The sequence below is a fragment of the Leptolyngbya sp. FACHB-60 genome (genome assembly GCF_014695775.1).
Taxonomy (GTDB): domain Bacteria; phylum Cyanobacteriota; class Cyanobacteriia; order Phormidesmidales; family Phormidesmidaceae; genus Nodosilinea.
Genome location: NZ_JACJOX010000058.1, coordinates 1 through 56,206, shown reverse-complemented (window position 1 = coordinate 56,206; position 56,206 = coordinate 1). Strand labels below are relative to the sequence as shown.

Genomic DNA, 56,206 nt, shown 5'->3' with positions numbered 1-56,206 from the left:
TGGAGCCCTACGAGCAAGCCAACCGGTTAATTGAGCCCAGTCTAGAGGAGTTAAAGACCCTGGTTTCAGACAATCCGAGCCAGGTTCAGCGCATTGTTGAGCTGACGGCTTCCTTTCAGCGGTGGGAACAACAGACTTTGCCTGCCATTGCCCTCCGGCAGCAGGGCGAACTGGAGCCCTTAAACAATCTCAGAAACCGAAAACAGCTCATGGATCAAATGCGGCAACAGATCGCTGCATTTATTTCAACGGAGGAAGGGCTGCGAGACCAGCGCAGTCAGACGGCCCAGACCACGACTCAATCGGTGATTTTAACTAGTTTGCTTTTGGCCCTTGGTATCGGTGCCATGCTGGCCTATTTCATCTACCGCCAGATTTTGTGGGTCTCGCTGGTTTACAAAGATGCCCTGCAAACAGCTCAACTGCGAACTAAGGAAGCTGAACAATCGGCCCTTTCACTCCAGCGCAGCGCTCAGCGACTAGCGACGCTCCATGACATTGACCGAGCAATTTTAGCCGCAGAGCTGGACAAGCCTCTAATCGGCAACGCCCTCACCAAAATGCGCCAGATTGTGCCGTTCCATCAGGCGTTTGTGGCCTTATTTGATTTAGAAGCTGAAGTTGCCCAAGTCTTGGCCGGAAGTAGCCCGACCGGGAAATTGCCCCTGCCGGTGGGCACGCGTCTAACCGTTACTGACTTTGCCCCAGAGCAGAGCATGCTCAACGGCGTTCGCTACGTTCAAAACCTGGCCACAGCAGAAGCCTGCCCGCCGGTACTGGTGCAGTTAAGAGCCCAGGGCTTTCTCAGTTGTTTATGTGTGCCCCTGCAGGTAGATCAAACCCTCATTGGTGAACTCAACCTGGCATCAACTGAGCCTACCGCCTTTGATGCAGAAGCCCAGGAGATTGCCTACGAGGTGGCCAACCAGCTGGCGATCGCCCTGCAGCAGACTCGGCTTCGCACTCAGCTTCAAGACTATGCGACGCAGCTAGAGCAGCGCGTTAGCGATCGCACCGCCCAGCTAGAAGAAACCAACCAGGAGCTAGAAGCGTTTACCTACTCTGTTTCCCACGACTTGCGCGCCCCGCTGCGCACCATCCATGGGTTTGCCAACGCCCTGTTAGAAGATTGTGGCGAGCAGCTAGGCGACCTAGGCCGCAACTACATCGCTTCCATCATGGAAGATGCGGTGCAAATGAATGACCTGATCAGCGACTTACTGAGCTACAGCCGTCTAACCCGCACTCAAATCAATCTACAGCCCACCGCATTGACCGAAGTCGTAGAAGAAGCTTTGAAGCAGTTAACGGCTCAAATTCAGGAAAATCAGGCTCAGATTGAGGTGGCGGCGGCCTTGCCCCAGGTCATGGCCCACCGTTCAACCCTCATTCAAGCCGTGACCAACCTGATCGGCAACGCAATCAAGTTTGTTGAACCCAGTACCCGACCACAGATAGATATTTTTGCCGAAGAAACGTATCAAAATGAGCGCCGCTGGATACGAATGTGGATCGTAGACAACGCCATTGGCATTGCACCCGAACACCAGGAGCGAGTATTCCGTGTTTTTGAACGTCTGCACGGAGCCGAGAGCTACCCCGGCACAGGCATCGGCTTAGCCATTGTGCGCAAAGGGCTAGAGCGGATGGGCGGGCAAGTCGGTGTGGAATCGCAACTGGGCCGCGGGAGTCGGTTCTGGATTGCGTTGCCAATGGCTGTTCCCCCGTCCATGACTTAACCTATGACCCAACCCCTCCGAATTCTTCTCATTGACGACAACCGCAGCGATCGCCTCCTAGTGCTACGGGAATTGGAGCGTGAATTTGACCAACTGGATGTTCAACAAATTAACAGCTCCGGTGAATTTAGTCGGGCGATTAGGGCAGGCGACTTCGACGCCGTAGTCACCGACTTTCAGCTGCGCTGGACGACCGGTATAGACATTTTAGAAACGGTAAGACAGCAGTATCCCCGCTGCCCGGTGGTGATGTTTACCAATACCGGAACCGAGGAAGTCGCGGTTGAAGCAATGAAGCTCGGCCTCGACGACTACATTCTCAAAGAACCAAATCGCTATATCCGCGTACCGAGCGCCGTTCGGATTGCCCTAGATCGGCGGAAAATGCAGCAACGAGCTGCTCTGCTAGAGATTCGCCTACAGGGATTGCTGAATCAAGTTAAAGTCGGCATTTTTCGCTCTGATTCAGAGGGCACCGTGCTAGAAGCAAACCGCGCTTTTTTAGAGTTGTTGGGCGCAGAGTCACTGGCTCAGGCAAACAAACTCAGTTTGATCGATACTCACCATCACTATAGGCTCTTGCTCGATCTACCACCCCCCCAGCAGCAGGAGCAGGAAGTGCAGTTGCACAGAAGCAATGGCACCCAATTCTGGGCCCTTTTAACCACAACCTTAAATACCGTTGAAGGAATTACCGTTGTTGATGGCCTGCTCGAAGACATTACAGAGCGCAAACAAGCCGAAGTAGCCCTACAGGAACTCAACGCCACCTTAGAAGCACGGGTGCAAGAACGAACTGCTGAACTGGAGGCGGTCAATCAGGATCTTGAAGAATTCACTTATTCTATCTCCCACGATTTGCGCGCTCCCCTGCGAGCCATTCAGGGCTTCGCTCAAATCCTGATCGAAGACGTTGGCCATTCCTTAGATTCGGACAGCTTAGAATGCTTGCAGCGCATTGATGCCAACACCAAACAGTTAAATACTCTAATTACTGACCTACTGGCCTACAGCCGCATGGGACAGGTTGAAGTCCTCCTGGAGCCGGTCGATCTATCCCTCGCCCTCGCCGACATACTCAACACCTTAAAGCCGGAGCTGCAAGAGCGCCAGGCCAAAATTGATCTTGAGGAACCGCTGCCGATGGTGCGAGCCAATCGCCCCATGCTCAAGCAAGTATTGATCAACTTACTTTTGAATGCGGTTAAGTTTGTAGCCGATGGTGTGCAACCCCAAGTGCGAATCTGGGCAGTTGAGCATGGTCAGGGCAAAGGGGCTGGAGAGCCCCCTACAGTTCGTCTATACCTAGAGGACAATGGCATTGGCATTGCGCTAGACAGTCAACAGAAAATCTTTAGCCCCTTTACCCAGCTGCACAGCGAAGCAGACTATCCAGGAACTGGGATTGGGCTAGCGATCGCCCGCAAAGGTATAGAGCGCATGGGTGGACAAATAGGCGTTGAATCTCAGCTTGGCCAGGGCAGCCGATTTTGGATAGACTTACCGGTTGTGGAGCTGTGAGGCGCACGCGCTCCAGGTTACGAGTTCTAATCTTCTCGCTAATGAATATAATGGATGGCCTTGAGTTGCAACACTGAATACTGTGAATATTTTCTCCCGTTCTTCCTGAACCAAAGTATTCGTCACTCCCCGGCCGCCTCTCTGCCATGAGCACAGAACACACCATTCTCCTGGTCGAAGACAATCCTAAGGATGTTTTTTTAGTTCAGCGGGCCTTTCGCAAGGCTAACATCACCACCCTGGTGCAGGTGGTCAGCGACGGTGATGCAGCGATTCAGTATCTCTCTGGAGAAGCACCCTACAGCGATCGCGCCACCTATCCGCTGCCTGTATTTGTATTGCTCGATCTCAAGCTGCCACGGCGATCGGGGGCGGAAGTATTAGCTTGGATTCGCCAACAGCCCCAACTCCGGCGCTTGCCTGTGGTGGCGCTGACCTCATCGAGAGAATATACCGATGTCAACCGCCTCTATGACTTGGGCGCCAATGCCTACATTGCCAAACCGCCAGATTTTGACCAGCTAGTCGACATCCTTAAAACGCTAAATCTTCACTGGATTACCTATAACGAAAAGCCCCAGCTGGGTCTGATGTAAGAGGGCCGTTTGAACAGCGACTTGCCGTAGCTTTAGCTACCTGGTGATCCTCCCCTTAAAAGGGAGATTGAGGAGAATTTTCACTCTTGCTACAAGAAAACTGGTGTGACAGCAGCTATACCGTGCTTTCAGCGGCAGCGTCTTTAGGCCCATCGTCGAGGACACCTACTAGCACCTCTAGATCCAGAGTAAGCTGCTCAGTAGGTTCAGCATCAGTGCTACCTTCCGAGGTAGCCTCAGCATCACTTTCAGCCGAGATTGCATCATCGCGCTCTAGCCAAGGAGAGTCGAAGTGGTGCCAGGGCAGCACAGGCTCGTTGGGCAAGTTCTCGGTGAGCACAGTAATGTTGCTCACATCTGGCTCGGGCAACGCTACGCGCCGATCTAGAGTCGTTTCTTGCTGTCCATCACTCATACTGGTTTCCCGCTAAATGCGGTCAAAAACGTTAGAGCCAGAGCTTCTAGCTAGAGTCTCTAGACTGGCGCTAGATTAACTCAGAAGATGACCCGGTAGCCACGTAAATTACCAGGATATGTACCAGCATGATAACAGTTGTGCTCCAGATGGTGTAGGCCGCATATTTAAGGCTTTGCGAAGTGTCTTCAAGCCGCTGCTTGTTGGCGTTGTAGGTTTCAGACAGGTTGACCAGCATTTGCAGCTGGTAGTCTTGCTCAGGCAAGGCCAGATAGGTTTCTAAAAATTTACGATCTTCTAAGTTGGGGGTAACGGCCACCTGGCGGGGCAAAAACGCCCCCATCAGCAGCGAGAAGCTAGCCAAAAACCCAATGATTTCGGCGATGCTAAAGACGCTACCACTCACCAGCAGCCGCGAAATGCTGAGGCTAGTGAGCAACGCCCCGTTGGCCACAAACAAGATATTGAGTTTGGTGGTCAAAATTTGGCTTTGCTCATTTTGCTCACGCAGCACCATACGCACGTCTTGGGCCGCCAGAACCAGCGTTGCCGGGGGAATGGTCAACAGCTCAGGAGCAGGCTCATCGACGGGCAAACTGAGCTGCACCTCATCGGGCGGAGCATCTACTAGAGGCAGCGTATCGGCAGGGGCAGGGGTGGAAACAGCATTGACCATGGCAGCAGCCACTCAGACGACCTTCTTGAGGTGAACAGATAAATTGGAACCCAGTCAGGTTCCAGAAACTCGTTTTTGCCAAACTTGACCGGCAACCGTTCTTTAATCAACGGCGGCTGCCCTGCATCTATGGTAGTCAGAATTCCCTCTGCTGAGCGGGGTTTGAGCGCCAAATCCACCGCTATATCAAGGTTTGGTAGTGGGTTAGGTGCAGGCTAGCCGATTTGCCCCAGGTGTAGTTAGGTAGCACCGCCTGACTATGCTGGACGAGCTGATCAGCCACCCTAGGGTCTAGCACCGCAAGCATGGCAGCGGCAATGGCCGAGGCCGAGTCAGGATTAACTAAGAGAGCCTGGTTTGAGCTGAGAAATTCGATGAAGGGGGGCTGATCGGCGGTGATGACGGGTAAGCCTGAGGCGATCGCCTCTAGCACCACCAATCCCCAACCCTCTTTGGTAGACGGAAAGCAAAACACGTCAGCGGCGCGATACAGAGCAGGCAGGTCATCGTCGGCAATTACCCCGGCCAAAATTACCGATTTACCGACCAATGGCCCGTGCTGCTGCGCTAGGTGTTCAGCTAGGGCGAAAAATTCTTGCCGGTAGGGTTCGTAGTCAAATAGGGTAGCGCCACCGGCAATGACTAGCTGAGCCTCGGGGTAGGTAGTCAGCACTTGGGCAAAAGCCTCTAACAAGCGCAGGGAATTCTTACGTGGCTCAATACCACCGATCGTGAGATAGATAGGGGAACCTGTGAGGCCGTAGCGAGCTTTAAGGGCATCTTCCTGACCTGAAAGGTTTGAGAAAAAGCGTCTCAAGTCTACGCCGTTGAGCACTCTGGGGGATTCGATGCCGTACTGATCGCGGAGGGCTTGGTGCCAGCGATCGCTCACGCACAGGCAGAGATCTGGATCGCGAATCGACTTATCTTGGCAGTGCTGAAGATAGATGCTGGGGTAGTCTTCGATGTGGTGAACGGTGCGCACTACATTGGGCAATCTGCCCTGCTGCCGCAGCTGCACCAGGGCGTTAGCTCCAATGCAGTCTTGGGCGTGGTAGATGTCGTGATGGTCTTCGGGATAGGCCAAGAAGTAATCAACAAATTCTTGAATGCGTTGGCGGATTAGCGCGTCGGTGGCCTGGTTAGGCGGCAGGCCATCTGGGGGCGGCTCGGCAGGTACTAGCTGAACTTTGGCTGGAACCGCTCGCTCAAAGCCTCGACCGTCTTTATCAAGGGCGTAAACGCAAACTTGATGCCCTAAATCGGTGAGCGCTGTTGCCAGCTCTAGAGTGTGCACAACGCTACCCCTGAGCTTAGTGGAGTAGGTGAGCAGCGCAATTTTGAGGGGTTGAGCCATGTTAGACCTTATGGACCCTGCCGCTAAACCCGGTGAGGGCTGTGGTGGCAAAGTCCCAAAAGCAGAGCGAGGCCTCACCTAGTTTTAGGGTGAGCGTTTGGCCTTCAGTAATTTTACCCACGGGGTTGCACACTAATCCTCGGCTGTGGAACTGGGGCTGTATTTTCGCTACAGCTTGGGGGCGCACACTGAGCAGGTAGCCGTAGCTGGGGAAGCTGAGTAGCCAGGGCAGCAAGTCTACTTGGGGGGGCGGGGCGATCGCTCCTAAATCCAGCACAGCGCCACAATTCGAGGTTTCCAGCAGCATGAGGGTAGTGCCGACGATGCCGCCCATGCTGATGTCTTTGCCGGTGTCGCAGAGGCCCGATTCAGCCAGGGCAGGCAGCAGATTTAGGTTAGCTTGCAGGCGATCGCGCTCACACTCTGTCGCTGCATTCCAAAACGGGTATTGAGGGTGCATATGCCCCTGCATATCGGTGACGTGGAGCAGCACATCCCCAGGCTGAGCATTAAAGCTGGTAATGAGACGTTTGGCGCGGCCCAAAATAGCAACAGCCAGCGCTGCATAGGGGCTGTGACAGCTAGTGTGACCTCCCACAATAGGCACGTTAAAAGCTTGGGATGCCGCGACCATGCCCTGCCAAAGAGGATCCACAGCCTCTGGGGACTGGCTCCAAATGGTATCGACTACGGCGATCGGGCGGCCCCCCATCGCATAGATGTCGCTGACGTTGACCATTACGGCGCACCAGCCGGCAAACCAGGGGTCGGTTTCCACCAGGGTGGGCCACATGCCCTCTGCCGCTAGCAGCAGGTAGCCCTCGCCGTCTGGGATAGCGGCGCAGTCGTCTCCTAGCAGAATGGGTTTCTGGGTGGTGGAACGCACGTGAGCACCCAGGCGATCCGCCGCTGTTTGAATGTCTTGTTTGTGCAAAATGCCGAGCGATCGCCGCAGTTCAGCGGCTAATTCCCATAGCTTTAGCTCATCTGACACAAATGCTTGAGGGATGCTTGAAATAGAGGCTACTTGGTGAGGCATGGAATGTATTGCTGACAGAGGTAGTTGTTCACAAACCAGATCTACTGCGGGGGCCATTTCGCTGGCCCCAGACCCCCGGCTCCGCACGTCCTTCGGCCTACGAGAAGGGCGTTCCGCCGCCCTTCTCCTCACGGAAAGGATTGATCGATCATCGGTTTAGACCTCTGTTTTGCCAATGGAACCGTGAGTGGCAATGAACTAGGTTTAGTTCTCAACCCTAGCTTTAATGTCTTCTCTATCCTTGCGTTGCTTTCCCGCCTCTTAACCCCCTAACTCCCTACCCATCCACTCATCCACCCATCCAATCCTCAAGACACTTGCAGCAGCCCTGCCAACCCAGGCCGCACCTCGTCACCGGGGGGATAGTGGGCCAGATCGGCTTCCATCAGGTGGTGGTCGCGATCGCACAACACCATCTCCTCTAACGAGTTCCAGTGGAGTCGCTGAAAGAAGCGGACGTTTTGCTCTTGCACGGTGGCGAGAAAGCGATCGCAACCCCAGGTATTCGCTGTCGTCACCGCTTTGTGAATCAGTCCTTTGCCGATACGCCCCACCCGGCGATAGTTGGGATGCACTCCTAACCGTCCGCCGTACCAAAGCCGAGGCGATTTCTCGTAAATGCGCACAACGCCAACCACTCGATTCTCTAGCGCTGACTCGTGGTCGATGGCAACGATGGGATAGGCGACGCCATCAAGGGTGTCAGCATCGTCGTGATCAAAAAGCCCCTGTTCTTCGCAGAAAATAGCCTGACGTAGGGCAAAGTAGCCCTCTAGATCATGAGGCAATTGAGCCAGTTCAAAGCTATAGCGATGGAGAGCCATAGTCATTAACCCTCAAAGGTAGACAACGCTGAACAGGCTCCACACTTAGCGCAGCCTGCCTTCATATCTGCCGAGGCCATGCCCGACTGCTTCAGTAGTGCCCCCACCCGCTGGTAGAGGGTGAACATAAACTCGCTGCTGGGGGAAGGATGGTGCGCCAGCGGCGTTTCACCAATGGGGACAAAGGGCACCACGAAGGGGTACACGCCCATTTGAATGAGGCGATCGCTCGCTTCCACCAGGGTTTCTAAACTGTCGCCCAGGCCCGCCAGCAAGTAGGTACTCACCTGACCCCAGCCAAACACCTTCACCGCCGCCTCAAAGGCCGCAAAGTAGACGGTGAGGGGAACCTCTGCCTTGCCGGGCATAATTTTGGCTCGCACGTCAGGATCCACCGCCTCCAGGTGCATGCCCAGACTGTCGACGCCCGCCGCCTTCATGCGGCCGAACCAGGCGAAGTCGTCGGGGGGTTCGCACTGGGCCTGAATCGGCAAGTCTGGTACCCGCTGGCGAATGGCGGCAGCGCATTCGGTTAGGTAGGCAGCGCCACGATCGCTCGTATTCGGCGTCCCCGTCGTCATAATCATGTTGGTTACCCCATCTAGGCGCACGGCAGCTTCGGCTACCTCGGCGAGTTGTTGGGGCGTTTTGCGGGCAATGGTGCGCCCCGCATCTAGGGATTTTTCGATGGCGCAGAATTGGCAGGCTGTAGCCGGGTCGCGATAGCGCATGCAGGTCTGCTGCACCGTAGTAGCCAGCACATCGCACCCGTGGAGCAGGGCAATTTTCGAGTAGGGAATACCATCGGCGGTGGTCAGACCGTAGAATCTGGGTGCGTTGGGCACGTCGATGGGGGTGATAGCTTCCCCCGAAGCCTCTATATGCAGGGGGCTGGCAGCGGTAGCTCTGAGGGTGTAGGGAGAGCGGGCGGCGCTGTCAGTGTAGACCGGCACCATGACGGTGGTGCCGTCGATGGTGATGGCGCGGTGGTCAGAGGGGCCTGCTCCACCTCGCCGCCCTGCTGCTCCAGGGGTAGATTCCACCAGCCGCAGCCCGTGGGTTTGTAACTCTGTAATCAACCGCTGCTTGTTCATGGCCTGATGTTCAATACCCGATAAAAACCTGCGTCAATCACGGCCGCTAACAACTGGCTAGCGGGCACATATCTATTGAGCTGCAAAAATTTTGACCTATGAGGTTGGCAGACCAAGGCTGTTGGGGGGTAGGCCAACGGCTGCTTCGTCTGTCAACGCTGGGGCAGTCTGCGAGGCTCCGTTCACGCTGGAAAAAACCTGTGCCGCTTGCGCAGTCGTTTCTACCACCGACCAGGGTTCAGCATTCAACCGCAGGCGCAGCAGGTCGGGGCGGGCATAGTGACCCACCGAGTCCATCATGCGCTTGCGCTTGGTGATCAAGGAGAAGTCGAGATCGGCGATCGCCAGCCCCTCCCCTTCAGTAATGGGTTCGCACAGGGGTACCCCTTCAGGACTGATAATGGCGGTGTAGCACCCTCCCGACAGCACTCGGTGCATCCCCCCATCAGTGGTAATCTGCTGCTTTTGCTCTGGCGTGAGCCAGCCGGTGGCGTTAACCACAAAACAGCCCGATTCTAGAGCGTGGTGGCGCATGGTGACCTCCATTTGGTCACCAAAAATCTGCCCCACCATTGACCCTGGAAACTGACCGCAGTGAATCTGCTCGTTCTGGGTCATCAGCGCGTAGCGGGCGAGGGGATTATAGTGCTCCCAGCAAGCCAGCGCCCCGACGCGCCCCACCGCCGTTTCTACCACCCGCAGCCCGGCCCCATCCCCCTGTCCCCAGACCATGCGTTCATGATAGGTGGGGGTGATTTTGCGCCGCTTCAGCACCAGGGTGCCGTCAGCGTCAAAGATCAGCTGGGTGTTGTAGATCGAGCCGGCTTCCCGCTCGTTCACCCCCAGCACCACCACCATGCCGTAGGACCGCGCCGCCCGGCCCACCGCATCGGTCACCGGCCCCGGCACTACCACGGCCTCTTCGTACAGCCGCATGTGCTCTTTACCCATGAGCACCGGCGGCTGCACAAATGAGAAATAGGGGTAGTAGGGGATAAAGGTTTCTGGAAAGACGATGAGCTTCACCCCGGATTGGGCCGCCTGGGCGATCGTCTCCAGGACCTTCTCGGTGGTGCCGTCGCAGCTAAATAGCACAGGGCTGATCTGCGCGGCGGCGGCTCGAATGGTTTTGGTGTAATCCATAGGATTGGGTGGTGGGAGGAGGGGTGGTAGGCAGTGCCTACCCTACGCAGGCTGACCAGTCTCTACATGGTCCAGGTGTCGAGGATGAAGGCTCCTTCCTTGCGGTGCATGAGCACGAGGTCAAGCACGTCGAGGGGGTTGATGGGGCGAATGCCGGGGATGAGGGAAGGTTCGCCGTGGCCGTAGAGGGCCTGGAGGGCAAAGCGGCAGGCGTAGACCTTACCGCCCAGCTCCATCACCTTGACGATTTGGTTGTTCATCGCCATGTGACCAGGGAAGGCTTCATCGCCCAGCTTGGGGAAGCCGCGCTGCACGCCTAGGGTGACCCCAGGGCCGTAGAGCAGTATCGAGGTGTCAAAGCCCTTGCGAATCAGGCGAGTAGATTGGAGCAGGTTCACCAGGCCAATGGATCCTTCAAAGGCCACCGTGTGGAAGGTGATCAGGGCTTTTTCGCCGGGTTCGGCCTGCACATCGGGAAATACTTTCTCTTCGTAATCAACCAAAAAATCCCCAGCCTGGTGGGCTGGCAAAGTTACTTCAGGCATAGATTCAGTTCCTTGCAAAGTTGCTGGCAGCGCGGCATGTCTGGCTGCATGTCTCAGCACCTTACGGGCGATCGCAGGCGGCTCCCGTATCAGCAACTACAAACCTTGGCGGTCTGACCTAATCAACAGGGGCGCGGCTGCAAATCGCTAATTTGAGGTCTTGGTCACAGGGATACCCCTATCACTTTCGATAGGTAGGCAGGTCAAATTTACGCTAGACGAGGGCGGGGCAGGGCGATCGCACCTACCCTCCCTGCCACTAGCGCTAGATCAAGGCTTTCGGTAGCCGGGGTTACAAGCATCCCCTGAGCAACGGCCTAGGGTACGGGAAAGAACGACTCACCCCACACCATTTTTAGGACCGACAGTATGACTATGCACTACGGCGTAATTGTGATCGGCGGCGGCCAAGCAGGGCTGTCGATTAGCTACTGCCTCAGTCGCCTAGGCATTGACCACATTATTTTTGAACAGCACCAGGTCGCCCACTCCTGGCGCACCAAGCGGTGGGATTCGTTCTGCCTGGTCACGCCCAACTGGCAGTGCCAGCTACCCGGCTTTCCCTACCCCGGCGATGACCCTGAGGGGTTTATGGGCCGCGATGCGATCGTGGAGTATATCGAGCGCTACGCCAACCACTTTGACCTGCCGCTCAAAACCGGAGTCAGAGTAGAACGGGTGCGCCAGCCCAAGGGCGGCGGCTTTGAGGTGGTGACCAACCAGGGCATCTTTACCGCCAATCAAGTGGTGGTGGCCACGGGTGGCTACCACACCCCCAAAATTCCTCGGTTGGCAGAGCGTCTGGCTCCCGATATTGTGCAACTGCACTCGGCAGAATATCGCAACCCTGAGTCGTTGCCGAAGGGAGCCGTATTGGTAGTGGGCACTGGGCAGTCGGGCTGCCAGATTGCCGAAGACTTGCATCTGGCAGGCCGAAAGGTGCATCTATGCGTGGGGGGTGCGCCGCGATCGCCCCGCCGCTACCGATGCAAAGATGTGGTGGAATGGCTCGACCAAATGGGCTACTACGACCTAGCCATTGACGACCACCCGCAGAAAGAGACCGTGCGCCACAAGACCAACCACTACGTCACCGGACGCGGCGGCGGGCGCGAAATTGATCTGCGCCACTTTGCCTTACAGGGCATGGGGCTGCACGGGCGGCTGACGGATATTCAGGGCACCCAGCTGACATTTAGCGACGACCTGAAGAAAAATCTCGACCAAGCCGACGCCGTCGCCGAAAGCATTAAGCGCACCATCGACACCTACCTTGAGAAGAACAGCATTGACGCCCCTGTAGACCCGCCCTATCAGCCCGTTTGGGAGCCGGAGATTGTTGATACCGGAATCGACTATCGCGCCGCCAATATCACCTCGGTGATTTGGTGCATCGGCTACGGCCTAGACTTTAGCTGGGTTGAGCTGCCCGTGTTTGACGGGCAGGGTTATCCTGGCCACCGCCGAGGAGTTACTACCGTGCCAGGGCTATATTTTCTCGGCCTGCCGTGGCTCTACACCTGGGGTTCTGCCCGGTTCTCTGGCATTGCCCGCGACGCTGAATATCTGGCAGAGCAGGTTGCTGCTCGATCTGGAGCCAGCCCGCTCCGTGCACTACAGACCGTCAACGAAGTAGCGATGGGTTCGTAGAAAATCTTTGAGATAGTGCATTGCTGAGCGTTTAGCGTTCGTGGCAAGAATACTCTTCCCTCAGCCACACTTCAGCACTAGGCGTGCTGCGAGCTTCGTGCTTGAGGATTTCGGTTTTCGAGCCACCGTTGCAGCGAGGTTTGACTTTCTCCCGAAGGTTGCCCCAGCAAAATATTCTTCAAGCTAATGTCTTCATCAAGTTCTGGCCAGTGGATGCCTGCTTGACTGCCGGTTAATTGCCAGTTGTCACGTTCTGCCAAGGTGCTGTGGAGCAGTCGAGGATACCAGGCCAGCGGTACAGCGATAACGCGCCCATCAGATAGATCAACCGTGAGCAGGTCGGCAGAAATAGAAACCTGCTGAATTTCAGGAATATTGAGGATCTCAACCATTGAAGAAGTCATGCCAAGCCTCCAATAACTGCTGCTGATTGTCCTCGGTCAACGTTTGAAGGCGGTTTATCTCGTTAGACGAAAACCCCTTGTTTAACTGAAGCCTTACTGGAGTCAGCCAAAACTTGGCCTCACTATTGTCGCGCTCAATATGAACGTGGGCTGGCTCATCACGATCGCCTGCGTAACAGAAGAAGCGGTAGGGGCCAACGCGAAGTAACGTGGGCATCGTGGCTACATACACTCCCAAACACTTCAATTGTATGCTTCATCGCCTGAAGCTTGATCAAGACTGCCCCAGCTCCTTAGACCGCAGGTAGGCCGATCGCACCGCTTCGATCAGGGCCGATCGCAGCCCACCTACCTCTAGAGTCGCAATTCCTGCAATGGTTGTGCCGCCGGGGCTGGTGACGCGATCTTTGAGCACAGCGGGGTGGAGATCGCCCTGGTGCAGCAGCTCACCAGTGCCGCGTACAGTGGCGATCGCCAGCTCCAGGGCGATCGTTCGGGGCAGTCCCACCGCCACGCCACCATCAGCCAAGGCCTCTACTACTAGGGCAATGTAGCCTGGCCCAGAACCTGAAAGCGCCGTCACCGCATCCATCTGCGATTCGGGCACCTCCACTACGGTGCCCACGCTGGCAAAAATAGAGCGAGCTTGTTCTCGCTGGGTAACGCTTACGGCCTCCCCAGCAGCCAAAGCCGTCACTCCGGCCCCTACCGTAGCGGGCGTATTTGGCATCGCTCGCACCACCGCCCAACCCAAAAATTCTTTTTCGAGCCGGGCCAAGGGTACCCCAGCCAAAATCGACAGCAGCAGCGGCTTCTCTCGCCCTGGGAACCGGAGTTTTTCTGCTACAGCCCCCAGCATCTGGGGCTTAATCGCCAGCAAGACTGTCTCAGCGGCATCGACTACGGCTTGATTTTCTGCGGTGGTCTGCACGCCGTAGGTGTGGTGCAAAACCTCTCGCCTCGATGCCTGGGGGTCGCTCACGATCACCGCCTCAGGAACAAAAATTCCTTGATCAAGAAGGCGGGTGATGAGAGCTTCTCCCATCATCCCGCCGCCGATAACCCCAAATGTTGCCTCAGGCATAATCATCCTCACCGACGACTCGATCATTTGCGATCGCTAGTGAAGACAATAACCTAAGGTAGCCCCCGGTACTAGACCGGGAGCGGTGATAGTCACGTGTTGATCAAGCGTGGATAACGCTAGGCCATACGAGCAATGGACTCGGAACCCCAAGCGGGAGCGGGGGGCATTTGGCCGGGCATGGGCATACCCTGGGGCTGACCCATGAATACTTCTTCTTCGTACTCGGTGGGGGTGCTCACCTGTACGCAGTTGGGCGTAAACAGGAAGATGCTTTCGCCGATGCGCTCTTGGTGCCCGTCGATAGCATAGGTGCCGCCTGCAACGAAATCAACGGCACGCTGAGCCTGGTCGGGATCCATGATAGTGAGGTTGAGGACAACCGACTTACGCTCCCGCAGAGCCTGAATGGCCTGGGGCATTTCCTCAAAGGAGCGGGGTTCCATTACCACCACTTCGGAGGTGCCGTTCATGGCACCGGGCATACCAATTACGTTGCTGGCCATCGGGGTCATTCCTGCATCAGTGGGCATCATTCGTTCGCGACGGGGGCGGCTCCGGCGAATTTCTTCGGGCTGGGGCGGCTGCACAATGGGCTGGGTGTTCTCTTCTTGGTAGAGGTTTTGGTACTCCTCTCCATCCATTTCTTCGTATTCGTAGTCGTAATCTGCTGGGTCGTTAAGGCCAACGAAGTCCCGCAGTTTAGAAAACATGTTGCTCACAACTTACACTCCACGATGACTATCACTCTGGTAGACCAACCCCGCGGCCTTCGACCAATGGGGCACATCATGCTCCGGTTATCCGAGGGCCATGATAGCGCCATTTTTCCATTTGCAACGGCTGTTGTGAAAATTAATGGGGTTAGCCTGGGGTTATGGGGTAGTCAGCCTCTCTAAGAGGGCTGCTGACCGCCTAAACCTAGTCTAAAAACTCAGTGGATAGAACAACACCGTGGGGTGACGCTTCTCTCTGAGCTAGGGCAGGCTTAGGGTTTGGGTTAATATCCTGTACACAGAATATTGAGTCAACAGTATACACGAAATCAAAAAAAGGAAGAGTCCATTCACAATTAGTTAAAGTTTTTTCTAATCGTGTTTTGGTTTTGCATCAGAACGTAAATTTCTACTGGAAGAATAACAGGCATCAAGGCGGTTAGCGATCGCCCCAACCCATTGCCCTACGGCTATCTCTGCCGCCGATTCGAGTTGACAACCGAGGGCAAAAAACCGCATCCCTCTTTATCGGAGTTAGGTAGATGACGGTCGAGCGCCAAACAGAATGGTGCCGAGGCGTACCATAGTGGATCCACAGGCGATCGCAGCGCCATAGTCTCCCGACATGCCCATAGAAAGCTGGTCAATGTGCAATCGGTTAAAGCCTGTTTGGTTGAGATTGTCAGCCAAAGATTTTGCTCCAGCAAACACCTCGCGCACCGTGTCTTCGTTGGCTCCCTGGGGCGGAATGGTCATGAGGCCACGAATTTTGAGGTGGGATAGCCGATCGAACTGGGGCAGCAGAGCCTCTAGCTCAGCCACGTCAATACCAAATTTAGGCGGATCGGGCACCAGCTTGAGCTGCAGACAGCACTGGGGAGTTTTCTCCAGCTCTTGGGCTGCTTGATCGAGGCGTTCGGCCAGCTTTAGGCTATCTACCGAGTGAATCCAGTCGAAGTGCTCGACGGCTTTGCGGGCTTTGTTGGTTTGCAGGTGGCCAATCAGGTGCCAGGTGATGTCGGACAAGTCGCTGAGGTCGGCTTGTTTGGCGATCGCCTCCTGCACCCGACTTTCGCCAAAATGGCGCAGCCCTCTGTCGTAGGCAGAGCGAATGGTTTCTACCGGCAAAAACTTGGTAACCGCAACCAGCGTTACCGAAGGGGGAATGCTTTGCCGGATGCGGTCAAATTGCTCAGGCAGGGCACCGGGGACAGCGGTCATTGAAAGGTTTGCTTGTAGGTGTGCTGGAGGCGATCGAAGTCAGCCTGCTGGCCTGCCCGCCGCAAAATACGCAGGCGACTTTCTAGCATCATGCGAGCGTTGCTGCGGCCTATGGGCTGAAACACTAGCCCCTCTGTGGGAGAATTAGTAACCAAAAAAAACAGCCGCTGGGCATATAGCGTGGCATACAGCTCTTGACCGTCGTCTACTATACACACTCTAAAGAGCAGGCCAAAGTTGGGGTGATTTAGATAGGTTTCTGTGCTCATTCAGGTATGGGAGAGGCTCTTCCTTACGGCAGGACGATGGTCATGTCTGTTCAATTCGCCACATGCATTCTAGAACCTGGTGTGCTGTATGCATGCATTCTCAAGTAGAGCAACCGTTATTGACAAAGAATGGCGGAGCTACCTCAGTCCCAGCGCCAGCAGTTGTGCCCTAGCTTTTTGCAGAGATTCCTGCCACTCTTTTGATGGGTCGCTGTCGGCTACAATGCCAGCGCCGACCTGCCCCCACACGATAGATGCCGTCGATAAGGTATCAGTATGCCCATATAACAGCGTGCGAATCAGAATGTTTAGGTCGAGGTGGCCACGGCGATCAAGATAGCCACAGGAGCCGTAGAACAAGCTGCGGCGGACGGGCTCTAGGTCTTCGATAATTTCCATGCAGCGCACCTTGGGGCAGCCGGTGATGGTACCGCCAGGGAAAGTAGCCTGGATGAGGTCAATGGCGTTGTGTTGGCGAAACTCCTCGGAGCGGGGATCGCGCCCCAGCTCCCCCACCACATTGCTGACGAGGTGCATCACATGGCTGTAGTACTCCACGGTCAGCAGCTCATTGACCTGCACGGTGCCCCATCGACACACCCGGCCCAGATCGTTGCGTTCCAGATCCACCAGCATGATGTGCTCGGCCCGCTCTTTGGGGTTGCTGAGCAAGGTTTTGGCTAGCTCAGCATCCTGTTCTGGCGTTGATCCCCGAGGACGGGTTCCGGCAATGGGGCGAGTCTGGGCAATGCCATCCTGTAATTTCACCAGCCGTTCTGGCGAACAGCTAATGACATCGCCCCAAGGGGTGCGCCAGTAGCAGGCAAAGGGCGACGGGTTGATGCGGTGCAGCTGGCGGTATAGCGCCCAGCTGTGGGCCGTGGTGACCGTTGAAAACCGCAGAGAAAGATTGACCTGAAACACATCCCCCGCCTGAATATGCTGCTTCGCCTGCAGCACAGCTTGCTGGTACTCTGCCGCCGCCATCCCCAAGGTCACAGAGCGGGGATCGCCCTCTGGCGGGGCAAAGCAGGCCGCGTCGAGGGTAGGCAGCTCCAACTGCTTCTCCATCATATCTAGCCCTGCGGAGGAGGGGGCAAACAGCCACAGCCGCTGGGCTTGATGGTCGAGCACGGCAAAGGTCTCTGGCTCGTACCAAAGTGCCACCGGAAAGGGGAAGAGATCGCTTTTTAGAATGGGTAAGCGCTCGATTTCCCAGGCTAAGTCGTAGCCAAGCCAGCCCAACCAACCGCCTATAAATGGCAAGGTTTGCTCAGCGACCGCGGCCTCTTCTCCAAGGAGTGCTAGCTGAGCGCCCTCGGCCAACCGCTCCCTTAGCATGGGCAAAATGCCCCCCACCAACGCGGTCCACACCTGTGGCAGCCCCTTGACCTGACGAGGTGGCCCAGCACAGATGGAGTAGCGGCTATGAATAGCGTGGGGCCGGGCAGCAACCGGTAAAGGATAGGGACTCTCTAGCAGAGCCACTAGGGTTGAGGGGCTAGGGGGCTGCCGCAACAGATCGCCGTAGAGGGCCTCGAAGATGTCGCTGCCGGTGCGGTGCCCTAGGGGCTGCGATCGCACCCACCAAGTCAAATCTCGCCTCCCCAGACCCAGCGCGCCCACCAAAACACCGCCAGCAGCCCCAGGGCAAACCAGTCCCATGATCTAAGCAATAGCTGGTACCAGCGCACCCGGTGCTCATTGGGGCTAGTGAAGCCGCGCACCTCCATCGCTGCCGCAATCTGCTCGGCCCGCAGTAGCAGATTTTGCAGCAGTCGCTCCATTACCGCCAGCCACACCTCGGCTGAGCCGCGAAAGCCCAGTTTCTTCCAGTTGATGGCGCGGGTCTGCACCGATCGCACCAAATTCTGCACCTCCTCTAGCACCAGGGGGATGAACCGCAGGGAGAGCGTCACCGTCAGGGCAATCTCGGTCACCGGCAGGCGAAACCACCGTAGCGGGGCCATCAGCGCCTCTAGAGCCACGGTAATTTCTTCGGGCGCGGTGGTGAGCAGGTAGAGGTTGGTGCCGTAGATCAGCGTAAACAGCAGGGTGCCAATGCGAACGCCCAGATCGAGCGATCGCCGCGTTACGTTAATCGGCCCCCAATCAAACACCACGTAGCGATAGGACGTAGGCTGCGGTAGCTCTGGCAGCACCTCCGGCGGATTCTCTAAGGTGACCTTGTCGGCTGAGGTAGGCAACCGAGGCGTCTGCGCCACTTGCAGCCCATCAGGCATGACAAAGGTCAACAACATCACGAGACCGCTGAGCACCACCAGCCAGCCCATCTGCTGTCGCCACACCCGCAGCGGAATCAGCGCCGCCAAAGTCAGCAGCACTAGCAGCGCCACCAGCCCAAACCGCCAGTAGGCATTCGCCAAAATAGGCGTCACCAAAATGCTCATCAGCCAGGCCATCTTGACCCTGGGGTCAAGCCGGTGCAGCCAGGTCACCGGCTGCTCTAGATAAAGGCCAATGGGTAGCGATCGAAGAAGATCCATTTATGTCGACTGGGAACGGTTGATCGTAGGGTGGGCACCGCCCACCATTGCATCAATGGATTTGTCGCAGATCACCTTACACTTTTGTCGCCCGGTTGGGGTTGTTGCGCTCTAGGTCACGCATCGCTTTGCCCCGCCAGAAGATGCGAATCGGCGTGCCCTCAAAACCCAAATTTTCGCGAAACTGCCGCTCTACATAGCGACGGTAGTTGTCCTTCAGTAGATGGGGATCATTCACAAACAGCGTGAAGGATGGCGGACGCACCGTGACCTGAGTGCCGTAGTAGATACGGCCCTGACGGCCCTGGCGGGTGGTGGGCGGCGTGTGCCACTTGACCGCATCTTCGAGCACTTCGTTGACGACTGAGGTGCTCACCCGACGACGGTGCTGCTCGACTGCGTGATCGACCAGCTCTAGAATTTTAGGCACTCGCTGGCCGGTCTTGGCACTGACAAAGATGCGCTTGGCCCAGTCAAGAAAATTTAGCCGGGCAGAGATTTGGTGGTCAAAATCGTAGATGGTGTGGCTGTCTTTTTCCACCGCATCCCACTTGTTGACGACGATAATGCAGGCGCGACCGTCTTCTTCAATGCGGCCCGCCAGCTTTTGGTCTTGCTCGGTGACGCCGTCGAGGGCATCGATCACCAGCAGCACCACATCGGCGCGGCGAATGGCTTTAAAGGCGCGGTTGATGCCAAAGAACTCTGGCCCATACTCCACGCTTTTTTTCTTACGAATGCCAGCAGTGTCGATCAGGCGATAGATTTTGTCGCCGTGCTGCACCTGCATGTCGATCGCATCCCGGGTCGTCCCCGAGATTGGGCTAACAATGGCGCGGGTTTCGCCCACGAAAGCATTCAGCAGGCTCGACTTGCCCACGTTGGGCCGCCCCACAATGGCGACTTTGACTTCCTCCGTTTCCTCTTCTTCAACGGTTTCGGGCAGGAACTCTACTAAGGCATCTAGCAGTTCCCCCGTGCCGTTGCCGTGGATGCCGGAGACGGCGTAGGGTTCGCCCAGGCCCAGTTCCCAAAACTGAGCCGCCTGCACCAGGCCGTTGTCCAGCGATTCACACTTGTTGACTGCCAGTAACACAGGCACGGACTGCTGCCTGAGCCAAGAGGCGATCTCCCGGTCAGATTCTGTGGGGCCAACTTTCCCATCGACCACCAGCACCGCGGCACTGGCTTCGGTGAGGGCCAGCTGGGCCTGTTCGCGAATGTAAGGCAGAAACTCGGTGTCGTCGTCAAACACAAGGCCGCCGGTATCGACGACCAGGTAGTCACGATCGCGCCAAAAGGCTGGCTGGTAGGTGCGATCGCGCGTCACCCCCGGCTGGTCATAGACAATGGCATCTTGAGCCCCGGCCAAGCGGTTCACCAAGGTAGATTTGCCCACATTTGGGCGTCCGATAACCGCAACAACAGGCAGGGGCATGACTTAGGCCTTTAGGCAAATGAATGGTTCAGCAGACCTGGAAGCCACACATTGCTAGACGCCCAGATCATCAATGAGAAAATCTTCTCAATCTTTCCATTGTAGTCAAGAGATCACTGTCTGGGGAAGTTAGGTGATTAAAGGATGACCTATAGAAGGCAACTGAGACAAGGCTTCAATGCGATCGAGGCGACCATCAGTTGGTGGCCATAGCACGTGAGATAGCTACCCCTCCATCATCACCCAGACCTAGGGTGGGCAATGCCCACCCTAGCAAAGTGCCGCAAGCCTATCTAAGCGCCTAGAATTGTTTCGTCTAAGGAAAAGTCCACTTCGGCTTTGTCTGCACCAGAGACCAGATAATCATTTTGAAATGAATCTTGTAGCCCTGCAACTAAGTCGTAAGTGGGTGCCCAGCCCAATTCAGCCTGAGCCTTATCAATGGCGGTGAAGAAGTGCTGCACCCGCATAGGGAAAGCCTTGGCTTTGCCAAAATCAAAGGCTTTAGGGTCGTAGTGGACAATCTTGAGGCTATCAGGATCCTTACCGGCTGCTGGGGCGCAGGCGCGAGCGAGACCGTCGAAAGTGACGGCTTTTTCGCCGGAGATATTGTAGATTTGGCCGATCGCCGTCTCGTTACCCAGCACCGCTGCCATGGCGGCCGCCAGGTCTTGCACATGGCCGAGCTGGGTGAGGTGCATGCCGTTGCCAGGAATGGGAATGGGGCGATCGCGCACCACCCGATCAAAGAACCAGGCTTCTAGCGGGTTATAGTTCTGCGGGCCATAGATGTAGACCGGGCGCACTGAGGTAAAAGGTACTCCCTGGGCTTGCAGGTAGGCTTCGGTTTCAAACTTGCCTTTGTGGCGGCTCTTTGGATCTACCGCATCGCCTTCGATGTGGGGCATTTGGTCAGACTTGAGGTAGACCCCGGCCGAGCTGACGTAGACAAAGTGCTGAAGCCTATCGCCAAAGAGTTCTACCAGCGGCTGGGTATCCGACAGCTCGCGCCCGTTGTTGTCGAAGATGGCGTCGAAGGTTTCGCCCGCCAGCTGGGTTTTGAGGCTGTTGGGGTCAGTGCGATCGCCCACAATAGTCGGCACCCCCTCCACCGGCGCAGGATGGTTGCCCCGGTTAAACACCACCACCTCGTGGCCCTGCTCAATCAATAGTTTGGTTAGATACACCCCAATAAACCGGGTACCACCCATGACTAATACACGCATTGCCCTCTCCTTCCTGCTAACCAGCGGTTCCAGAACATGCTGAAAGACCCGCTGAACTTAATGTATGTATATTAAGCTGCGTCGATCCCCCAAATTCTCTCGAAGAATCAAGGGATTTAGGCTCAAATCCGTTAAGCAAACCAGTAGATAACGGCCCAGGTCTTACGCTCGGGGGGGAACCCGCCTAAAATGTTAGGAGTTGAGCAACCGGCCTTAACACCCTAAGCGCGAGATTGTCTCTACATGCGAGAGCTGGACAACGCCTATAGAATTTTGGAGTTAGAGCCCGGTGCCTCTATTGAGGAAGTCAACCAGGCGTATAAAGATCTAGTGTTCGTCTGGCACCCCGATCGCATTCCTCAAGACAACGAGCGACTGTATCAAAAGGCCCAAGACAAAATCAAAGCACTGAACCACGCTCGAGATTTGTTGCGATCGCACAGCCGCAATGGCCGCAGCAGCGCCAGTTCCACCAGCAGTCGCTACGGCACCGCCAGCAGCAGTTATCGACCCTCGACGGCCAGCAACTATGGCTCCAGCGACTATCGCTCTGCCTACGGCAACGGCTACGGTAGCGCCAAGTCTCAAGATGACGACCGTGAAGAGGAGCGATCGAGTTCCCACAATCGTTACTACCGCTACCAGCGCAGCACCTACGGCGGCAGCTACTATGGGGCCAGCCAAAGCGACGGCAATCCATCCTCAGGCTCTAGCGCATCCAGCAGCGGCCCCTCTTCAAGCTCTAGCACCGGCCAGTCGCAAACCTATCGTCAGCGGCGCGATGCAGCAGCGGGGGTAGGGAGCGATAGTGCCAGTAGCAAGGGTAGCTCAGGCACTCAAAGCCAGGCCAACTCTGCCAGCAGCAAAGCATCTAGCTCCCCCCCCAGCAGCCAGGCTAGCTCCAAACCGGCTAACGACTCCTACAACAGCTACAACGCCCACACCCGCAGCGGAGCCGCGCGATCACGCCAAAGCCCCGACCTCAGTGGCACTGACATGAGCGGGGCCAATCTGCGCGAAAAAGACTTTGCAGGCCGCAACCTCAGCGAGGTCAACCTCAGTGGGGCCGACCTCAGCGATGCCTTTTTGCATAAGGTCAATCTCAACCGCGCCAACCTCAGCAAGGCCAAGCTGTTTCGCGCCAACCTGCTCCAGGCCGACCTCAGCCACGCCAACCTGCGCGAGGCTGATCTCATCGGCGCAGATTTCAGCGGGGCCGACCTCAGCGGGGCCGACCTCAGCGGCGCAAAGGTGGCCGTCGGCGGCCGCGCCATGGTTAAGCTCACCGGCACCATCCTCACCGGGGCAATCATGCCCGATGGCTCCATCCACGACTGAAGCCATCCATCCTGGATGGGTTTCTTCTGAGGAGCGGCATTGTCCCGCTACAGGCTCGGCTTCAAACCTTACTAGGGCGGATGCTTTCGAACCCCCCATGGGGCGGCTTAACGGCCGTAACGATCATTCCATATATTCCGGGGAACTGACCTCGCTGGGTTGGGTCGCCTCAGGCAAAATCAACATGGCATCGCCAAAGGAATAGAAGCGATAGTCGTGTTGAATAGCGGTTTCATACAGCCCCAGCAATCGCTCTCGGCCAATCAACGCGCTGACCAGCATCAGCAGACTAGAGCCCGGCAGGTGAAAGTTGGTAATCAGCCCATCGATCGCCCGGTACTGGTAACCGGGGTAAATAAACAGGTTTACTTTGCCCTGGTAGGGTTGTAGCTCGCCGCCTTGGGCCGCCCCTTCTAGGGCACGCACCACCGTTGTACCCACGGCAATCACTCGCCCGCCTCGGGCTTTGGTAGCGTTGATCTGCGCTACGGTTTCTGGCGAGACATCGATCCATTCGCCGTGCATTTTGTGGTCGAGAATGTTGTCGGCCTCCACCGGGCGAAAGGTGCCCACGCCAACATGGAGGGTAATGTGCGATCGCCCCACTCCCCTTTCCTCCAGCCGCTCAAACAACTCTGGTGTGAAGTGCAGCCCTGCCGTCGGAGCCGCCACCGCCCCCGGAGCCTCAGCATAGACCGTCTGATACTGGTCGGGGGAAGCTACGCTGTCGGTGATGTAGGGCGGTAGGGGAACTTCCCCCAGCCGCTCAAATAGGGCCAATAGGGACTCATTTCCCTGGGGCTCGAACTTCAGCAGGCGACCGTTGGTCTCAGGGTCGGTAGCGAGCACCTGAGCCACCAGGTCGGGCTGGTTGGGGTTGGGGCCAAAATGCACCGTAGCCCCTGGTTTGAGGCGGCGACCCGGGCGCACTAGGGCCAGCCACTGATCGTCACCCTGATCCTCCAGCAAAAACACCTCCACCTGGGCACCACTGGGTTTATACCCAGGTAGCCGGGCTGGGATTACCCGGGTGTCGTTGAGGACAAGTAAGTCCCCCGGTTGCAGCAGCGTAGGTAGGTCGCGGAAGTGGTGGTGACAGTGGGAAGCGAGCCCGTCAACCACCAGCAAACGAGACGAATCCCTTGGTGTAACAGGGGTTTGGGCAATTTTTTCTAGCGGAAGAGAATATTGGTAGGCCGCCAAGGAATACTCAGCAGAAGGGCTCTGAGTCCTTGGATCCGTCTCTGGAACAAGTTTTGAACTATCGCACATCGCCTAGCAGGTTGGGTGGATACACCCAGGTCGAGTAGGGGGACTTAACCCTAACAACCTGAGAGCTAATCCCAGACAATAAGGACATAAGAACTCTAGCACCTGCCTAAAGGTCAACGATGGAATACACCTACTATCTCGCCAATGCCAGTTTGACCCTCCGTGTAGTCGAACACCTGCTGGGCACCCCGAGATTGCCTCTGGAGTTTATGACGGTGATCCATCAGATCGATGGATGGGTCATCCGCGTCAAAATGAACGACAACATTGGCGTTCCCGACGCTGAAGATTATCGCGCTTACATGAATGAACTGGGTGTAGCCTACGACCCCGGCATTCGAGTCCGCATGGCTCTGTGGGGCCTAGAAACTGGGCAGTCGCCCATTGATGTCATGCGTCGCTACCAGGTGGCAATCGTCTCCCACGGCAAGCCCGATCGCGAAGAGATCGAAGCCTTCCGCCGTCAGTTTGTGATGGGCCTGGGCTACTGTCCCGAAACTTTAGCCTGAGCGGCTTTGCAGAGGCATCCCCACCGATGGCCTTTGCTGATCTCAAGACATGTCCCTTGGGGGCGGGGTTAACCTGCCCCTATTTTTTGATCCCCCTCTCTTTTGACCCATAGAGCCAGCCCACCGCTGCGCCCCCGAGCGGCAACATAGCCTTCCTCAGCCACAAAGAAGGAGAAAAACGGCAGCTTGGCGACCGAAGTAGCCGCAAAATCGCCTGCCTTAGCGGCTTTGCTGCGCAAAGGTAGATTAATCAGCGTCAAACCACCCACCAGCACCTGAAGGCGAACGAAATCAAAGGCCAGCAGGTTTTTTTTGGGCAAGAACTTGGCTGGCCCCGTAAACCGCAGTTTGGCCGGCCCTACCTGAAGCTGGTTTTGAATAGTTAGCTGGTCATTGTCGTCTCGGTTAAAGCGAATGGTAGCGATCGCCAGTCCCGGCACATAAAACCCACTTCCCTGTGGTTTTCCTGCTTTGTAGGTGGGCTTTTTGGGAGCCGTAAACCGCAGCCGCCAGGTACCCAACAGCGCCTCGGGGGAAAACTGCCGCCGCTCTGCCTTGGTTTGCCGTTCGGCGTCTAGCAGGGCAGCCGTCACCTGTTGAGCGTTAGGTTTCGCGCCAGAGGCGGCGACCTCTAGAACCTGGGACGTAGGTAAGGCAGTGACGCTATCAGTGACAGTCATGGGATCTCCAAAGAGTAGGTAGGGCCAAGCCACAGGGAGAACAGGTCTTGCCAGGCTGAGCAGAATTTGACCCAGCGATCGGTCGAAGTCTGACTAAGTTCATTATGACAAGGCCAGTGGGTAGACTGGGCGATCGTCCCCACCTCCGGTCTATAGCCCTCGCTCTGGCATAATAAGAGCCTATTCACTACTGCTCGGTGCGCTGCTATGGCTACCACTCCGCGATTGCCCCTGCTGCGCAACCCAGCCGCCAAACCAGCGGCCAACGTGTCGATGGTGCTGATGGGGGTAGGCTTGGCTATCACCCTGGCATTTATTCTGATTGCCCTGCTAGCGCCGCTGATGCAGAGCTGGGGCTGGGTGCTTGACCCCACCACTGCCCTACAAAACCCGATCCATGAGCCCCCCGGCGGCACCCACTGGTTTGGCACCACGCGGCAGGGCTATGACGTGTTTTCGCGCACGCTGTTTGGCACCCGCGCCGCCTGGCAGGTGGTGCTGCTGGCCACGCTGCTCAGCGTAGCGATTGGGGTACCCCTGGGCATGGTCAGCGGCTACCTGGGCGGCTGGCTCGATCGCGCTCTGCTGTTCTTTATGGATACGATCTACACTCTGCCGGGGTTGCTGCTCTCGGTCACCCTGGCCTTTGTAGTGGGTCGGGGGGTGGTGAACGCGGCGATCGCCCTCAGCATTGCCTATATTCCTCAGTATTACCGGGTGGTGCGCAACCACACTGTCAGCGTCAAGACCGAGCTGTTTATCGAAGCCGCCCAGGCGATGGGGGCCTCGACCTGGACAGTGCTCACCCGCTACCTGTTTCTCAACGTGATTCAAAGCGTGCCGGTGTTGTTTACCCTCAATGCCGCCGACGCCATTTTGGTGCTGGGAGGGCTAGGGTTCTTGGGATTGGGCCTGCCCGAGCAGGTGCCCGAGTGGGGAGCCGACATTCGCCAGGCCCTCGATGCGTTGCCCACAGGCATCTGGTGGACGGCATTGTTTCCTGGGTTGGCCCTAACCCTGATGGTGACGGGGCTTTCCCTAGTAGGTGAGGGGCTGAATGAGTTGATGAACCCCCTGCTGCGCCGCGAAAACTGGCGGTAGGGCAGCCCGATTACGTCCTAGCCAAGCAGGCCAATCAGGATGTTTTTTTAGTCGGAATACTCTTGACTGGCAAAACCTATAGTGAGGAGATGGTATGGCAGTAAGCATGAACCCCTTGAGACCGCTGGCGATTGGGCTGGCGACAACGGCGGCGATCGCCTATGGTTTCACCCCAACAGCCCTAGCCCAGGGGTCTAGAATCGTCGTTCAAGGCCTGCAAGAAAACCAGGGCCTCATTCGCCAGTGCCGACGGCTCAACCAAACCGTCGAGGTTTTTGACAACACCAGGCTGGGGCCCATCGCCAACCGCCTGGGTACCCTGCCAGCCGGTACTCAGGTACTTTTAACTGGGGTTGTCACCGAAGGCCGGGCTCAAATCTTTTTAGGGAATAACTTCAACGGTTTGTCGTCTGTACAGCCTATGGGCTGGATCAGCGCCTCGGTTTTATCGCCTTGCAGCGACAGGCCACCATCGACGGCACGGGCCTGTTTTCGGGCCAATGTGCGGCTTTCGGTAAGGGCCACACCTGCCACAAACGCCAATATTATTGCTGACTACAACGCCGGAGATACCATTTACGCCTCTCGCAATCCACCCTGGCGGCAGAACTCCGGCGATGGCCGCGCTTGGCTAGAGGTCACCATCTTTGATGGCAGCACTGGCTGGGTGACCGAAACCAGCTCCTACGGACAAGTTATAGACATCAGCGCAGTTCCCTGCCCCTAGCCCGCAGCGCGGTAACCGAGTACAGCAGCAGCGCTGCCCAAATGCAGCTAAAGGTCACCGCATGAACTGGGGTGAACGGTTCGCCATACACAAACACCCCCAGCAGCAGCGACAGCGATGGGGCGAGATACTGAAAGAAGCCAAGGGTTGCTAAGGTCAGCCGTTTGGCCGCTTTGTTAAACCACAGCAGTGGCATCGAAGTCGCCACCCCAGCCCCGATAAACAGCAGGGTGAGCGGCAGGCTTTCCCCAAAGTGCCCCTGGCCGCTGGCCGCGAGCCAGCTCACCACCACCAGCACCAGGGGGGTAATCAGCAGAGTTTCAACCGCCAGGCCCACCAGCGGGGCCACGGCCACCACCTTGCGCAGCAGGCCGTAAAACGCGAAGGAAATGGCTAGCGCCAGCGCAATCCACGGCACGGTGCCCAGCTGCCAGATGAAGTAGCCTACCCCCACCACCGCCAGCGCTACGGCCACCTGCTGCCCTCGGTATAGGCGCTCTTTGAGAAAGATAAACCCCAGCAGCACGGTCACCAGCGGGTTGATGTAGTAACCCAGACTAGCTTCGACGACGCGATCGCTATTCACCCCGTAGATATACAGCCCCCAGTTAAAGGTCAGCAGACTGGCAGTTAGCAGCAGCACCAGCACTTTGCGGGGCGATCGCAGTAGCGTTTGCAAATCTCCTAACCGCCGCTGCACCAGCAAAATGCCGACTAAAAATACCGCCGACCAAATCATGCGGTGGCTGAGCACCTCCACGGCAGAGGCAACGCCTAACAGCTTCCAATAGATGGGCAGCAGCCCCCAGGTGCTGTAGGCCAGCAGCGCATAAATCGCTCCCCGGCTAGCATCGGGGCGATCGCCGGGGGCAACCGGCGCAGATTTAGGTGAGGTCAAAGAACAAATCGCCGATTAAAGCACACATTCTAACGGTCAGGGTCGCCGGTGGTGAATGGGCAACCGCACCACCAGCGTCGTTCCTTCGCCGGGTTGGCTGCGGGCTACTACAGTGCCGCCACAGTACAACAGCAGCTGCCGCACAATCGATAGCCCCAGACCAGCCCCCTCGGTTTCGGCGGGCGGCAAGTTTCGACCTCGATAGAATTGCTCAAAAATGTGGGGCAAATCGCTGGCTGAAATGCCGGTACCGGTATCGCGCACTTCGATTTCGGCGTAGTCTGCGGTGCTAGACGCCGTTACCCAGACCTGGCCACCGCTGAGGGTGTATTTCAGGCTGTTGTTTAGCAGGTGAATCATCACCTGCCGCAGCCAGCTGTCGGGGCACAACACCGGGGGCACCTGGCGAGGGATGGTGTAAGCCAGCATAATGCCCTTTTCTGCGGCCAGGGGCTGATAGGTGCTGACTACCGGGGGCACCGTTTCTGACAGGTTCAGCGGAGCGAGCTGAGTCTGGCTGACACTGGTCTCCATCTGCAGCAGGTTGAGTACGCCGCTAATCAGCGCACTCTGGCGATCGCACTCATGGCTGATCATCTCCATATACCGCTGCCGCTGGGGGGGCTTAAGGTGGGGCGAGTCGAGCAGGGTCAGGGCAGTTTTGATGGTGGTGAGGGGAGTGCGCAGTTCCTGACCCACCGTATTGAGAAAGTCATCCTTGAGGCGCAAGGTGTTGATCAACACCTCGTTTTGGGATGACAAGCTCGACATACTTAACGCCTGTCGGCGGTAGGTCGAGGCCGACTGGCGCAGGTGCTCCTGGCGCGTGAGCTGCCAGTTGAGCCAGCGATCGACCAGGCTGAGGTAGGCCGGGGTGAGTGATTGAGTAGGCCTCAACTGGGGCCACTGCTGGGTCAGGGTGGCGAGATCAAGCCCGGCATTGGCAGTGCCTAGGCCTTGGTCAATCTGGCGGCGAATGGCGCTTACCACCGTCGCCACCAGGTCGGGGTTAACGGAGCAGCACACCGATAGATATGACGATCGCGCCGTCGCTTCTTCTAGGGGCGGCGAAGCCTCATCGTCATCCTCAGGGTCGCGTTGGCCCTCGGTCAGCCGCTGACGCTCGCCCGTGGGAGTAGCCGACAGCGGCTGCAACCGGTGGGCGAGCAGCATGGCTGCAAAGGACTCCGATTGCACCACCACAAAGTAGTCGCCGCGCCAGGTGTGGCTATCGGGCAAGGGCACCACCACATCATTGCCCAGGCCAAGCGCCTCGGCATCAGGACGCGCAAACCGCAGCACTCGATGGGGCAGTGCCAGCCCCTGGCCATAGCGCAGCACATCCTCATTCCAGGGGTCGCCCACCGGCAGCTTGACCAGCAGGTGGGCCTGAATGTCGTGGGCTTCGAGGAACTCTACCATTGACTGGAGAATCGCCTTAAACCCTTTCGGCTTTACCTGGACATAGTCTGGGGCTGCCGCAGTCAGCTGCAGAAGCCGGTGCAGCGACACCTCTTGTTCTTGGTAAGACTGCATAGTGCTCCAACGGGCCAAGGCCAGGCTAGCGCCCACCCAAAATCAGATCAGCACTAACACCTATTAGGGTATCTTTAACCACTGAAAATGGCGGTGAGAATGTTGCGTGTATTCACATAACGCCGCCATTTAGGGCAAAAATGTCAGCTCATATACCGTTTTTCAAGAAAATGGCGGGCCTGTTCACGGTCGTCAAAGTGAATTTTTTCGGTGCCGAGAATCTGGTAGTCTTCGTGCCCCTTGCCTGCAATTAAAATGCCATCCCCCGGCTGGGCAAGGTTGATCGCCAACTGAATGGCGGTGGCGCGATCGCCCACCACCTGATCTTCCCCTAGGGTGGCCGGAATGCCAGCCACCACATCTCGCAAAATCTGCTGAGGGTCTTCGGTGCGGGGGTTATCGGAGGTGACCACCACCACATCGGCCAGTTCGTGGGCAATGCGGCCCATCTGAGGGCGCTTGGTGCGATCGCGATCGCCCCCGCAGCCAAACACGCAGATCAGTCGCCCTGGTACAAAGGGCCGCGCCGCCTGAAGGGAATTTTTTAAGCTGTCCGGCGTGTGGGCGTAGTCCACAATCACGCTAATGTCCTGGGCCTCAGAAATCTTGACCTGCTCCATGCGCCCAGGTACGCCGCCAAAGCCCGGCAGTGCCGCTGCGATCGTGTCGAGGGCCACACCCAGGTGCAGGGCTGTCCCCACCGCCGCCAGCAAATTCTCTAAGTTAAACTGCCCCACCAGCGGCGAGCTAAAGGGCACCGTGCCCGCTGGGGTCTTCAGGGTTCCGGTCACGCCGTTGGCCTGGTAAGTGAGATTTCCGGTATACAGGTCGGCATCAGGATTCTGCGTGCTATAGGTCCAGACGCGATCGGGGGGCAGCTGGGAAACCAGTCTCTCTCCGTAGGGCGTATCAATGTTCACCACCGCGCGACCTGCCAAATAAGTCTCGCTAAACAGCAGCGCCTTGGCCTGGAAGTAGTCATCCATGTCGCTGTGGTAGTCGAGGTGGTCTTGGGTCAGGTTGGTGAAGACCGCCACCTCAAAGGGGCAGCCCCAGACCCGCTTTTGAGCCAGGGCGTGGGAGCTGACTTCTAACACCGCATATCGACAGCCCGCATCTCGCGCTTTTGCCAATTCTGCCTGGAGTTCTACTGCGAAGGGGGTGGTATAGAGGGCGGTTTGCTGGTGCCCGGGCCAGCGGGTATAGAGTGTTCCTAACAGGGCTGTAGGCTGCTCGGATGCATTCAGCAGGTGCTCGATCAGGTGGGTCGTTGTCGTCTTGCCGTTGGTGCCCGTGACCCCCACTAGCCCCATCTGTTGGGCCGGGTAGTTGTAGAAGCGTGCGGCCACTTCGGCACAGGCCACCGACATATCGGTGATCGGTACTACGCAGGCATCACCTTCAGCGGGGCGAGTCTGCAAGGCTTGGGCAGACACCAGCGCCGCCGCTGCCCCAGATTCCATTGCGCTGGGCCAAAATTCGCCACCATCCACCCGCGTGCCCGGCATGCCAATGAACACGTCCCCGGGCTGGCAGGCGTGGGAATTGGTGCACAGTCCCTTGATATCAGGATCGTTATCCTGCATCGGTAGCGTAAATCCGGCGTCGATCAGCCCAGGGGGCAGGTCCTCAAGCAGTTGGCGCAGCTTCATGTCAGCAACTCCTCACATCATTGAAGTTGCCCTATTCTGCCTTACTCTGCCCCATATAAGTCTGTATCAATTGCTCCACCTTGGCCTGGGGTGCCCGAGGCGACAAGCGCGGCAAAGGAATTTCTTGGGGGTCAGAGTCTCCATCGCGAACACAGCACAGCACCGGAATCTCGTACTGGTAGCGCTGAAACCAGTCGTCGCGGGTGGTGATGTCGCGCACCTCTAGCTCAAAGGGCAGGTGGGCGGCGACCACAAGTTTTTCTTCGAGCCCTTCACACAGATGGCAGCCGGGCTTGCTGTAGAGCACAAATTTAGTCACGGGGTCAGTCACGGGAAGGGCGGTTACTGCACGATCGCTCGGTAGGCGCTGGGGGTGGTGCCGGTGGTCTGGCGAAACTGTTTACTCAGGTGGCTATGGCTGTTAAACCCACACAGCAGGGCGATTTCCACAATAGAGTGGTTAGTTTGTTTCAACAACTGCTTGGCCCGCTCGACCCGCTGTTGCAGCACGTATTGGTAGGGGGCAACCCCCATCGCCTGTTTGAACTGATGACTGAAATGGAAGGGGCTGAGACCTGCGATCGCCGCCAAATCCGCCAATTTAAGGTCGGCATCCAGGGCTTCGTGGATGTGATCTAACACCGGCAAGAGCTGGCGCTGGGGTAAGCCGCTGGGGTGAATGGGCAAGGTTGGTCTGGCCATGGCATATTGCCGCAGCAGGTGCACCGCCAGCAGGTTGGTCAGCGACTCGACGTAGAGCTTGCCGCCGGGGTTGGCCTGGTTGAGTTCGTCGAGCAGCATCAAGGCGATCGCCTCTAGCCGCCCGTCCCGCAAGCGAAACTCGGGGATGAGTTCAATGCGATCGGGGTTTAACCCCAGGGCTTCTTGAGCGACGGTGGCCATAAAGCCGGAGTTGAGCCGCAGCTCGACGTAGTGATCGTCGTCCTGCCAGCGGGCAAAAAAGGATGTTTGAGCCGGGGTAATGGAAATATCGCCTTTACCGCAGAGGCTGCTGTGGGTTTTGCCGTCTTTGATTTGCAAAAACCGCACTGGACGGGCCGCCAACGACACACAAACCGTATGCTCCGCGTCTGAGGCCATCCGACATTCCCCCGGCGGATGCTGAAATTGCCCCACCTGAATGTGCTCCCATCCCAAGGCTTGACTCGACAGCGTCGGTAGGCAATCTAACGCGGTTTGATCAGTGGCTAGCTGGTTGTGACTAGCCCTGACATCAGCGGATTTAGCTGCATTCATCGGTAGATTCTCCACCTTGGAGCTAGGTTAGGCTAGGCCCAGACAATTCGCGAAGCTATCCGTCCCGGAATCTGCCCCAACTCTCTCAAGTCTATCTGGCAGAATAAAGCGATAGGCAAATTCTCACCTTGAATGGCAGCCAGAGAAAGCGATGACCCCTCATGTTGCGATCGCAAAATGGACTCTTGAGGACTACCACCAGATGATTGCGGCGGGCATTCTCAGCGATCGCCGGGTGGAGCTTTTGAATGGAGAAATCATTGAAATGCCCCCCTAAGGAGAACCCCACGCCTACTACGCCAGCACCGTTGGTGATTATCTGCGGAAATTGTTGGGTGAGCGAGCCCAAGTTCGTGAGAGTCACCCCATCACTATTCCCGCTACCCAGTCTGAGCCAGAACCTGACCTGGCGGTAGTGCAGCCCTTAGGTAAGGAGTATTTGCAGCATCACCCTTATCCAGAAAACGTCTTTTGGCTGATGGAGTTCTCGGACACCAGCCTGCAAAAAGATTTGGAGCCCAAGGCAAAGGCCTACGCTGCGGCAGGCATTCCCGAATATTGGGTGATCAATCTCCAACGCATGGAGCTTGTAGTCATGCGCGACCCGGTCAATGGGGCGTATCAATCACAAACTACGCTAAAAGAAGGATCCGTTGCGCCGATCGCATTTCCTGATGTGCCCATATCCGTGCGGCGCCTGCTGGATTGATCGCCAATCCATCGCAAGATTTTGACAGCCTCCCAAGAATGAAATAGCGCCCACCCAGGCAGGTTCCCTAGGCTAAACGGGTACTGACTTAGAGGCCCTATGACACACCTGCTGCATATTGATTCTAGCCCGCGAGGGGAAAGGTCTCACTCTCGCCGCATGACTCGCGAATTTGTCGAAGCCTGGCAACAAACTCATCCCAGCGACACCGTCACTTACCGCGATATCGGCCGCCAGCCCGTGCCCCATGTAGATGAACCCTGGATTGTGGCGGCCTACACCCCGCCCGAGCAGCGCACACCGGAGATGTGGGAGGCACTCAGTGTGAGCGTTCGCCTAATCGACGAACTCATCGCTGCCGATATTGTGGTCGTGGGGTGCCCCATGTACAACTTCAGCATCCCTAGCACATTCAAAGCCTACATTGACCAAATTGTGCGCACCGGCCACACCTTCGCCATTGACCCCGAGGATGCCGAAGATCCCTATAAACCCCTGCTCCACGGCAAAAAAATGTTCGTCATCACTGCCCGAGGAGCCTCAGGCTTTGGCCCTGGCGAGCGCTACGGCCACATGAATCACCAAGATCCCTACCTGCGGGTAGCGTTTGGGTTTATTGGCATCACCGATATCACCTTTGTGCATATCGAAAATGACGAGCACAGTAGCGAAAGCTTAGCCGCCTCCATTGCAGCGGCCCAAGCCCAGGTGGCAGAACTGGTTGCCGCCTGATAGAACCTTTGTCTCAAATAGCGGGTGTGATCTCAAGGAGCAAGCCTTCGTCACCATCACACCCTATTAGCCCCTATGCGCAGCCCTGCATTGCTCACGCCCTCCCTCCATGCGTAAGGTTGCTATCGCCCGCTCACAGGTCAAGGCTTCAACTTTTGGGATGTAACGGGTTGTGCGAGTGATCAGCCTATAAATTCAGTTCATTCGCCTGATTGCTCTGACCGCGCTGGCTGTCCTTAAACCTCTGTGGCCTGGACAAGTACTTGAGTACTGTGTAAAGTTAACTCCGCGCCCGAAAATTGCCCTTTTAGGAGCTCAATATTGTGGATCGTGCCTATCGATGGTTCTTTGGGTTAGCCGTCAGCGGCTTGGTTGCTATGCCGATGCCGCCTGCCGCTGCTCAGTCTAGCGTGGAGCCGATCGCACCAACGCCCAGTCAGCAAACAGCCAGTTTAGAAGCTCAATTTGCCCAACATTTTCAAGCCCTAGGGGTTGAAGGGGCGATCATTATTCACGATGTGAACCAGAACGTGACCTATGAGCACAATCGCGATCGCAACCGCCAAGCCTTTTTGCCAGCTTCTACTTTCAAAATTCTCAACTCGCTGATTGCGCTCGAAACTGGAGTGATCGCCAACGATGTTGCGGTGCTCACTTGGGACGGCATCGAGCGCATGATCCCCACCTGGAACCAAGACTTGAATTTGCGTAGGGCATTTAATCTATCCGCCGTTTGGTTCTATCAGGTGCTGGCGCGGCGGGTTGGGCACGATCGCATGCAGCAGTGGGTCAGCGAAGCAGGCTACGGCAACCAAGCTATCGGCAGTCCTGAGGCGATCGACAGCTTCTGGCTAGAGGGCGACCTGCGCATTACGCCCCAGCAGCAGATCGAGTTCTTACAGCGCCTGCACCGCAACGAATTGCCGTTTTCTGAGGAGACAGTAGCTACAGTCAAAGACATCATGATCGCCGAGCGCACCCCCGACTACACGCTGCGGGCCAAGACGGGCTGGGCTGGCTTGGGCGAGGCCGATCAACCCCAAATTGGCTGGTATGTTGGCTATCTAGAACGAGGGGAAAACGTTTACCTGTTTGCCACCAACATCGACATGCGCAGTGATGCCGATCTCTCAGTTCGCCTTGAGCTAACACGTCGCTGCTTTGAGACCCTAAATCTTTTGTAGCCGCACCTAAAACTCAACTCTGTGAGGGAGCACAATCTACCATGGCCACCATTTATTACACGGCTACCAGCTTAGATGGCTTTATCGCCGACCCCAACAATTCTCTCGACTGGTTGTTTCAGTTTGGCGAACTAGAGCCGAATACGTTTGATACCTTTTTGGAGGGGGTGGGTGCGATCGCCATGGGCTCCACCACCTACCAATGGATCTACGACCACGATTTTTCTGCTGAGGCCGACAACCCCCAGCCTTGGCCTTACAAAGTACCGGCCTGGGTATTTACCTCGCGCCAGCTGCCAACCATTGAGAATGCTGATGTTCGGTTTGTCAGCGGCGACGTCAAGCCCTTTCACCAGGAGATGGCGATCGCAGCCGGCGACAAAAATGTGTGGATTGTCGGCGGCGGCGACCTGGCAGGCCAGTTTTACGACGCTGGGCTGCTAGATGAAATTGTGGTGCAGATTGCCTCGGTCACCCTGGGCGGCGGCGCTCCCCTATTTCCGCTACGGGTCGATCCGCCATTGAGGCTGCTGTCAGCCAAAACCTACGGCCAAAACTTTGTGGAATTGCACTACCAGGTTCCAGACCGATAAAAAATTCAGGCAATTTCACGGCTGGCTGAATTGATACCTTTTAAAGATGAATATCGTCTCTTGGCAAAAGAGTACGCGAAACCCATAGTGGTCGGGTGGCTAACCAATGTTAAATCAGCAGGTAACGACCATGCCTGAGTCAAGCACCATTACCCTGCGGCCCGCTACCCTGAGCGACCTCGATCTACTTCGCCACTGGGATGAGCAACCTCAGGTGATCGCCGCCGACCCCAACGACGACTGGGGGTGGGAGGTAGAGCTAGCGCGCACCCCCAGCTGGCGCGAGCAGCTCATGGCTGAGCTCAACGGTCGCCCCATCGGCTTTATTCAAATCATTGATCCCGCCCAGGAAGACAGCCACTACTGGGGCGATGTCCCGGCCAATTTGCGGGCGATCGACATTTGGATTGGCGAAGCTACTGAGCTGGGTAAAGGCTATGGCACCACCATGATGAGGCTGGCCCTAGCCCGCTGTTTTGCTGATCCCTTGGTGACAGCGGTGCTGATTGACCCGCTGACCAACAACACCCGCGCCCACCGCTTCTATGAGCGCCTTGGGTTCAAATTTGTAGAGCACCGCCGATTTGGCGACGATGACTGCTCGGTTTATCGCTTAGATCGAGCCGATTGGGCTGATGCGACCCTAAATCTGGACATAGCTACTGCCGATTGCTAGGCAATGCGACATCCCAGCTGTAGCTCGCGGTGGGATTGATCTCGACTCTTTAAAGAGAGACCCTCCGTAGAGAGTCTCTGAAGTCCACAGCGATCACCATAAGCGGCTTACAGCGTTTTAGTCTCTAAGGGCAAAAATACCGTCAGCACTTCGCCAGCTTGGGGACGCTGCCGCACGATGAGTTTGCCGCCCAAAGCCTGAAACAAATTTTTGGTGGCGTTGAGGTTAAGGCTGAGCCCCCCGGTTTCGGGCTGAAACATGAGCAACTGCCCCAATGCCTTAAAGGGCGATGAGAACGGATCATCCTTGAGCTGGTCATCACTGCCCGTAGGTGGCAGTGACTGAAATTGAAGCTTGAGCTGGTGCCCAGCTAAGGTGACTGCCAGCTCAATGTGACTGTAGGGGGGCAAGCTGTGGGTAAAGCGATCGATCAGCCCAGTGAGCACCTGGGTTAGCATGGCCGGGTCGCTGTTCACCATGGGTAGGCAGGGTGGTACATTCACGGTCAGGCTGAGGTTGCGACGACTGGCCTGCTGCTGCCAGTGAGGAATGGCATCATCAAACAGCTGGTTGAGGGAAATCGCTGATAGGGGCGATCGCGGCCTGGCCGTCCGATCGGTCTCTAGCTCCACAGCCCGAAAAATTAGGCTAAAACGATCAATTTGCTGTGTGCATTCGCGATCGATCAGCCGCAGACGCTTACCCACTTCATCGCTAATATCTTTGCGCTTCAACAGCGATCGCGTCAGCGTGCGAATCGTCGTTAAGGGCGTACGAATTTCGTGGGCCATTGCCTTGAGCAGCTCGGTATCGGGGCTACTCTCCTCGGCGGGTTGAGGGTTTGCCTCAGCAGCACTGCCGAATACAGATTTAAAGTGAGGAGGCGAGTCAGTCTGAAAGGCTGCCACGGTAGGTCGAGCGGGCAGCGCCAAAGCCGGCATAGTCACAGTCGATCCATGCCCCTCAGCCTCTACTGACCCAGGGGGCAGATGGCGCAGTTGTGCCATGAGCAAATGGCTATAGCGAGTCACCAAGCGATAGTCGGGCTCAACGGGAGGAAACTCGTCGATCAGGCGATCGAGGGCCTGCACCAGGGGGGGACGGGTAGCCACAACGCGATCGCGCAAGCGTTGCCAGCCCTGCTCCACCACCTCAGGAGCAAAGGAAAACTGAAACTGGGGTAGCCCGTGAGCATCGTAGCCCAATACCAACAGCAGACTAATGTGCCGGGTCAACAACAGACAAAACCGTTCTCCCACCAGCGGGTCACTGCTGGTCAGGGGCACCATCTGCAAATCACAGGCGGGAGCTGCGGCCACTCCTTTTCCTTGCCCTGGCAGCAGAGGACGGGTTACGGCCAGAATCTGCTCCAGTTGCTCAGGCACCAAAAGCCAGTGAGCCAACCGCTGCCCCTTGAGGCGATCGGGCAGCACCGGAAATGGCCCCGACAGCACCCCTCCCATCAACGGCATCAGCCCACCCACCTCCGTCGGGACAGAGTCTGGAGGAAGTTCGAGTAGTAGTCTAATCAGGGCTGTCAGGCCACTTAGCCACTCTTGCTCAGCCTGAATGTGGGCCTGGGGCGTACTAGCACCAGCTCCAGGCTGCCAATGGGCCTCCTCTGGCTCCCGGCCAGAGGGAACCTGCTGCTCACTGAGCAACGGACTAAGGGGTAGAAACTGCTGCACCAAGGCGTCACCTGTCTCTGCGATCGGCCAACTACGGCACTTAAGCCACAGTCAGCAGGTTGCCCACTCCAGACAACCCACCGTCTATTACGAGACTACGCCCTTAATCATGATTGAGCTATGGGTAGAACCGAACGGAAACCCGGCCAATCTATCCGAACCAGCTCGACGGAATGGGTTCAGCCTCAATCCGTTCAACACTAGGACGACGCTGCTCAATCTCAGGCCGACCCAGCAACGCCTCAATCCCTTGGTGGATCAGCTGATTAATCTGATTGTGCTGCTCAGAAGAGTAGCAGTGCCCTGTCGGTGCCATATCGCAGGCAGTACTGCTGTCCATCGTGACATACACCACCGGCAGCCGAGCGAGAACATAGGCCGTCAATTTTTGCCGCAGTTCAGGAACCGCAAAAACCTGGCGATATTCGTAGAGCGGATAGGCCGCCAAAATAGCGTCGATCTTATCTGTTACGATCGGTAAAGTTAGATTAACAATGGTTTGAGCCATTTGAATTAAACTCCAGGAGTATTAAGCGGCAAGATCAGGAGTAGGTACTTCACTCACGGACTGGGGATCAGTCTAAACAGGCTAAGAAAAGCCTGTGAGCAAGGTTAAAGAGTTGAAAGCCTGGTTCACCAGACAGACGAGCTCAGCTTAGGGATTGATTTGAAGCGACGGCTAGAGCCGGTCAATAGACATGTTCTAAAGCTTTGAAGTGAAGCACCTCCCAACTGACCTTAGATATTCCCTATATATGTGCGCCAATGGCGGTTCCCTTATCTAAGTTTTAGAAAGAAATCATTTTTCTCTTGCGAAAGACTATAAAAAATACGTAAACTGAATCGTTTCTCAATCATTGTTTTTTCTAGCAGGAGTGTCGTTCTCCTAGCTATTACATTGCGTGATCTGCTGAGCAGAGATTGACCCAACCAAGAAAAAATGTGGTAAGCAGTGGCATTGCAGCAAATTGTTTTACTGATATGTGGCGGCATGCACCCGCCTAGCTATACGGGGCAGATTTTGGCCGCGATCGCCAAAGATGAGGTGTTGAGTCGGTACAGTCAGGTTTGCGCACCCCAATCTACGCTGGGCGTTCTCTCGCCCTTTGCCCTACGCCAAGCTCTTAAAGGCAGGGCTAAATTGAGCTGTGAGCCAGCAAAAGCAGCAAGCTCTACCAGCCCCTTGAGGAATACCCTAGACAACACCTCTCTTGAAGATGCACCACCAGCGCTGATCATTTGGGCATTTAGTGCGGGCTGCGTTGGGGCAGCTGCCCTAGCAACTCACTGGCAGCGTTATCAGGCTCCGGTGCTTGCCCTCTTGATGGCAGATGGCTGGGGAGTGCCCCGTGATCCCACGGTGCCAACCTATCGACTCAGCCACGATCGCACGACCCACCACACCTCCCGCTGTTTGGGTGCCGGAGATATTGACTTTTACGCCGACCCAGCCGTGCCGCATCTCCACCTGTGGCAGCAGCCTCAGTCGGTAGTGGGTTGGGCCACGGCGCCAGGGAAAGTTAAGGAATCTATAACCGCCGCCGATTTTCTTTGCATGCGATCGCGCCAGGCCATTGACCGCTACACCACCGATTCATTGTTGAATATCAACACCCCATAACCAGGTGGCCTAAAGTAAGCCCTGTGGCAACGACGGCTCTGGCCTCTGCTGCTAATATGAGAGGAAATGTTCTTCATTTAACAGCATTTAGCACCACGATTCCTGTAAAGCAGCGGCGGTGAGCCTGTTCACTGCCCGTGTGGCCTGAGGGAGAAAATGTTCTGATCTTATTTTCTTCTTAACTAATGCAATCTAGCCCTAGCTCAACTCAAGCACCCGCCGCTATGACAACTCCCATTGCCGCTCCTAACAGTGTTCTTGTGCGCCGCGCCTCTGGCGCTTTTGCCCTAATCGACAGCCTCAGACGGCATGGGGTAGAGCATATTTTTGGCTATCCGGGTGGAGCTATTTTGCCAATCTACGACGAGCTGTACCGCGCCGAAGCCGCTGGGGGCATCAGTCATATTTTAGTGCGTCATGAGCAGGGCGGAGCCCATGCCGCTGACGGCTACGCCCGCGCCACCGGGAAAGTGGGCGTCTGCTTTGGCACCTCTGGCCCTGGCGCTACCAACCTGGTTACCGGCATTGCCACAGCCCAAATGGACTCAATCCCCATGGTGGTGATTACGGGCCAGGTGCCCAGCCATGCGATCGGCAGTGACGCCTTTCAAGAGACCGATATCTTCGGCATTACTCTGCCCCTGGTCAAACATTCCTACGTTGCTCGTACCCCTGACCAAATTCCGCGCATGGTGGCGGAGGCCTTTTACATTGCCCAAACCGGTCGCCCCGGCCCGGTGCTGATTGACATCCCAAAAGACATTGGCCTAGCGGACTTCGACTACGTGCCCGTGGAGCCTGGACAGGTAAGTCTGCCCGGTTACAAACCTACCGTTAAAGGTAATCCCCGCCAGGTTAATCCGGCTCTGCGCCTGATGCGCCAGAGTGAGCGCCCTCTGCTTTACGTGGGTGGCGGTGCCATTACCGCTAACGCTCACGCCGAAATTTGCCAACTGGCAGAATATTTTCAAATTCCCGTGACCACCACGCTGATGGGCAAGGGAGCCTTTGATGAGCATCACTCCTTAGCCCTTGGCATGCTGGGCATGCACGGCACTGCCTATGCCAACTTTGCCGTTAGCGAGTGCGATCTGCTGATTGCTGTAGGCGCTCGCTTTGACGATCGCGTTACCGGCAAGCTAGACGAGTTTGCCTCTCGTGCCCAGGTCATTCATATCGATATTGACCCGGCTGAGGTGGGCAAAAATCGCACTCCCCAGGTACCGATTGTGGGCGATGTGAGGCAGGTGTTGACCACCATGCTCATCCGCTTAGAGGAAGAAAACCAGCTGCCGCCCCCTAACCAAACAGCGGCTTGGCGCGATCGCATCGATCGCTGGAAGCGTGACTATCCCCTGGTGGTGCCCACCTATCCCGATGAGCTGTCGCCCCAGGAAGTGATCCACGAACTCGCCATTCAGGCTCCCCACGCCTACTTCACTACCGATGTGGGACAGCACCAGATGTGGTCAGCTCAGTTCTTAAAGAATGGCCCCCGCCAGTGGGTGTCAAGCGCGGGACTTGGCACCATGGGCTTCGGCATGCCCGCTGCCATGGGGGTGCAGGTGGCGCTGCCCAACGAAACAGTGATCTGCATTAGCGGCGACGCCAGCTTCCAGATGAATTTGCAAGAGCTAGGTACCCTGGCTCAGTACAACATTCCAGTCAAGACGGTGATTGTGAACAACGGCTGGCAGGGCATGGTGCGCCAGTGGCAGCAGGCCTTCCACGGCGAGCGCTACTCCTCTTCTAATATGGAAGTGGGTATGCCCAACTTTGAGGTGCTGGCCCAAGCCTATGGCATCAAGGGTATGATGGTGCGCGATCGCGACCAGCTCACCCCAACTGTGGCGGCTATGCTGGCCCACGACGGCCCCGTCCTGCTCGACGTGCGCGTGCGCCGCAACGAAAACTGCTACCCCATGGTGGCCCCTGGCAAAGGCAATCACCAGATGATCGGTCTGCCTGAGGTGCATGGTACTGGCAGTGGCACTGGCTTGACACCTTGTGTTAGCTGTGGGCACCAAAATGTCTCAACCAGCAACTTCTGCTCAGAGTGCGGCACAAAGCTATAGAGCATAAAAACGTCATTTAATACTGTAAAAGGTTCAAGATTTGGGAATTGATCCTATTTTTTGGCCCTTAGAATTCAGCTCTTAAATGCCGCATTCATTTTGCCGGTTGATGGCTCAATTTTTTCAGAATGCAGTATCCTGACTTCAGTTTCATTACTGGTGTGGGTCATCTATGTCCGCTGCGCTGAAATCCTATGTGCCTCGTCCAGTACCGTCTCGGCCTAGAGCAGCGACAGCACATGCCCAAGGCTACGCCACGCGACCAGCAGAAATCAGGCCAGAGGTTTCTGCGCCGGTGGTGCTGCCGCAAGCTCCAGGCTTGGATTCTTCTAGCCCAGTGGTGCAGCGACTGGGCCAGCTGCACCTGGTGTCGTCAGCGCTGGCCACATCTTTAGTAGCGCTGACCTTGTTGAGCTATGGCACCTCGGTGTATATCAATCGCCAGCTCAACCAGGCCAGTCAGCAGCTCAATCGCTTGCAGCGTAACGAGCAGCAGCTCACCACGGCCAATGAGGTACTTAAAAATCATCTGGCCCAGCAGGTAGAAGGGAGTGAAATGGGATTTCAGCCCCCTCAGCCGGGCAGCGTCATCTTCCTCAAGCCAGCGCAGCAGACTGCTGTGGCGATGACGGCTCCCGTACCAACATCGCTCTTGGGACGACTGGCTCTACCCAAGGTGGATGTCCCTTTAGGTTATTAGGCCCTAGCCTCACCGTTTACCTGCGTTGCACCCATGGCTAGCTCTGCCTACTCTACCCGTCGCCGCCGTCGCCGCAAACAATCTCTGCCTCGCCCACCGGCGGTGGTTCCCTTCAACCCATCAGCCAACCGGGTCAGAATATTGTTGGTGTGGGCGTTGCTGGTACTGTCGCTGGTCGCGATCGCGGGGCGGTTAGCCTGGCTACAGCTAGCCCAGGGCGATAGTCTATCTAGTTTGGCCCAGCAGCAGCGGCTCACATCGCCAGTGCAACGGCAGGTGCGGCGCTCCATTGCCGATCGGCAGGGCAATGTGATTGCCGTCGATCGCGTGGTCTATACGCTCTATGCCCATCCTCAGCTATTTGATCTATCGATTTCAGAGATGGCAGCGACTCTCAGCCCGCTGCTAGAAAGCCCAGAGTCTGGCCTGATTGGCCAGTTTAGCAAGCAGCCAACCGGCATTCGGGTAGCCGACGGGTTATCCGAAGCGACGGTCGATCGCCTGCGCGCCTTACGTCTCAACGGTCTCGAATTAACTCCCCAGCAGCAGCGCTTTTATCCTCAACAGCAGCTGTTTGCCCCTATCGTCGGCTTTGTCAATTTTGACGGGCAGCCCCAGGCAGGCTTAGAAATTGCCTATCAAGACCAGTTGGCCCTTACGCCAGCCGAAGCAGCATCGCCCGCTGAGACGGAAATTCCTTTAGAAACCTATGGGCCGCCAGCGCCTGGTGACACATTAGAGGTTGCTGATGATCGCCAAGATCAGCTTGATACCGATGTGAATACTGAAAGTGACACCGCTGCATTGGAGACAGACAGCACCGCCAGCCTGCGCCTCACCCTCGACAGTCGGCTTCAGCGGAGTGCCCAACAGGAGCTACAGGCGGTGGTCGATCGCCACAACGCCAAACGGGGTACTGTGATGGTCATGGAGGCCCAAACCGGTGAAATGCTCGCCCTGGCCAGTGTGCCCACCTACGACCCTAACCAGTACTTTAAAACCGATCCCGAAGCCCTCAAAACCTGGGCTGTGAGCGACCTCTACGAACCTGGCTCTACCTTTAAACCAATCAACATTGCGATCGCCCTAGAAGCCGGACTAATCAGACCCGACGAAGTCGTCAACGACAGCGGTCAAATGCAGTTTGGCGAATGGAAGATCAGAAACCACGACTACGCCACCGCTGGCGGTCGTGGGCCGCTCTCCATCACCGACGTACTGAAGTACTCCAGCAACGTAGGCATGGTACGCATCATGCAGAAAATGCCCGCCGCCGACTACTTTAGCTGGCTTCAGCGACTCAGCCTCGATCGCCCCACTGGCATAGATCTACCCGCAGAAGCCACCGCTCAGATGAAAGACCGCGAGCAGTTTGTTCGCAGCCGAGTCGAGTCAGCCACTACGGCCTTCGGCCAAGGCTTTTCGCTATCACCCATTAAAATGGTGCAACTGCTTGGCACTCTGGCCAACGGCGGTAAGCTGGTCACTCCTCACGTGGTCAGCGGTATGGTTTCCGCAGATGGCACCGAGGTGTGGACTCCAGACCGTGCCCGGCCTAAGACCGTCTTTTCGCCCCAGACTACCCAGCAGGTGCTCACCATGATGGAGGCCGTCGTCAGCGAAGGCACTGGCGATGCGGCTAAGCTATCCGGCTACCGCATTGGGGGCAAAACCGGAACGGCCCAAAAGGCGACCGTGTCCGGGGGCTATGGGCGAGGCCGAGTCACCAGCTTCGTGGGCATTTTACCCATCGATTCACCCCAATATGTGGTCCTGGCCGTCATCGACGAACCCCAGGGAGATGACGCCTACGGCTCAACGGTCGCCGCTCCCCTGGTGAAGAAAGTGATCGAAGCGCTGGTCGTGCTCGAAGGGTTACCCCCCAGCGCCGCTGCTACCCCTTAGCGAGCGATCCCTCAAAAGGGAGATGCCGTCACTGTGCCGCCAAGGTTTTCAACGATCGATCGCGTATTGGCTACCACCATCTTGAGGTAGCTATCCCCGTCACTGCCAGGAGCACCAATAGAGTCAGAATAAAGAGCTTGGGGTGCTAAGGTCACCCCAGATTCGTTTGCTACGGTGGTAATCAGTTGGGGATTGATGGTGGTTTCGGCAAAGATGGCGGGTACTCCCAATCCCTGAATAGCGGCAACCAGCTGCTGCACGGTGCGAGCGCTGGGTTGCTCCTCGGTGCTAAGGCCAATTAGGGTGCCTGCCACCGTGAGACCGTAGGCGTTGGCATAGTACTGAAAAGCATCGTGGGTAGTGACCAACTGCCGTTGCGCTGGGGGAATGGTAGCAGTCTGGATCTCTACCCAGCTATGGAGCTGCTCCAGTTCAGCAATGTAGGCAGCGGCGTTAGTGGTAAACAAGTCTGCCTGGTCAGGAGCTAGCTCAATCAGCTGATCCCGAATCGTTTCGACCATGGGCACCACATTGCTCACATCGCCCCACACGTGAGGATCGGGTACGGTGGTTGTCCCTTTTTGCAAATCTAGGGGAGGCACCACCTCACCTACGGCTACCCGTTGGGCGTCTACTCCAGCCGCATTGAGCAACCGAACCAGGTTGGGTTCTAAGTTATAGCCGTTGTAGAAAATCAGGTCGGCGTCTTCAAAAGCAATAGTGTCAGCGGGAACGGGCTCATAGACGTGGGGATCAGCACCGGGCTGCAAAATGCCGGTCAGTGCAACTTGGTCCCCCCCTACTTCGGCGACCCAATCGGCAATAACAGTACTGGTAGCCACCACGGCAGGACGTGAATCATCAGCTTCATCTGAAGCAAGTTCTGACCGTTGAGCAGAGTCACAGCTTACCAATCCCAGCCCTAGGAGCAATACCACAGCGGCTATTCTTCCATACCGTGGATACAGATTCATGCGTTGCATAAGCTGCTTTTCATAATCATTTCATTTTTACGATACAATACATTTCATAATCATTTCATTTTCGCGATTGCAGCTCCTCACCCCTGCGTTAGAAATACCGGTATGGCTCCTGCTCCTTACATTACTATCGACCACCTGAGCGTCAACTACCGTGACGTGCAGGCTCTGCGCAACATCAACCTCACCCTGCGCCCCGGCAAGTTGGTGGGCGTCTTTGGCCCCAATGGTGCGGGCAAAAGCACGCTGCTCAAAGCCATGTTAGGACTGATGCCCTTGGTCACCGGACGGGTCACCTATGGCGATGACACCTTGGCCCACCAGCTTGCTCGGGTGGCCTACGTACCTCAGCGATCGCAGATCGACTGGACTTTCCCCGCCACCGTGTGGGATGTGGTGATGATGGGCCGTGTGCAAAAAACCGGCTGGTTGAATCGGTTTTCGACGGCTAGCCGCCAAATGGCTCAAGATGCCTTAAACCGAGTTGGGATGGCCGACTTTCGCGATCGCCCCATTGGCGCCCTCTCCGGTGGGCAGCAGCAGCGGGTATTTTTAGCTCGTGCCCTGGCCCAGGAAGCCGACATCTTTTGCTTTGACGAACCCTTTGTTGGGGTTGATCAAAAGACTGAGGATGTGATTTACAAAATTTTTCGCGAGCTGGCCGCAGCAGGCAAAATTGTTCTGGTCGTAAACCACGATCTGGGCGAGTCAATTATGAACTTTGACCAGCTTATCCTTTTAAACAAAGAACTAATTGCCACTGGTCCCCGCGACTGGGTGCTCACTCGCGACAATATGACCCGCGCCTATGGTGGCCACGTAGGCTTCTTTGGCCATGTCGCCTGATCTGGCACTGCTTAACGGGCTGATTGAGCCCTTGCAGTATGCCTTTATGCAGCGATCCCTAGCGGTGGCGATCATGGTGGGGATCATTTGCTCAGTGGTGGGCAGCTACCTGATGGTGCAGCGCTTGGCTCTCCTGGGCGATGCCATTAGCCACTCGGTGCTGCCAGGGCTGGCGATCGCATTCTTGTTTGGCGTCAATATTTTTATCGGTGCTTTTATTGCTGGAGTGCTCAGCACCGTGATAATTGGCTGGATTCACACGCGATCGCCCATTAAAGAAGACGCCGCCATGGGCATTGTCTTCTCGGCCTTTTTTGCCCTGGGCATAACGTTAATTACCACTATTCAAAAAGACAACAAGATCGACCTCAACCACTTTCTCTTTGGCAACATTCTAGGCGTGACGGCTGGGGAAGTGCGCGATACGGCCATCATTGCTGCCTTAGTACTTGTGATCGTCGTTTTGCTCTATAAAGAGCTACTGTTCTATAGCTTCGACCCTCTCGGCGCTAAAGCCAGCGGCCTGCCCACGGGGCTGCTCCACGCCGGTCTGATGGTGCTGATTGCCCTCACCGTAGTGGCCAGTATGAAGGTAGTGGGGGTAATTCTGGTGCTGTCGCTGCTGATTGCACCTGGAGCCACAGCTTACCTGCTAGTACCTCGTCTGCACCAGGTAATGCTGCTGGGAGCAGGGGTGGGGGTGTTTTCGAGCGTCAGCGGCATGTACTTGAGCTATTACCTCAATCTGCCTTCCGGCCCCGCCATTGTGATGGTAGTATCGACGCTGTTTGCCCTAGCGTTTCTGTTCAGCCCCCGCTACGGAGTGCTGATCGGCCCCGGACGATGGCCCTTTAAAGCCGGTCTTTGACCATTACAGATGTGAAAAAATCATATCTACCCCTCCGACTGGGTACGCAACTCCTGGGCACGCAGGTAAAGCTGCACCCACTGAGCCTGAATTTGCCGACTCTTGAGCCCTAGACGGCGAGCTAAATCGTCGGGGGGATGTTCCGCCTTGTAGGCGGTCAAGATCGCCTGTTCTTCTGGTGAGAGATCTTGCCAAAAGCCATCCCATTGAGCCGGGGTGAGACCAAAGTTATGCTCTTGCAGCGAGGTTTTTAGCCAGCCCAGCACCATGGCAGGCTGCTCTCGTAGGGCAAAAATTCGAATTGCGTGGTAGGTGATTTTTTCGCGCAGGCGATAGACCTGCTGCACAGGCATGTCAAGCGCTTGGGCAATCTGCTCTTGGGAAAGGCCGTTGAGGTGCAACTCAAGCCACCGAGCCGCCGTGTCGTCGAGGTTACGGCTGAGGTAATTGACAAAGGAGCTTTTCACCTGCTGGCGCATGCTCTGCTGCTCTAGTTCGTTTTGCTCGTCCTGGTACTGGTTCCAGGCTTCTACGTCGAGCAAGCTAAGCGAGTCTTCACTGTCGTTGGGGGCAATCTCGTCAGAGACCAGGCGAATCAGTTCTCCTGTGGGCACCTGGGTCATGCCGCCCTTTTGGCTGCGGCGCAGATAGTTGACAAAGCGATAGATGATTAAGGGCTGGTTGCGAATGGGGCGCAGGCAGTATTCTTCAAGGCTGGCCAGCATGAGCAGGTTGCGCAGCCGTGAGTTTTGGGTGCAAGTCGAGATCCATTTCAGCTGCTGGGCTAGGTGGCGATCGCTGCGCATCATCTCTTGAATCACTTCCTGGATCACGTCGACCACAGTGCGGCGGCGATCGCGGCTGAGCGAAATCCAGGTTTTAATCTTGTTGCGAATCAAAAACAGACTGCTGAGCCGCTTGATTAGCCGCTGATAGCCCTGCTCTGGGCTCACATCCCAATAGCGCTGCTGCAAAATGCGGTAGCGATACTCAATCGCCTGACGGGCGATCGCGAGGTCAGCCTCAGCCAGGGTAGCTAACCGCTCCGGCGCTTCTCCTAGCAGCCAGCTGACAACGCTTTGGCAAACCGACTGGGGCTGATTGGGAAAGTCCTCCCGCAAACGGGATAACCAAACCTCGGCTATAGTGTCTGCCGCGACCATGCAATCAAATCCTTTCCGGGTGTGCCCAAGCTGGCTGTAGGCTTTATCTTAGTATCTGATCTCTTCAGACTCACGATCTAAAGCGTGTTTTTTAGCTCGCATAGGCTGCGGTAGCTATCACTGAGTCGAAAGCTTTACACAAAATTTATGTCTGTTATCGCTTCAGCAAGATTTTGCGAAGGGTGTTCTCTACGGCCAGACTTGCCTTTCTCAGACTGATAGTGTGCACATGAACCCATATGTACTTATACGGTAATCACACTGTGACAAAGGTCACACTAATTACCCTTTGGTTCCAGAACGATTTCGGTTAAAGCAGAATCTATGTAAAAAAAAGCACAAAGTCTTTTGGCTTTTAAGCATATCTGCGGTCAAACTGGTATAAATTTTTTAAACCTCAGCACACGTGTTTTGTAACAGGGTCTACCATGTTATCCCTTCATACAGATAGCTCTGGAGGTGCTTCTCCAGAGACTTCTATATCTATTGCTCATCCGTCGGTTCGGTGTCTAATAAAGCGTTCTATAGATATTTTGGGCGCTCTGATAGGGTTAGCCATACTGGTTTTGGTAGCGCTGCCAGTTGCCCTAGCCATTAGGCTAGATAGCCCCGGCCCTATTTTCTACGCCCAAACCCGTTACGGTCTCAAGGGTAAGCCTTTCACCATCTGGAAATTTCGCTCCATGGTGCCCAATGCTGATGCCCTCAAGCAAACCGTATCAAACCAAGCCCAGGGGCTTATCTTCAAGAACGAAAACGATCCCCGCATCACCCGAGTTGGCCGTGTTTTGCGAAAAACAAGCCTAGACGAGTTTCCACAGTTTTGGAATGTACTCAAAGGCGATATGAGTCTGGTTGGCACTCGCCCCCCCACCGCCGATGAGGTTTCTCGCTATAGCCCTCACCACTGGCGGCGACTCGACGTTAAGCCTGGCATCACAGGGCAGTGGCAAGTCAGTGGCCGCTCAGCTATCAAAGACTTTGAAGAAATTGTGCATCTAGATTTGCAGTACCAGGCCATTTGGTCGCCCTGGTACGATCTTCAAGTCATTCTAAAAACGGTCACCGTATTGCTCGATCGCAAAGGTGCTTTTTAGAAAAAACAGCCCTACAGATCACTGCCCTCGTCAACCTCAGTATCTGTAGCAATCACCAGGTTATCGCGATGGATGACGGTATCTGCCCCAGCATAGCCTAGGATGCCTGGAATATCTTCTGACCGGTGACCCAGAATTCGGGTGAGGTCTGGGGCACTGTAGTTAGTAATGCCTCTGGCAATATCTTCGCCGCTGACAGAACAGATAACAACGGCGTCTTGGGCATCAAAATCTCCCTCTAAACGGGTAATGCCGGCCGCTAAGAGCGACTTTCCCCCCTGCAAAATCGCCTGGGTTGCACCCTGATCCAAATAAAGGCGGCCCGAAGGAGCAAGACCGGCGGCAATCCAGCGCTTACGGGCACGACTGGGGCGGGGCGATGGGGCAAATTGTGTACCCACCGCCTCTCCCGCGATCGCCTTAATCACATTTTGGGGCTGACGACCATCGGTAATGACGGTGCGCACCCCCGCCGTAGTAGCGATTTGAGCAGCTTCTAGCTTAGTTAGCATACCGCCTGTCCCCCAGGCCGATCCCTGACCACCCGCCACAGCTTTGAGCGCCTGAATGTCTGCCAACCGATCGATCGCAATAATCGGCTGAGCTTCGGGGTTAGACCGGGGATCAGCAGAATACAGGCGATCGACATCGGTAAGTAGAAACAGCCACTGAGCACCAATCAGACTGGCGACTAAAGCCGAGAGGGTGTCATTATCGCCAAACTTGAGTTCTTCCACGGCAACGGTGTCGTTCTCGTTGACGATAGGAATTACGCCCATCTGCAACAGCTGACGAAAGGTGCGGTAGCTGTTGACATAGCGCGATCGCTGAGCCAGATCGCTGCGGGTCAGCAGTACCTGGGCAATGGGCTGGTTTAGGGCTGAAAACAGGTCGTCGTAGATGCGCATCAGGCGTCCTTGCCCCACCGCCGCTACGGCTTGCTTCATCGCCAGAGTTTTGGGGCGCTCAGCCAGGTTGAGGCGGCGGCAGCCAATGCCGACGGCCCCTGAGGATACTAAAACGACCTGGTGCCCTTGCTGACGCAGAGTGCAGAGGGTTTCCACCAGGGCAGCCAGGGTAGAGAGGGCAAACTGACCCGTGCTAGTGCCAGTCAGGCTGGAGGTACCGATTTTGACTACTAAGGTTTGAACTGAGCTCACGGGCAGGCAATGTCGGTAAAGATGGCCCTGGCAGTATAACAATCGACCTAGACGTAGAACATAGTCGCGTTAGTCAAAGAGCAACCTTATATGAACAGTGAAGTCCCCAAAAAACTTTGGGTGCCAACCCGAAAGTCGACACCCAAAAATGGCTTATTAAATTTAAGAGCCTATATAAAACCGGCCCCTGTTTATGTATTACTACTATCGCAGCCGCCCTAAGGTTTCAACTTAACTCTAATGTTTTCTTTATATTTAGCCCTACGAAGTTTCTCGCCTAAAAGATTGCGTTTCGTAAACGTTCTTCGCCTATATTAAACCAGTGTTTGGGCCACTAATTTTAAAGCGTAACCCCAAAATATTGGGAGATCATGACCTCAAGCGTCCTTAAAGGCGAAGTGCGCGCCACCTGGTTAAGCCCAGGCATAGGGTTGACCAAAATGGTAAACAAACCCACTCGGTTACCAGCTAAAACATCAGTAAATAAGCGATCGCCCACCATTGCCACCTGATCTACTGGAAGATCCATAGCCGCCAAAGCCAGCTTTAGCTTGCGTCCTGAGGGCTTGCCGGCACTAGTCAGGTAAGGCACATCAAACAACGCGGCAATGCGACTAATGCGGTGAGCATTGACGTTGTTGCTCACGAGCCATACCGTTGCAATGGCCTTCATCTGATGCATCCAGTGGGCTAGGTCAGGGTTAGTTTCAGCCTGACGCAGAGGCACTAGGGTATCGTCCACATCCAGAATTAGACCCTTCAGATTGTGCTGAGCCAGCAGCTCAGGGGAAATCGCCAAGACGTTGCCGTCCAGCACTAGATCAGGTTGCAGCAGGCGAGAAAACGACATAAAAAAACCATAGCCCCAAACGTAGCATAGTCTAGATCGACGACCTAGAGCTGCTTGAAACGCCAGCAGCACTCTAGTTACAGCGGTTGAACCAAGGCGATCGCGCGCAGGACTCTAGCACAAACAAATTGGGGCTAGTTGTCAATGGTGGCGCGAATCGCGTCGCGGGCGGCTTCGTGCTCTGTCAACGTGCGGCTAAACACGTGGGTTCCGTCGTAGCGAGCCACAAAAAATAGATAATCGGTAGACTCGGGGGCTAGGGCCGCTTCTAAACTGGCTTTACCCGCGCTAGCGATCGGAGTCGGTGGTAATCCTGGGTTGATGTAGGTGTTGTAGGGCGAAGGGGTGCCCACCTGAGTCCAGGTAAGGGGCTGCTCCGGAGTTTGTACAATACCCAACCCGTATTCAACCGTAGGATCGGCTCCTAGAGGCATATTCTGCTTGAGCCGGTTGGTAAAGACCCCAGCAATGGTGCCGCGCTCACCGGCAATCACGGCTTCTTTCTCGACGATGCTGGCCAAGGTAGCCCACTGCAAAAGCGTTAAGTCGGTCGTCGCCTGTTGGTAGACTGGTAGCGCTACCGTCTCAAAACGGCTCAGCATCGCATTGACCACCGCCTCCGGGGTAACCCCCTCAGCCGGAAGCTGATAGGTATCGGGGAATAAAAAGCCTTCCACGTGGGGAAGACCATCGGGCAGCCAGGGGTATGCATCCTTTGACACTTGCTCGGTGGCCGATAGAAAGGCATCGGCAGAGAAAAACCCCTCTTCCTGAAAGTAAGTTGCCATTTGGCGACGGTTCCAACCCTCAGGAACCGTGAACGAGGATTGCACCACCTGACCACTGCGAATCACATCGGCGATCGCGGTCATCGAGTCGGCTGGGTTCAAGGCATAGGTGCCCGCTTGAAACCCACCCTCGGCATTTTGCCAGGTTTGCCAGCGCGACCACAGCTTCCAGGCTAAAGCTGAGCGAATCAGACCAGCCGCTTCTAGATCTTGGCCAATCTGCTGGCCTGGAGTGCCCGGCGGAATTTGAACTTGCACCGTTTGAGGCGCAGTTTCGGCAGGAGTTTCGCTGACTGGTTGATTGGCCCAGCTCCACCAGGCCCAGCCCTGCCAGGCAGCCACCCCTGCGGCCAGAGGCACCAATAGTCCTAAAAAACTCCACCGGACCCAGCGTGAACCTTTAGCCATGATTGCACTATCGATAATCGCCGTTACGGACGTCCCTACTCTAATAGATCAAACAGTTTTTCCTCTAGCCCGCCGCGAATAGTTTGAAATTCTTCCGGGGTCACCACCTCTAGAGAGCCATCGCTAGTGCGGTGAGCAAAAATCAGTAGCGGATCGAGGGGCGTGCACAGCGTATATTCTTCGTCGTCGTAAAAGCAGGTCGCTAGAATCTGAAATTCTTCAGTGACGGGGTTACCGGCGTCATCGAGGTCATCTAGCTCCAGGGTGAGGCAGTTATCTTCCTCAGCCTCAGGAACATCTCCCGATGCCGTCAGGGTAATAGCAGTACGCTGGAGGGTCAAATTTTGCTCAGCCAGCACGGCCTTAGCGGTGAGAAAGACTTGATCGATCTCCTCTTCTTCCACATCCATTAAGACCTCGTCGTCGTTGTCGTCTTGCTGCCAAACAAAAATTTCGATGGGGGCATCAATGGGCAGCAAAAGCAGGTATTCGCGATCGTTGAGCTGAAAGCTCTGCTCCACCTGACAGGGCAAAAACCGCCCGGCGTCATCGGTGAGAACTACGGCTGACTCGTCAATGGGTTGGGTGTTATCCGCCATGGAGGCTACTCTTCTCTCGGTAACCGGGCGCAGTGGGTCAACACCGCAGCCCAGTATGAACACTGAACGGTGTTATCAGAATATCCCATTCGGTTACGTCTGAATTATGATGAGCGCCGTTCATCTAGCCAGCGCTGCAGGATGATGGCAGCCGCTTTACGGTCAATCAGGGCCTTTTCCTGGGCTACAGAATGACCTGCGGCACGCATCAGATGTTCAGCCTCTACAGAACTCAGACGCTCGTCGACATAGACCACAGGCAGCGCCAGGGCCTGACTGAGGCCCTCAGCCACCTTGCGCACTTGGCGGGCCTGGGAACCCTCTTCCCCGTCCATAGTTAGGGGCAACCCCACCACCAACACTTGAGCCTGTCGAGCTTTGACGAAGTGCCGTACATCGGCCACTAGGTCTTGAAACGATCGCCGCTGTAGCGTCGTCAGTCCAGTGGCAATCAGGCCCGTACCATCGCAACCCGCGACTCCAATGCGCCGCCGACCGATGTCTAACCCTAGGGCTGAAACCAGCGCCATAGCCTTGCAGAACCTCAGCGATCGCCTTCAGAAGGCGCATCGACATCGGCATCTGGCTTTTGCCCCAGCACAGCCTGCCAACGCTCTGCCGACCAGGTCATGCGCCCAGGCACCGGCTTGCCCGCAGGCTGTAGCCCTGTTAACACATCCGATAGCTGTAGCCCCTCCAGGGAAAGGTGGCGAGCTTCGCGCACTTTGTGCCACACCGATCGCGACATCAGCAGCGCGTGGGACTCAGGAGTCGCTTGAATTTGAGTAAAGCACTCCTCTCGCTCGGGTTGATAATCGAGGGAGGTCAGCCGTAGAGACTGAGCCGGGAAGGGCTGCAAAATTTTGGCCATCTGCGTCATCAGCTCGGGGTAGAGCCAGGTGTAAGCCGGGTGCACCGTTAACCCGGCCTCGTGGGGCTGCTGTCCATCGCGGGAAATAGCTAGCTTAAATTGACCGATCGCCGCTTTACGCTGCTGCTCAAACACGTAAGCGCTGACGGTTTCTACCTGGTTGACCAGGCGATCAGCAGTGGCGGTAACACTGCCCAACAGCCCGGTCTTAAAGTCCTGAATTTGGTGATCAAACACCTGACGGACCAGCGGTGGCATGGAAGCTGTGTCCAGCTGATACAAAAGCTGAGAATCGGCGTTGCTAATTGGCAGCAGGTTTGGCAAATCAGGCTCACGCTGAGCCAGAGTTTCAATCTGCTCGGCTGCCATTTCCCAATAGGTCATTTGAGCTAGAGGCTGAAACCCGTTGAAGCGATAGAGCGCCAGGGCCGAGGTGTGGTTGACATCCACTTCGAGCATCCAGGTTCTGGCTTCCCAAAGCACTTCAAAGCAATGGCGCAGCAACCTTGAGCCAACATCCATATAGCCCGAGGCAGCTACATACCCAGTGGTCGCCGTGTCGGCCAACGCGCGACGGTTGATGACCACCTGCTCCACCCGCCAAGTGCTGCGAGTTTGATTGAACGGCGACACCTGAATAAACCCCACCAAACTCTTCTGGCGCTCGGCTACAAAGGTAGTCTGGCTTTGCTGCTGCACAGAGCGGGGCAGCCAGCTTAAGACTTTAAGGGGACCATACCAGCGGCGCTGATGATCTAGCCATGTCACAATAGCCTCGGCAGCGTCAAGGTCACCGCCAGCTTCCAAATCCTCTGGCTGCCACTGCTTTAGGTCGTCTAAATCGCGATATTGCAGCGGCCTTACTGTTAGGGTATGGCCAGGGGTCGTCATAGGTGCCATAGGATCTCAAAGATCTGACCTGTATGCCGTCATCCTAGCCGATTTTCCGGATTTCCACACCGCCCCTTGGCGAGGCGAGAGCTGCGTCGGCTGGCTTCTAAACAGGTAGAGCTTCTTTTGTGGAGAATAAGGATTCGGCGTTAGGGAAGCTTCAAAACTCACCATTTACAAAACTTATGATTTAGGCGACGATTGCAACTATGGCTGTTGTTCAGCCCTCACTCTATGAAGAACGGTTAAAGGTCGAGCTACACAGCCCGACCAGCGGTATCTAGGAATAACCATGAGAAATCTTTTAGCCATCGAGCGGTTTTGCCTATACGGTCACGTTGTCGCCATGGTCTTTGGCCTGGCCGGGCTGCTGTGGGTGGTGCCCCACCCTGGCATCCTAGAGTACTTACCGGCAGGGCCAACCCTCTTCCGGTGGAGCATGGCCGGGGGCGGTGTTGGCTACATTTTGCTGGGAACTATGGCAGTAGCCCTGTATGCCTATCGCACCCTAGGACTGGGCAGCTTGATCACGTTTGCGATCGCAGCAGTGGGCGTTTCGCTCACGAGTGAGCTACTGGGCACCAGCACTGGTTTTCCCTTCGGCCACTACAGCTATCTCAACGGGTTGGGCTACAAAGTAGCCGGTCTTGTGCCCTTTACCATTCCGCTGTCGTGGTTTTATCTGGGACTGGCGTCATTTTTGCTGGCTCGCAGCGGTTTGGCCGCTGGGGGCGGTGCCGGCCGCTATAACTGGGCGCGATCGCTAGCCGCCGTGTTTCTAGGGTCTATACTCCTCACCTCTTGGGATTTTGTGCTCGATCCGGCCATGAGCCAGACCGCTCTGCCCTTCTGGTACTGGCACGAACCCGGCGCGTTTTTTGGTATGCCCTACCAGAATTTTGCAGGCTGGCTTGGCACCGGAGTCGTGTTCATCGGTATAGCCCTAGGCCTGTGGAGAATCTTTAAATTTTCTCCTGAGCTAGACCAGGGGCAGCTTACCCTCCCCCTAGTCGTATACCTAGCCAACTTCGGCTTTGCTCTGGTGATGAGTCTGGCTGCTGGCTTCTACGTCCCCATCGCTTTGGGAATTTTGACTGGAGCCTTGCCTGCGGTGCTCTGTTGGCGTGCCACCGCCCAAGAAGATCTGTCAGGTGCATTAGTTGAGTCCACCCAGGTCATTGAAGCTTCGGTAGCGGCGACTAAGGGTTCTTAAATAGCGCACTCTAATTTCTGCCTCATTTCTGGAACTTAACCCCTAGGGCGTGTCATCAATTAGGTTAGGGTTGAAGGGTAGTCCTTAAAGCAAGACTCAGCGGAATGACAAGCCGACGCTATGCCCTGCGCGATGACCAATGGGAGCGAATCCAG

Annotated in this window: 55 protein-coding genes and 1 pseudogene (1 of these 56 cut by a window edge); 21 read left to right on the top strand and 35 right to left on the bottom strand. The window is 56.3% G+C overall.

From position 1 onward, the window contains the following. From H6F57_RS21590 to H6F57_RS21580, 3 genes are all read left to right on the top strand, one after another. Positions 1-1,739, top strand: partial view of a CHASE3 domain-containing protein gene (locus H6F57_RS21590; protein ID WP_190626000.1) — the 3' portion only. It extends 244 nt beyond the left edge of the window; only the last 1,739 of its 1,983 coding nucleotides appear in the window; the start codon falls outside the window, past its left edge; the stop codon is at positions 1,737-1,739. Between the two features lie 3 nt (positions 1,740-1,742). After that, positions 1,743-3,260: an ATP-binding protein gene (locus tag H6F57_RS21585; RefSeq protein ID WP_190626001.1), complete on the top strand. Its 1,518-nt coding sequence runs from the start codon at positions 1,743-1,745 to the stop codon at positions 3,258-3,260. 146 nt (positions 3,261-3,406) lie between these two features. Further along, positions 3,407-3,856 (top strand): response regulator, encoded by a 450-nt coding sequence (locus H6F57_RS21580; protein ID WP_190626002.1) that lies wholly within the window; start codon positions 3,407-3,409, stop codon positions 3,854-3,856. 115 nt (positions 3,857-3,971) lie between these two features. On the opposite strand, the gene H6F57_RS21575 is transcribed toward H6F57_RS21580, so the two are convergent. From H6F57_RS21575 to H6F57_RS21540, 8 genes are all read right to left on the bottom strand, one after another. Next, on the bottom strand, positions 3,972-4,271 hold the full coding sequence (locus tag H6F57_RS21575) for a hypothetical protein (RefSeq protein WP_190626003.1): 300 nt from the start codon (positions 4,269-4,271) through the stop codon (positions 3,972-3,974). A gap of 70 nt (positions 4,272-4,341) precedes the next feature. Then, entirely contained in the window at positions 4,342-4,947 is a 606-nt protein-coding gene (locus tag H6F57_RS21570; protein WP_190626064.1) for a hypothetical protein, read from the bottom strand. Positions 4,948-5,128: 181 nt separating this feature from the next. After that, positions 5,129-6,304, bottom strand: coding sequence for an MSMEG_0565 family glycosyltransferase (locus H6F57_RS21565; protein ID WP_190626004.1), 1,176 nt, complete (start codon positions 6,302-6,304; stop codon positions 5,129-5,131). A 1-nt stretch (position 6,305) separates the two neighbouring features. Further along, complete coding sequence (locus tag H6F57_RS21560) at positions 6,306-7,343, bottom strand: sll0787 family AIR synthase-like protein (RefSeq protein WP_190626005.1); 1,038 nt, start codon at positions 7,341-7,343, stop codon at positions 6,306-6,308. A gap of 308 nt (positions 7,344-7,651) precedes the next feature. After that, the gene (locus H6F57_RS21555) at positions 7,652-8,167 is read right to left on the bottom strand and encodes an MSMEG_0567/Sll0786 family nitrogen starvation N-acetyltransferase (protein ID WP_190626065.1); all 516 of its coding nucleotides are present in this window, start codon (positions 8,165-8,167) and stop codon (positions 7,652-7,654) included. Between the two features lie 5 nt (positions 8,168-8,172). After that, complete coding sequence (locus H6F57_RS21550) at positions 8,173-9,261, bottom strand: MSMEG_0568 family radical SAM protein (protein WP_190626006.1); 1,089 nt, start codon at positions 9,259-9,261, stop codon at positions 8,173-8,175. Between the two features lie 96 nt (positions 9,262-9,357). Beyond that, on the bottom strand, positions 9,358-10,404 hold the full coding sequence (locus H6F57_RS21545; RefSeq protein WP_190626007.1) for a Nit6803 family nitrilase: 1,047 nt from the start codon (positions 10,402-10,404) through the stop codon (positions 9,358-9,360). 62 nt (positions 10,405-10,466) lie between these two features. Then, positions 10,467-10,949 carry an MSMEG_0572/Sll0783 family nitrogen starvation response protein gene (locus tag H6F57_RS21540; RefSeq protein WP_190626008.1) on the bottom strand — a complete coding sequence of 161 codons (483 nt, stop codon included), beginning with the start codon at positions 10,947-10,949 and terminating at the stop codon, positions 10,467-10,469. 369 nt (positions 10,950-11,318) lie between these two features. Here H6F57_RS21540 and H6F57_RS21535 point away from each other — a divergent pair, with 369 nt between their 5' ends. Further along, positions 11,319-12,599: an MSMEG_0569 family flavin-dependent oxidoreductase gene (locus H6F57_RS21535; RefSeq protein WP_190626009.1), complete on the top strand. Its 1,281-nt coding sequence runs from the start codon at positions 11,319-11,321 to the stop codon at positions 12,597-12,599. Positions 12,600-12,676: 77 nt separating this feature from the next. Here H6F57_RS21535 and H6F57_RS21530 read toward each other — a convergent pair whose 3' ends face one another. From H6F57_RS21530 to H6F57_RS21485, 10 genes are all read right to left on the bottom strand, one after another. Continuing rightward, a complete protein-coding gene (locus H6F57_RS21530; protein WP_190626010.1) occupies positions 12,677-13,003 on the bottom strand; it encodes a DUF2442 domain-containing protein in 327 nt (108 codons plus the stop codon). Beyond that, positions 12,984-13,220: a DUF4160 domain-containing protein gene (locus tag H6F57_RS21525; protein WP_190626011.1), complete on the bottom strand. Its 237-nt coding sequence runs from the start codon at positions 13,218-13,220 to the stop codon at positions 12,984-12,986. Before H6F57_RS21525 ends, H6F57_RS21530 begins: the two co-directional genes overlap by 20 nt. 57 nt (positions 13,221-13,277) lie before the next feature. After that, on the bottom strand, positions 13,278-14,093 hold the full coding sequence (proC, locus tag H6F57_RS21520; protein ID WP_190626066.1) for a pyrroline-5-carboxylate reductase: 816 nt from the start codon (positions 14,091-14,093) through the stop codon (positions 13,278-13,280). A gap of 113 nt (positions 14,094-14,206) precedes the next feature. Next, positions 14,207-14,809: a cell division protein SepF gene (locus H6F57_RS21515; RefSeq protein ID WP_073609929.1), complete on the bottom strand. Its 603-nt coding sequence runs from the start codon at positions 14,807-14,809 to the stop codon at positions 14,207-14,209. A 528-nt stretch (positions 14,810-15,337) separates the two neighbouring features. Next, positions 15,338-16,024: a YggS family pyridoxal phosphate-dependent enzyme gene (locus tag H6F57_RS21510; protein WP_190626012.1), complete on the bottom strand. Its 687-nt coding sequence runs from the start codon at positions 16,022-16,024 to the stop codon at positions 15,338-15,340. After that, positions 16,021-16,293, bottom strand: coding sequence for a transcriptional coactivator PipX (gene pipX, locus H6F57_RS21505; protein ID WP_190626013.1), 273 nt, complete (start codon positions 16,291-16,293; stop codon positions 16,021-16,023). The genes H6F57_RS21510 and pipX overlap by 4 nt, the downstream gene beginning before the upstream one ends. 138 nt (positions 16,294-16,431) lie before the next feature. Then, on the bottom strand, positions 16,432-17,958 hold the full coding sequence (locus H6F57_RS21500) for an anthranilate synthase component I (RefSeq protein ID WP_190626014.1): 1,527 nt from the start codon (positions 17,956-17,958) through the stop codon (positions 16,432-16,434). Continuing rightward, positions 17,886-18,800, bottom strand: coding sequence for an energy-coupling factor transporter transmembrane protein EcfT (locus H6F57_RS21495; RefSeq protein WP_190626015.1), 915 nt, complete (start codon positions 18,798-18,800; stop codon positions 17,886-17,888). The genes H6F57_RS21500 and H6F57_RS21495 overlap by 73 nt, the downstream gene beginning before the upstream one ends. A 76-nt stretch (positions 18,801-18,876) precedes the next feature. After that, positions 18,877-20,238, bottom strand: a complete 1,362-nt coding sequence (gene der / locus H6F57_RS21490) for a ribosome biogenesis GTPase Der (protein WP_190626016.1) — start codon at positions 20,236-20,238, stop codon at positions 18,877-18,879. A gap of 293 nt (positions 20,239-20,531) precedes the next feature. After that, a complete protein-coding gene (locus H6F57_RS21485) occupies positions 20,532-21,464 on the bottom strand; it encodes an NAD-dependent epimerase/dehydratase family protein (protein ID WP_190626017.1) in 933 nt (310 codons plus the stop codon). A 243-nt stretch (positions 21,465-21,707) separates the two neighbouring features. On the opposite strand from H6F57_RS21485, the gene H6F57_RS27705 reads away from it, so the two are divergent. Next, positions 21,708-22,802, top strand: coding sequence for a pentapeptide repeat-containing protein (locus H6F57_RS27705; protein WP_190626018.1), 1,095 nt, complete (start codon positions 21,708-21,710; stop codon positions 22,800-22,802). Between the two features lie 123 nt (positions 22,803-22,925). On the opposite strand, the gene queA is transcribed toward H6F57_RS27705, so the two are convergent. Further along, positions 22,926-24,074: a tRNA preQ1(34) S-adenosylmethionine ribosyltransferase-isomerase QueA gene (queA, locus tag H6F57_RS21475; protein WP_190626019.1), complete on the bottom strand. Its 1,149-nt coding sequence runs from the start codon at positions 24,072-24,074 to the stop codon at positions 22,926-22,928. A gap of 119 nt (positions 24,075-24,193) precedes the next feature. Between queA and H6F57_RS21470 the strand changes: the two genes are divergently transcribed. After that, positions 24,194-24,583: a hypothetical protein gene (locus tag H6F57_RS21470; RefSeq protein WP_190626020.1), complete on the top strand. Its 390-nt coding sequence runs from the start codon at positions 24,194-24,196 to the stop codon at positions 24,581-24,583. A gap of 68 nt (positions 24,584-24,651) precedes the next feature. Here H6F57_RS21470 and H6F57_RS21465 read toward each other — a convergent pair whose 3' ends face one another. Next, positions 24,652-25,263 (bottom strand): hypothetical protein, encoded by a 612-nt coding sequence (locus H6F57_RS21465; RefSeq protein ID WP_190626021.1) that lies wholly within the window; start codon positions 25,261-25,263, stop codon positions 24,652-24,654. A 207-nt stretch (positions 25,264-25,470) separates the two neighbouring features. Here H6F57_RS21465 and H6F57_RS21460 point away from each other — a divergent pair, with 207 nt between their 5' ends. Continuing rightward, a complete protein-coding gene (locus tag H6F57_RS21460; RefSeq protein ID WP_190626022.1) occupies positions 25,471-26,364 on the top strand; it encodes an ABC transporter permease in 894 nt (297 codons plus the stop codon). A gap of 94 nt (positions 26,365-26,458) precedes the next feature. After that, a complete protein-coding gene (locus H6F57_RS21455) occupies positions 26,459-27,091 on the top strand; it encodes an SH3 domain-containing protein (RefSeq protein ID WP_190626023.1) in 633 nt (210 codons plus the stop codon). Here the strand turns inward: H6F57_RS21455 and rarD are convergent. The 5 genes from rarD to H6F57_RS21430 all read right to left on the bottom strand — a co-directional run bounded on the left by rarD (position 27,069) and on the right by H6F57_RS21430 (position 32,434). Then, positions 27,069-27,989: an EamA family transporter RarD gene (gene rarD, locus H6F57_RS21450; protein WP_190626024.1), complete on the bottom strand. Its 921-nt coding sequence runs from the start codon at positions 27,987-27,989 to the stop codon at positions 27,069-27,071. The two genes, H6F57_RS21455 and rarD, sit on opposite strands and share 23 nt — an antisense overlap. 36 nt (positions 27,990-28,025) lie before the next feature. Further along, a complete protein-coding gene (locus tag H6F57_RS21445; RefSeq protein ID WP_190626025.1) occupies positions 28,026-29,525 on the bottom strand; it encodes an ATP-binding protein in 1,500 nt (499 codons plus the stop codon). 143 nt (positions 29,526-29,668) lie between these two features. After that, positions 29,669-31,177 (bottom strand): UDP-N-acetylmuramoyl-L-alanyl-D-glutamate--2,6-diaminopimelate ligase, encoded by a 1,509-nt coding sequence (locus H6F57_RS21440; RefSeq protein WP_190626026.1) that lies wholly within the window; start codon positions 31,175-31,177, stop codon positions 29,669-29,671. A gap of 31 nt (positions 31,178-31,208) precedes the next feature. Continuing rightward, on the bottom strand, positions 31,209-31,508 hold the full coding sequence (locus tag H6F57_RS21435) for a glutaredoxin family protein (protein ID WP_313933575.1): 300 nt from the start codon (positions 31,506-31,508) through the stop codon (positions 31,209-31,211). Positions 31,509-31,519: 11 nt separating this feature from the next. Beyond that, on the bottom strand, positions 31,520-32,434 hold the full coding sequence (locus tag H6F57_RS21430; RefSeq protein WP_190626027.1) for an AraC family transcriptional regulator: 915 nt from the start codon (positions 32,432-32,434) through the stop codon (positions 31,520-31,522). 151 nt (positions 32,435-32,585) lie between these two features. On the opposite strand from H6F57_RS21430, the pseudogene H6F57_RS21425 reads away from it, so the two are divergent. The 5 genes and pseudogenes from H6F57_RS21425 to H6F57_RS21405 all read left to right on the top strand — a co-directional run bounded on the left by H6F57_RS21425 (position 32,586) and on the right by H6F57_RS21405 (position 36,328). After that, a pseudogene (locus tag H6F57_RS21425) lies at positions 32,586-33,143 on the top strand (Uma2 family endonuclease). Between the two features lie 99 nt (positions 33,144-33,242). Beyond that, on the top strand, positions 33,243-33,875 hold the full coding sequence (locus H6F57_RS21420) for an FMN-dependent NADH-azoreductase (protein ID WP_190626028.1): 633 nt from the start codon (positions 33,243-33,245) through the stop codon (positions 33,873-33,875). A 377-nt stretch (positions 33,876-34,252) separates the two neighbouring features. Continuing rightward, positions 34,253-35,059, top strand: a complete 807-nt coding sequence (blaOXA, locus tag H6F57_RS21415; protein ID WP_190626068.1) for a class D beta-lactamase — start codon at positions 34,253-34,255, stop codon at positions 35,057-35,059. 41 nt (positions 35,060-35,100) lie between these two features. After that, positions 35,101-35,652 carry a dihydrofolate reductase family protein gene (locus H6F57_RS21410; protein WP_190626029.1) on the top strand — a complete coding sequence of 184 codons (552 nt, stop codon included), beginning with the start codon at positions 35,101-35,103 and terminating at the stop codon, positions 35,650-35,652. A 130-nt stretch (positions 35,653-35,782) separates the two neighbouring features. Then, positions 35,783-36,328 (top strand): GNAT family N-acetyltransferase, encoded by a 546-nt coding sequence (locus tag H6F57_RS21405; protein ID WP_190626030.1) that lies wholly within the window; start codon positions 35,783-35,785, stop codon positions 36,326-36,328. A 107-nt stretch (positions 36,329-36,435) separates the two neighbouring features. On the opposite strand, the gene H6F57_RS28440 is transcribed toward H6F57_RS21405, so the two are convergent. Together H6F57_RS28440 and H6F57_RS21395 are read right to left on the bottom strand one after the other, a co-directional pair. After that, positions 36,436-38,016, bottom strand: a complete 1,581-nt coding sequence (locus tag H6F57_RS28440; RefSeq protein WP_206753722.1) for a HAMP domain-containing sensor histidine kinase — start codon at positions 38,014-38,016, stop codon at positions 36,436-36,438. 151 nt (positions 38,017-38,167) lie between these two features. Beyond that, complete coding sequence (locus H6F57_RS21395) at positions 38,168-38,524, bottom strand: hypothetical protein (protein ID WP_190626031.1); 357 nt, start codon at positions 38,522-38,524, stop codon at positions 38,168-38,170. A 483-nt stretch (positions 38,525-39,007) separates the two neighbouring features. On the opposite strand from H6F57_RS21395, the gene H6F57_RS21390 reads away from it, so the two are divergent. The 4 genes from H6F57_RS21390 to H6F57_RS21375 all read left to right on the top strand — a co-directional run bounded on the left by H6F57_RS21390 (position 39,008) and on the right by H6F57_RS21375 (position 44,317). Next, the gene (locus H6F57_RS21390; protein ID WP_190626032.1) at positions 39,008-39,637 is read left to right on the top strand and encodes a hypothetical protein; all 630 of its coding nucleotides are present in this window, start codon (positions 39,008-39,010) and stop codon (positions 39,635-39,637) included. 224 nt (positions 39,638-39,861) lie between these two features. Next, positions 39,862-41,712, top strand: a complete 1,851-nt coding sequence (gene ilvB, locus H6F57_RS21385) for a biosynthetic-type acetolactate synthase large subunit (RefSeq protein ID WP_190626033.1) — start codon at positions 39,862-39,864, stop codon at positions 41,710-41,712. A 172-nt stretch (positions 41,713-41,884) separates the two neighbouring features. Next, positions 41,885-42,412, top strand: a complete 528-nt coding sequence (locus H6F57_RS21380) for a hypothetical protein (protein WP_190626034.1) — start codon at positions 41,885-41,887, stop codon at positions 42,410-42,412. A gap of 33 nt (positions 42,413-42,445) precedes the next feature. Then, a complete protein-coding gene (locus tag H6F57_RS21375) occupies positions 42,446-44,317 on the top strand; it encodes a penicillin-binding protein 2 (protein WP_190626035.1) in 1,872 nt (623 codons plus the stop codon). A gap of 11 nt (positions 44,318-44,328) precedes the next feature. Here the strand turns inward: H6F57_RS21375 and H6F57_RS21370 are convergent, their stop codons facing one another. Then, positions 44,329-45,291: a zinc ABC transporter substrate-binding protein gene (locus H6F57_RS21370; RefSeq protein ID WP_190626036.1), complete on the bottom strand. Its 963-nt coding sequence runs from the start codon at positions 45,289-45,291 to the stop codon at positions 44,329-44,331. 111 nt (positions 45,292-45,402) lie between these two features. On the opposite strand from H6F57_RS21370, the gene H6F57_RS21365 reads away from it, so the two are divergent. Both H6F57_RS21365 and H6F57_RS21360 read left to right on the top strand, forming a co-directional pair. Further along, positions 45,403-46,143, top strand: coding sequence for a metal ABC transporter ATP-binding protein (locus H6F57_RS21365; protein WP_190626037.1), 741 nt, complete (start codon positions 45,403-45,405; stop codon positions 46,141-46,143). After that, positions 46,133-47,011, top strand: coding sequence for a metal ABC transporter permease (locus H6F57_RS21360; RefSeq protein WP_190626038.1), 879 nt, complete (start codon positions 46,133-46,135; stop codon positions 47,009-47,011). Before H6F57_RS21365 ends, H6F57_RS21360 begins: the two co-directional genes overlap by 11 nt. Before the next feature lie 26 nt (positions 47,012-47,037). Here the strand turns inward: H6F57_RS21360 and H6F57_RS21355 are convergent, their stop codons facing one another. Continuing rightward, entirely contained in the window at positions 47,038-48,174 is a 1,137-nt protein-coding gene (locus tag H6F57_RS21355; RefSeq protein ID WP_190626039.1) for a HetZ-related protein 2, read from the bottom strand. Between the two features lie 428 nt (positions 48,175-48,602). Between H6F57_RS21355 and H6F57_RS21350 the strand changes: the two genes are divergently transcribed. After that, the gene (locus tag H6F57_RS21350) at positions 48,603-49,271 is read left to right on the top strand and encodes a sugar transferase (protein ID WP_190626040.1); all 669 of its coding nucleotides are present in this window, start codon (positions 48,603-48,605) and stop codon (positions 49,269-49,271) included. 11 nt (positions 49,272-49,282) lie between these two features. Here the strand turns inward: H6F57_RS21350 and proB are convergent, their stop codons facing one another. The 6 genes from proB to H6F57_RS21320 all read right to left on the bottom strand — a co-directional run bounded on the left by proB (position 49,283) and on the right by H6F57_RS21320 (position 54,847). Further along, positions 49,283-50,431, bottom strand: coding sequence for a glutamate 5-kinase (gene proB / locus H6F57_RS21345; protein ID WP_190626041.1), 1,149 nt, complete (start codon positions 50,429-50,431; stop codon positions 49,283-49,285). A gap of 340 nt (positions 50,432-50,771) precedes the next feature. Then, entirely contained in the window at positions 50,772-51,281 is a 510-nt protein-coding gene (locus H6F57_RS21340; protein WP_190626042.1) for a YqeG family HAD IIIA-type phosphatase, read from the bottom strand. A 134-nt stretch (positions 51,282-51,415) separates the two neighbouring features. Beyond that, complete coding sequence (gene mltG / locus H6F57_RS21335; RefSeq protein ID WP_190626043.1) at positions 51,416-52,477, bottom strand: endolytic transglycosylase MltG; 1,062 nt, start codon at positions 52,475-52,477, stop codon at positions 51,416-51,418. Between the two features lie 35 nt (positions 52,478-52,512). Then, complete coding sequence (locus H6F57_RS21330; RefSeq protein ID WP_190626044.1) at positions 52,513-53,076, bottom strand: DUF3727 domain-containing protein; 564 nt, start codon at positions 53,074-53,076, stop codon at positions 52,513-52,515. A gap of 104 nt (positions 53,077-53,180) precedes the next feature. Beyond that, positions 53,181-53,606 (bottom strand): Holliday junction resolvase RuvX, encoded by a 426-nt coding sequence (gene ruvX, locus H6F57_RS21325; RefSeq protein ID WP_190626045.1) that lies wholly within the window; start codon positions 53,604-53,606, stop codon positions 53,181-53,183. 14 nt (positions 53,607-53,620) lie between these two features. Next, positions 53,621-54,847: a GNAT family N-acetyltransferase gene (locus H6F57_RS21320; protein ID WP_199289620.1), complete on the bottom strand. Its 1,227-nt coding sequence runs from the start codon at positions 54,845-54,847 to the stop codon at positions 53,621-53,623. A gap of 283 nt (positions 54,848-55,130) precedes the next feature. Here H6F57_RS21320 and cruF point away from each other — a divergent pair, with 283 nt between their 5' ends. Next, complete coding sequence (gene cruF, locus H6F57_RS21315; RefSeq protein WP_190626046.1) at positions 55,131-56,051, top strand: gamma-carotene 1'-hydroxylase CruF; 921 nt, start codon at positions 55,131-55,133, stop codon at positions 56,049-56,051. The last annotated feature ends 155 nt before the right edge of the window (positions 56,052-56,206 follow it).

Bases quoted from the DNA above. Each gene is read 5' to 3' on its own strand.
- H6F57_RS21320 (WP_199289620.1), bottom strand. From the start codon at position 54,847: ATGGCACCTATGACGACCCCTGGCCATACCCTAACAGTAAGGCCGCTG.
- H6F57_RS21455 (WP_190626023.1), top strand. From the start codon at position 26,459: ATGGCAGTAAGCATGAACCCCTTGAGACCGCTGGCGATTGGGCTGGCG.
- H6F57_RS21485 (WP_190626017.1), bottom strand. From the start codon at position 21,464: ATGCGTGTATTAGTCATGGGTGGTACCCGGTTTATTGGGGTGTATCTA.
- cruF (WP_190626046.1), top strand. From the start codon at position 55,131: ATGAGAAATCTTTTAGCCATCGAGCGGTTTTGCCTATACGGTCACGTT.
- H6F57_RS21500 (WP_190626014.1), bottom strand. From the start codon at position 17,958: ATGGGACTGGTTTGCCCTGGGGCTGCTGGCGGTGTTTTGGTGGGCGCG.
- H6F57_RS21530 (WP_190626010.1), bottom strand. From the start codon at position 13,003: ATGACTTCTTCAATGGTTGAGATCCTCAATATTCCTGAAATTCAGCAG.
- H6F57_RS21545 (WP_190626007.1), bottom strand. From the start codon at position 10,404: ATGGATTACACCAAAACCATTCGAGCCGCCGCCGCGCAGATCAGCCCT.
- H6F57_RS21585 (WP_190626001.1), top strand. From the start codon at position 1,743: ATGACCCAACCCCTCCGAATTCTTCTCATTGACGACAACCGCAGCGAT.
- proC (WP_190626066.1), bottom strand. From the start codon at position 14,093: ATGATTATGCCTGAGGCAACATTTGGGGTTATCGGCGGCGGGATGATG.
- H6F57_RS21360 (WP_190626038.1), top strand. From the start codon at position 46,133: ATGTCGCCTGATCTGGCACTGCTTAACGGGCTGATTGAGCCCTTGCAG.
- H6F57_RS21405 (WP_190626030.1), top strand. From the start codon at position 35,783: ATGCCTGAGTCAAGCACCATTACCCTGCGGCCCGCTACCCTGAGCGAC.
- H6F57_RS21565 (WP_190626004.1), bottom strand. From the start codon at position 6,304: ATGGCTCAACCCCTCAAAATTGCGCTGCTCACCTACTCCACTAAGCTC.
- H6F57_RS21465 (WP_190626021.1), bottom strand. From the start codon at position 25,263: ATGACTGTCACTGATAGCGTCACTGCCTTACCTACGTCCCAGGTTCTA.
- H6F57_RS21470 (WP_190626020.1), top strand. From the start codon at position 24,194: ATGGAATACACCTACTATCTCGCCAATGCCAGTTTGACCCTCCGTGTA.
- H6F57_RS21460 (WP_190626022.1), top strand. From the start codon at position 25,471: ATGGCTACCACTCCGCGATTGCCCCTGCTGCGCAACCCAGCCGCCAAA.
- blaOXA (WP_190626068.1), top strand. From the start codon at position 34,253: ATGCCGATGCCGCCTGCCGCTGCTCAGTCTAGCGTGGAGCCGATCGCA.
- H6F57_RS21430 (WP_190626027.1), bottom strand. From the start codon at position 32,434: ATGAATGCAGCTAAATCCGCTGATGTCAGGGCTAGTCACAACCAGCTA.
- ruvX (WP_190626045.1), bottom strand. From the start codon at position 53,606: ATGGCGCTGGTTTCAGCCCTAGGGTTAGACATCGGTCGGCGGCGCATT.
- H6F57_RS21570 (WP_190626064.1), bottom strand. From the start codon at position 4,947: ATGGTCAATGCTGTTTCCACCCCTGCCCCTGCCGATACGCTGCCTCTA.
- H6F57_RS21535 (WP_190626009.1), top strand. From the start codon at position 11,319: ATGACTATGCACTACGGCGTAATTGTGATCGGCGGCGGCCAAGCAGGG.
- H6F57_RS21330 (WP_190626044.1), bottom strand. From the start codon at position 53,076: ATGGCGGATAACACCCAACCCATTGACGAGTCAGCCGTAGTTCTCACC.
- H6F57_RS21380 (WP_190626034.1), top strand. From the start codon at position 41,885: ATGTCCGCTGCGCTGAAATCCTATGTGCCTCGTCCAGTACCGTCTCGG.
- H6F57_RS21375 (WP_190626035.1), top strand. From the start codon at position 42,446: ATGGCTAGCTCTGCCTACTCTACCCGTCGCCGCCGTCGCCGCAAACAA.
- der (WP_190626016.1), bottom strand. From the start codon at position 20,238: ATGCCCCTGCCTGTTGTTGCGGTTATCGGACGCCCAAATGTGGGCAAA.
- H6F57_RS21440 (WP_190626026.1), bottom strand. From the start codon at position 31,177: ATGAAGCTGCGCCAACTGCTTGAGGACCTGCCCCCTGGGCTGATCGAC.
- pipX (WP_190626013.1), bottom strand. From the start codon at position 16,293: ATGAGCACAGAAACCTATCTAAATCACCCCAACTTTGGCCTGCTCTTT.
- H6F57_RS21525 (WP_190626011.1), bottom strand. From the start codon at position 13,220: ATGCCCACGTTACTTCGCGTTGGCCCCTACCGCTTCTTCTGTTACGCA.
- H6F57_RS21445 (WP_190626025.1), bottom strand. From the start codon at position 29,525: ATGCAGTCTTACCAAGAACAAGAGGTGTCGCTGCACCGGCTTCTGCAG.
- H6F57_RS21550 (WP_190626006.1), bottom strand. From the start codon at position 9,261: ATGAACAAGCAGCGGTTGATTACAGAGTTACAAACCCACGGGCTGCGG.
- H6F57_RS21395 (WP_190626031.1), bottom strand. From the start codon at position 38,524: ATGGCTCAAACCATTGTTAATCTAACTTTACCGATCGTAACAGATAAG.
- ilvB (WP_190626033.1), top strand. From the start codon at position 39,862: ATGACAACTCCCATTGCCGCTCCTAACAGTGTTCTTGTGCGCCGCGCC.
- H6F57_RS21340 (WP_190626042.1), bottom strand. From the start codon at position 51,281: ATGTCGTTTTCTCGCCTGCTGCAACCTGATCTAGTGCTGGACGGCAAC.
- H6F57_RS21350 (WP_190626040.1), top strand. From the start codon at position 48,603: ATGTTATCCCTTCATACAGATAGCTCTGGAGGTGCTTCTCCAGAGACT.
- H6F57_RS21510 (WP_190626012.1), bottom strand. From the start codon at position 16,024: ATGACCGCTGTCCCCGGTGCCCTGCCTGAGCAATTTGACCGCATCCGG.
- H6F57_RS21580 (WP_190626002.1), top strand. From the start codon at position 3,407: ATGAGCACAGAACACACCATTCTCCTGGTCGAAGACAATCCTAAGGAT.
- H6F57_RS21390 (WP_190626032.1), top strand. From the start codon at position 39,008: ATGCACCCGCCTAGCTATACGGGGCAGATTTTGGCCGCGATCGCCAAA.
- H6F57_RS21555 (WP_190626065.1), bottom strand. From the start codon at position 8,167: ATGGCTCTCCATCGCTATAGCTTTGAACTGGCTCAATTGCCTCATGAT.
- H6F57_RS21355 (WP_190626039.1), bottom strand. From the start codon at position 48,174: ATGGTCGCGGCAGACACTATAGCCGAGGTTTGGTTATCCCGTTTGCGG.
- mltG (WP_190626043.1), bottom strand. From the start codon at position 52,477: ATGGCTAAAGGTTCACGCTGGGTCCGGTGGAGTTTTTTAGGACTATTG.
- H6F57_RS21495 (WP_190626015.1), bottom strand. From the start codon at position 18,800: ATGGATCTTCTTCGATCGCTACCCATTGGCCTTTATCTAGAGCAGCCG.
- H6F57_RS21370 (WP_190626036.1), bottom strand. From the start codon at position 45,291: ATGAATCTGTATCCACGGTATGGAAGAATAGCCGCTGTGGTATTGCTC.
- H6F57_RS21575 (WP_190626003.1), bottom strand. From the start codon at position 4,271: ATGAGTGATGGACAGCAAGAAACGACTCTAGATCGGCGCGTAGCGTTG.
- H6F57_RS21365 (WP_190626037.1), top strand. From the start codon at position 45,403: ATGGCTCCTGCTCCTTACATTACTATCGACCACCTGAGCGTCAACTAC.
- H6F57_RS21560 (WP_190626005.1), bottom strand. From the start codon at position 7,343: ATGCCTCACCAAGTAGCCTCTATTTCAAGCATCCCTCAAGCATTTGTG.
- H6F57_RS21540 (WP_190626008.1), bottom strand. From the start codon at position 10,949: ATGCCTGAAGTAACTTTGCCAGCCCACCAGGCTGGGGATTTTTTGGTT.
- H6F57_RS21420 (WP_190626028.1), top strand. From the start codon at position 33,243: ATGACACACCTGCTGCATATTGATTCTAGCCCGCGAGGGGAAAGGTCT.
- H6F57_RS27705 (WP_190626018.1), top strand. From the start codon at position 21,708: ATGCGAGAGCTGGACAACGCCTATAGAATTTTGGAGTTAGAGCCCGGT.
- H6F57_RS21410 (WP_190626029.1), top strand. From the start codon at position 35,101: ATGGCCACCATTTATTACACGGCTACCAGCTTAGATGGCTTTATCGCC.
- queA (WP_190626019.1), bottom strand. From the start codon at position 24,074: ATGTGCGATAGTTCAAAACTTGTTCCAGAGACGGATCCAAGGACTCAG.